The organism is Streptomyces diastaticus subsp. diastaticus, from assembly GCF_011170125.1.
Lineage (GTDB): Bacteria > Actinomycetota > Actinomycetes > Streptomycetales > Streptomycetaceae > Streptomyces > Streptomyces diastaticus.
In genome coordinates this window covers 1-43,897 of record NZ_BLLN01000004.1, presented here as the reverse complement: position 1 = coordinate 43,897, position 43,897 = coordinate 1, and the positions used below count along the sequence as shown (strand labels likewise).

Below are 43,897 nucleotides of genomic sequence, written 5' to 3'. Positions count from 1 at the left end.
CGATGGCGCGTATCGACTCGTCCGAGAAGTAGTGCAGCGACACCTTCACCTTGTCCAGGCGGGTGCCGGCCAGCCACGACCGGTGATAGCGCACACGGGTGCCGTTGGTGATGAGGGTGTAGGAGCCGTCGGCCCCCAGGTCCGGCAGGTTCTCCAGGACAGGGCGGGCCAGCGGTGACGTCAACGGCTCCCCGCCGGTGAAGTACACCCGTTTGAGTCCCGCACCGGCCAGTGCCTCGATCGAGGTCAGGTAGTTCTCGGCGGAGAACTGCTTCATCCGCGGCTGAAGTGACCGGTTCGCCCGGGTGACCGGCGGCGGGATGTCGCCCTCGTTGTGGCAGAACCAGCAGGCGATGTTGCAGCGGGGGGTGAGAGAGACGCGCAGCTGTCCGCGGAGGGCCGCGAAGTTGCGCAGGGCGGTGTAGTCGACAGCGGAGCTGTGGTCAAGCGGAACGGCCATGATGCTCTCCTGAAGAGAGGCGGTGACGTTGTGAGTGTCTCGGCGGGGCAACGCCGTATCCCTGTCGGCAGAAGGGAGGCCCCCGGTCGCCGAGGTGATGCCGTGATCGGCCCTTCTGCACTGAGTAAAGCTCTGTCAGGACGGCCGCCGACAGCTCACAATGGGGGCTCACACATCACAAACTCAGCCCGTTTGTGAGCCCCCCCTCACGGCCGCACGGAAGGCTCCCGGGCGAGCGGACGCACGGGTGCAGAGGGCCCGGCGAAGGAGGTGCGCGTGGCACGGTGGCAGGAGCGGGACTGGCAGCCGAACGAAGACTTAGAACGGCTCGTGGCGGCGTCTGGCGCTAGCTACGAATCGCTCGCGAAGCGGGTCAATGTGCTCGCAGAACAAGCAGGCAGACCGACCGAGTACACCCATACGAGTGTTACCAACTGGGTACAACGAGGCATGATCCCGCGAGCCCCCGCACCAGCTTGCATAGCCGCTGCGCTGGGCGAACGCCTGGGGCGGCGCGTCGACTTGAGCGAGATCGCCATGACGAGATCGCGCCGCGAGACCGGCATGATCGGGTTGGATTTTCCTCGTAGCCCGTCAGACGCCGTGCGCGGCGCCATCGCCTTCTGGAGACTTGTGGACCGCCGCAACTTCCTTCACGGCTCCTTCGCCGTTGGAGCCTTCGCCCTCCCGACCACCCGGTGGCTCGCTGTCCCCGCTGCCGCTGCCGTTCCACCCGCCGAGCACCGCGGCGCCCGGCGCGTGGGCCAGGGCGAACTGGACGAGCTGTGGGAGGCCGTCGAAGACGCGCGCATCTGGGACTCGAAGTTCGGCGGCGGCAACTGGAAAGCGTCCTCCGTCACCGTCTGTTTGCGGGACCGCGCCGCGCCCATGCTCCAGGGCAGTTGCAGCGAGAAGGTCCGCCAGGATCTGCTCCGGGTGACGGCCGAGCTGTCCCGCGTCGTCGGCTGGTCCGCGTTCGACAACGGCCAGCACGACGCCGCCCAGCGCTACCTCATCCAGGCCCTGGCCATGGCGCGCGCTGCCGGCGACGTCCAGGTCGGCGCGTACGTACTCTCCACCATGTCCCTGTCCGCGTTCCTCCGCGGGCATCCCGGCGAGGCCGTCGACATGGCCGAAGGAGCGTACGAACGGGCCAAGCACGTCGCCAGCCCCAAGGTCCTGTCCTTCGCGAAACTCGCGCAGGCCCGCGCCCACGCCCGGGCCGGAGAGGGACCGGAGGCCACCGCGGCGCTCCTCGCCGCCGAACGCCACCTCGCCGGAGCCACCGGCGACGACCCGGCCTGGATGAACTACTACACCCCCGAGCGGATCGCCACCGACGCCACCGAGATCCACCGCGACCTCGGCGCCACGGCGGCCGCGCTCGACTGGGGCCGCCAGGCGGCCGCCATGTCCCCCGGCCGCTACACCCGCGCCGTCGGCATCCGCCTCGCCGTCGAAGCCGCCACGCACCTACGAGCCGGCGACCGCGAGCAAGGGCTCGACGCCGGGCGCCGCTCCGTCGACCTCCTCGCCGAGGTGCGCTCCGCCCGCGCGCACGGCTACGTCCACGACCTCACCGCCACCCTGGCCCCGCACAGGTCCGCCCCCGAGGTCGACGCCTTCATCACGTACGCGGAGCGCCAGCTCGCCGCCTGAGCACCAACCCCGGCCGATGCACCGCCGAACGCCCGTCAGGGGAGGGGCGGAACAGAGTCCGGACCGATGTCGTCGCGGAGCCGGAGGAAACGCACCGGGTGCCGATACCGGCCTGCGTCGTCCACCGAGGCGTCGGCGGCGACCTCGGCGACGAGGACCGGTTCGACGGGGACGTGCGGCAGAGGCATGCGCGTCCCCCAGCCGGCCGAGAACGTCACGCCGTGCCACGGGTGGTCGTCGCCGGCCGCTGTGAGGCGGGCGCCGACCTCGCGGCGGGCGGTGGCCGAGAGCGGTGTCGTCCGGGCGATCATCCGGAAGCGCGCCTCGGCGTCCCAGCGGCCGAGCAGCAGGGTGTCCGGCGCCGAGACGGGCCCGGTCACCGCGCCCACCACGCCCTCGGTGGACTCCCGCGCCCGCACCTTCCACCAGCCGCCCTTGCCAGCCCGGTACCGCCCGCCGGCCGGCTTCACCACCACCCCCTCGACACCGACCCGCCCCCAGTCCGGGTCCATCCAGGCCAGCGCCCGGTCCCGCTCCGTCGTCGACCCCACCAGAGCCCAGCGGCCGCCCAGCACCCCCTCGGCGACGAGCGCCTCCAGGCGCGCCCACCGCTCCCGGTATGGGCGGTCCATCAGTACCTCTCCGTCGGCCTCCAGCAGGTCGAAGGCAACGACGTGCGCAGGCGTAGACCGGCTGGCCGAGCTGGCGCGATAGCCCGTCAGCCGGGACCGCTGCTGCAAGGCCGCAAAGTCCAGCCTCCCCCCTTGGAGCACAACGAGTTCGCCGTCTAGGACCAGGTCCATGCCGACGTCGGCGGCGGCCTGGAGCTCGGGGAAGTGCGCGGTGAGGTCTGCTCCGGTGCGGGACTGGAGGTGAAAGTGCCCGCTGCGGAGGAAGGCAAGGACCCGGTACCCGTCGAGCTTCTGCTGCCAGTACAGGCTGGCTGGCGCGCCCGCTGCGGGAAGCGTGGGCCGCGCCTCGGCGCGCATCGGGGCGATCGGAGGCTTCAGCACGTCCTCATGCTCCCGTGAGTTCGCCTCCGGAAGCCGTCCGACACCACGGACCTGCGGTGAATCCCGCTTCCGGGGCGATTGGCCGACCAGGCTCAGGTGGACAGGGGGCCGCCCGCGCGCACCTGCCGGAGCCGTCGGCATTCGCCCCTGCCAGCACCGCAGTTGGGGCATTCTTCCAGATAGTGTCCTGGCCGGGGGGCACTCGTTGTACGCGGCGGCGCGGCCGACCGGCGCGTCTCCGCGCGTCACATCGAGCGAAGGATGCCCATGCCCCAGGAGAAAAGCGTCGCCACCGAGGATCACGTCCGGTGCGCCGCGGTCGCGCTGACCACCGTCTTCGAGTCCCTCGGGGCCGAGCACCAGGCGCTGGTGGCCGAAGCGGAGAAGACCTCCGCGACGGAGCGCTGCGGCACCCTGACCCGCATGACGGAGAACATCGCCCAGGCAGCCCACACGGTCTCCGCATCCATCGTCGAACTGGCGACCGTACGCGGACTGCGAGACCTTGACATCCGCATGCAATTCTCCATGGACGCTGAGGGCGGCGATTACAGTCCCCTGCTGACCCTGACCGGCCCCTCCGACGTGCTGTACGACATCGTGAACTATCTCGTGGAGGCCGCTGACACCCTGGGCCGGGCGTACAAGCCGACCAAGAAGCATTCCGGCCTGGCGGTGGCACGCTACCCTCAGCGGGTAAAGCTGGTGTTCTCCAGCCTGAGCGCAGCCTTGGACGCGGTGTGCACCGATCTCTCCACGCAAGATCCAGAGGTGGCCATGGATCATGCTTCCACTCGGCGGCTTTTGACTGAGCTTGAGGACCGGGTGTGTGCCACCGTCCCCAGCCAGGGCGCCAGCCTGAGCGCCGAGGAGGTCGCCGCGGCGATCCGCATCAGCCCGGAGGTTGCCCGCGCGGCCTCTGCCGCGCTGGCAGGGCTCGGCAGCTCCCGCCCGGCCGCCCTTGGCACTTCGTCCCTCTGAGAGCAGGCCGCATGTGCGGGCCGCAGGTCGTGAGGACCCATGTATTTGCCGCCTGTTCGGTCACGGGCGTGGCTGGGCCGCTGCCAGCCAGGGGGATAACGCAGGCAGAATAGGCAGCGCGCCCAACTTCAGGGCTGAAAGCCGACCGACAGCGAGGAAACGGCGATGGCGACGACCGCCCTGCTCATCAACCCCAACCAGCGGACCGCCGGTCTGCAGCTCCCCGACAAGGCGGACGACCAGGTTCGGATGCTCCGGGAGAAGATTGGCGGCACGCTGGATCAAGGGATCTACCACCGCAGGGCAGTTCTTCACATCGCCGGCAACGGCCGCTCGGAGGGCCTGCCGGCGAACCTGGTTGTCTGGGCGCTCGCCAGTGCCTGGCGCGGCATCCCCCTCTACCCGATCGTCGGCCCTGTCGTCATCACGGGCCCCGACGGACCTGACGGCTATCTCGACATCGACGAGGACCTGCGCGCCCAGGCGGAAGACGTCGCGCGGGCAGTCCAGAAGACGACCTCAGCGTGGCGCCAGCAGCGCCCGCAATCCGAGGAAGCAGCGGTCGAAGCGATCCTCGCTTGCGCCCAACGGATCGTGTCCACGCCGACGTGTCAGGACCCACGATGACGACGGCCGAACTACCCCTGGTGACCGTCTGAGAACGGGAGCCAAGAGCTGGTGTACGCGTAGAAGGCGCGGGGGAATCTCGCACGCCTGGTGGTGCCGATGACGGGCTTCGGCACCACCAGGCAAGAGCCCAGCTACACGAACGCCCGGCCCGAAGTCCGAGCGCTATCCCCCGGCTTCGCTGAGTCCTGAGTGAGCGAGGCGATCAACTCCTCCGTCTCGGGCTCCAGCGCGCAGTCCAGCCGCCGCGCAGCCTGCTGGGCCCGCGTGATCGCGGTGCGAAGGCCGTGCCGGTTGCCGGCCTCGTGCTCGGTACGCATCCAGTCCCGGTACAGCAGTTCGGCGGTGCTCTCGACCTCCAGGCCGATCATGATCGCGTGTCGAGCCGCGTCGAGGTCCTGGTGCTGGCCCGGGACGGTTCGCAGCACGGCGACGCAGTGCGCGATGTCGATGATCCGGGAGATCATCCGCTGCTGCTGGGGGAGTGCCCAACCGAAGTCCCGGCCCGCCAGAGGGCGCCCGCGTACGAGTGAGAGCGCGCTCTCCAGCTCCGGGAGCCCTTCGGAGCCGTCAACGGCGAGGCCGGCGGCGGCTCGTTCCTCGAACCATCCCCAGTCGCAGGTCAGCGCCTGCGACAGGGCGTACGGGGAGTCCTTCCCGGAACGACGCAGGACGTAGGGGTCGCCGTTGGGGTCGCTGCCGAGCCGGTTCCTTAGCTCACGGACCCGCTGGTTGAGGGTGGCGGGGGACCAGGGCTCGTTCGGGCCCATGGCCTCGCACAGGGTCTCCGGGTCCCTGCCGGGCCTGAAGTACAGCAGGGCGGCCAGGGCGGCCAGCTTCGGCGCCCTGCTTGTGGTCTCCAGACCGGTCAGCTCGACCGTCCCCATTACCCGCAGCTGGGGCTCGGCCGGGGCGTCGACCTTCTCGGCGGCCCGCGCGGCGGAAGCCGGCTCGGCGTCGGAGGCATCCGAAGCCGGCTCCACCTCGACCTCGGCATTCTCGGGGGAGGCCGGCGGAAGTTCGGCCTTCGGCGCCGGCCGAGTCGTCTCCTCATCGGATGCGGGGTCTGCGGCCGCCTTCACCAGGGCGGGAAACGGGCGACCGTCCGACTCGGTCCCGCCGTCGCCGACGACGTTCTCGGGCCCCTCCGGCACCTCGTCCTCGGACGGTTCGTCGAGAACCTGGTCCCAGGGAGCTTCCGCCGGTTCGGCCGGCTCCGTCGTGGTCGACAAGGCGCTCAGCAGTTCCTGGTAGTCCGGGGACGACATGCGCTGGAGAACGAGGTCCTTCTCGACATCCTCGATCATCTGCTCGACGTCCGGGGCGGCATCCCAGACCTGGCCACGGGGGAAGACCGGGGCACAGCTCGCGGGCAGGACCATCGCGACCTTGCCTTCCGGGGCGGCTGCCAGGGCCTCGGCGAGCTGCCAAGCCTCGTCGCTTGTCACGGAATCCGCGCACACCAGCAGCCACGACTCGTGCTCGGCCCCGGGGCTCTGATGCCGCTCCAGCAGCCACTCGCCCAGGTCGCGGGCGGCTGCGGCGGCGTCCGGGACGTGCCGCAGCCGGGCGGTGGGCATCAGGCGCGGCAGCTCCCGCCCGAAGCCGACGGCGAGAACCTCCGCCTGCTCCGCCCAAGGGCTCATGGCCACCTCCAGGACGAGCGAGGTGCACACCTCGCGGACCTCGACGGCCGAACCGGAGAGCAGTACGACGTCGCTCGACGGCAGATTCAGCAGGACGATGGACCGTTCGTTGTCGGCCCCCAGCGTCACCAGCCCCGGGTATGGGCAGGGTGTCGTGGCGGCGTCCTCGGCAGTGAGGAGCTCTGCGTCAGGGGCCAGCGACCACCACGCTCCCTCCGGCTCGGCGGTGAACGGCGCGACCGGCTCACCCGGATCGGCGGGAAGAACCCGGATCGTGCGGCGGGTCACCATCGCGGCCTTGAGCGGGGGAGCGTCGATGCCAGCCTCGCCCGCCGCGCGGGCCATGCTGCGCAGCGCGGTGTCGAGGGCGGTCACCGCCGCCGGTTCCGCGTCCTCGACGAGGCGCTGCTCGGTCGTGCTGGCCTCCGGAGCCATCGCGATCGACTCGCCCGGCTTGCGGCGCCGCTGCTGCAGCCGCCGGCGGACCGCCAGGCCAGCGACGACGACCGCGGCGGTGAGCGCGGTGACGCCCGCAGTCGTACGCACGGCTGCTGGGGTCGCCGCCGAGGCCTCCTCCGGCTGGGCTGCCGTGCCGGTAGAGGGCTGAGGAGACTCGGGAGCCGTGGTGCTCGGCGCAGGGCTGGCAAGTTCGGTTCGGGACGGAGCCGGCTTCGCCTCGTCCGGCTTCCGCTCGTCCTGCTCGGCGGGCGGTTGGGGGGTGGACTCCTTCGGGGGAGCGGGAGGGTTCTGCCGGCCTGGCTGCTCTTCGTCAGGGGGCAGCACCAGGCGCTGCCCGGGGACGATCTGATCGGCGTCGGTGAGCCGTTGACCCTGCGGAGACCGGGCCCCTCGGTTCAGGTCGAAGATCTCGGGGTACCGGTCCGGGTCCCCCAACTCGTCCTCAGCGATCTTCGAGAGCGTGTCCCCGGGAGCGACCGTCACAGCGCGGGGCGCATCCGCGTGCGACCGCCGCTCCTCCCCACCCTCATCCTCGGGGAGCAGCAGCTCCCAGCCCGGCCGGATGTCCCCGGCCGAAACGAACCGCGAGCCGTCGACCATGACCCGGCCCTCGTTCAGATCAGCGATCCTCGTGAACTGGTCCCCGTCGCCGTACAGTTCCTCGGCGATGCTCCACAGGCTCTGGGCGGGCCGGGTGTCGCGCACCGTGTACGTCGGGCGGGCACGGGGGGCCTCGTCCGCCTGCTCGGTGCCTTCCGCCTCATGGCCACGCTCGGCCGTCGCGGGGGAGCCGCTGGCGACGTGACTCTGGCCCGGCTCGGCCTCCGCCGTGGCGGCGGGACCAGGCGAGGGTGCCGCCGAGGCGACGGCTGTGCTGCTCAGCACCGCGAGCACGCCCGTCACCAGCACCCCCGCAGCCCGCTGGCTCAGGCGGAGGCCCGGCAGTCGAACCGCCCGGCGGCCGCGAACCTGCGCCGGCACCTCGACCAGGAGCGCGACGGCGAAGGTGATCCATGCCAGCCAGCCGACAGCGAGGATCACCAGCAGTACGGCGTCGGCGGTGTCCTGACGCGACAGCAGGTGCGCCATCGCGTCCAGGCCGTCAGGCCCCACCGCCGCGGTGGCCTGCCACAGCAGGTACGGGGCCCCGGCCCCCAACAGGGCGATGCCCAGCACGCTCCCTACGGCGCGCGCCAGCACCGAACCCGCTCGTCCAGCACCCATTCCTCAGTCCTCTTCCGGTTCGCTGATCCCGTGCAGCAGCGCCGCCCGGGAGGAGCCGTTCACGGCCCACGACATCGGTGTGAACCGCCCGTCGTAGCTGGTGGTCACGGCGACCTCGACCGCCGTGCCACCCTCCACCACGGTCACCGTCCCTGACACGCCCGCCTTCGCGAGGTACGCCTGGCCGGCCGCGACAGCACCGGCCGGATCGGCGACGTACGCGTCGCCCGGCACTGCCTTGCCCAGATCGATGGCCTGCGTCGCGGCCCGGGCTGTCTCCGTCGCCAGGGCATCCGCCCGCTCGTGGGCCCCCAGCACCCCGAAGGAGTCGACCGCGAACAACCCGCCGAGCGCGACGAGGGGGATCGAGATGATCGCAGCGGAGAGGGCGACACCTCCCCGGTCGTCCAGCCGGGACTGCCAGGCCCACCTGCTCGCCCTGTCCATCAGCGCTCCCGGTAGGCGTCGACGATGGAGGTGAAGCTCCCGCTGACGGTCCGCACTCCGGGCCCGCCCCCCAGGAGCAGGAGGTCCCCGATGGCCACGGTGCACTCCACCGTCACGGTGACCTCGGAGACCTGCCCCACCGGCACCGTCAGTCCTCCGGTGTCCGCCTCCACCGAGTACGTGGTGCAGCTCTGTGACCGCTGGGCCAGCGCGGCGGCCGCGGCCCGGCGGGCCTCGGCCTCCGCCGAGCCCGGCGTACGCGCCAAGGAGGCGGCCCGCGCCCCGGCCTCGGCCGCCGCGTCGGTCTTCTGGGCGGCCAAAGCCACTCTGCCGCCCGCGAGGAACAACAATCCGAGGGCCAGCAGGACTGGCAGCACGATCGCCGCCTCGATCGCCACCGCTCCCCGGTCGGCGCCCTGGTGCCGGCCCGGCGCCCTCACCGAGCACCCGCCGGCGTGGTCCAGCGCTCAACCGGGCCGGACACCGAGGCAGACACCGCGACACCGGGCAGGCCCGGCAGCATCGACACCGTGCGGCCGCGCACCTGGACCGTCACCTCCTCGGCACCCCCGGCGACCGAGACCTCCTGGTCCACGACCAGCGTCCCACCGAGCGAGGCTAGAGCGGCCCGAGCCTTCGTGGCACCGTCCTGCGCGCTCGCGCCGTTCATCCGGCTCGCCGAGACGCCCTCGCGGGCCGCAGTGTGCACCGTGGCATTGGCGTATGCCACCAGGAAGCCCTGGACCAGCAGCAGTGTGAACAGCAGGACGAACGGCAGCACGATCGCCGCCTCGACGGCGGCCGCACCCCTGTCTGTGCTCCCCCTCTTCAGCCGGATCATCAGAACTCGACGTCGTTGACCTTGCTGGCCCCGCGGTTGTACAGCGCGAGGATCACGCCACCGATGATCGCGGCTCCAGCCAGTACCGCGAGCGTGATGATCACCCACTCAACCGACGATGCTCCCCGGTCCCGCTGCCCCCGCCCGACCACACGCCGCTGCGCTTCCCCCACCCGGTGTACGGCTCGACCGCTGAGCAGCGTCAAGGCCACCGAAAACTTGATAGAAACGTCATTCATGACAAGAGCTACTTTCGATGTCAGATGGTGAACAGAGACTGCACTGCCGGGAAGGCAACCAGGACCATTACGAGCACGGCGATCAGGGAGGTGGGGACCGACATCTTCTCGCTCGCCTGATTGGCCTCCGTCGTCTCCCCCGCCAAGAGCTCGTCGTTCAAACTGGCAGCACGGTTGCGCAGGGTGTCGTAGACGGCAGCCCCGTCGTCCGAGGACAGCCGCATGATGTCGGCCAGGTCCCCCAAGAGCGGTAACCGCAGTTCGTCGCCCAGCTGCTCCAACGCGGACCAGGGCGACGACTGCTCGCTACGGGCCCGCTCCAACGCCTCCTTGATCCGGACGAATGCCCAGCCCCGGCCCACCCCGGCTGCATCGTGCAGAGCCTGCAGGGCGCCGACGTTCGAGGCCATCCTCGTCGCGACGAGGTCCAAGAAGGCGCCGCACGCGTGGGTGAACTCCTGTCGGGCCTGGTCCGCCTGCCGCCGGACATACCCGTCGGGTACCAGCCACAGCACCACGGCCGCCACCACGCCGACGATGCCCGGCACGAACACGGGCACGCTGAGCCCCATCGCCAGCCATGCCACGTAGGGGACGACCGGGAACAGCAGCCCCAGAAGAGCCAGCAGCCCCTTCTCGAACAGGAACCGCTCCGGCGCGGTACCCAGCAGCCGCAGGTCCGCCGCCGGAAGACGCCCCGGAGCCCGCTGCAGCACGCGCTGGACACCCGACTGCCAGGAACTCGGCTCGGCCGGAGCGTAGGCGTACCGGCGCGAAGAGGTGTCCATCCGCTCCAGAGCGAGGTCCAGTCGCGGAGGTGCCGGCCGGAGCTGAGAGATCATCACGGCCGCGCCCGCGCCCACCGCGGCCCCGCACATGACCAATACCTGCATGCTCATCGCGTCACCTCCTCCTGCGCCAACGTGACTCGGCTGCGTGGGTCCACCACCAAGAACCGGGGGGTACCGCGATGTGTGGCCAGCCTTCGCGCCCACAGCAGGGCCCCGGCGAAGCCCGTCCCGATCACGAACAGGACTAACTGCCCGGTGAGCGTCGCGTACGGCGCCGCGTAGTCCGCGCCGGCACCGACCACCAGTACTCCCAGAGTGATGCCGGTTAGAATGCGCATCGACGTCCTCGCCTTCGCCCGGTCGGCCTCCGCCTCACGACGCTTGGAGACCTCCGAGCGAAGCTGCGCGGCAAGGTCTTCCAGGACACTCGCCAGGCCAGGCCCAGGGTCGATCGCGCAGAGGATCAGCGCGGCCGCCGCCTTGTCCGCGGTCACGTCGTCGAACTGGTTGGCGAACTCCTCCAGAGCTTCCCGCGTGTCCCAGCCAGCTCGCAGCCGCTCAGCCAGGTCCCGAACCTCTTCGGCGATGTCATCGGGGGCGTGCTTGCGGGACGCGATCAGCGCCTCCTCCAGCCCGAGCCCGATCTGAAGAATCTCCGCCAGCCGCTGGGCCCAGTCCGCCAAGGCCTCCAGCTTTACGATCCGTACCCTCGACGGCGGCGTCAGCAGCCATGGCACGCCGACCACCGCCGCTCCGAGCAGCAGACCGGCGACGAACACCCCCGACCAGAGCCAGACCAACAGACCTACCCCGCCAGCCAGCCCGCCGAGCGTCGCCCGGCGCTGCCGCCGAGCTGCAGCCCCGGGCCCTCTCAACCGCAGGCGGGCGGCGAGGGCCCCCTTCTCCCGGGTGGTCCCATACAAGCCGGCCGCCAACGCGACCAACCCACCGGCCAGCAGCATGCCGCAGCCGGCCCACCACAGCGCGCCGATCACACGACCACTTCCCCTGTGCCGTACCCGACCTGCGCCAGGCGCCGCCGCATGCTCGGCGACAGGGGCGTGCGGGGCACCGCCCGCTGGTCCCAGTCGGAGGCGGGCCCGTAGACCTCGTTGTACGCGGGCCGCCCGCCTTCGCCGATACCCGAGAGCTCCCACACGTGCGAGACGAAGCGCTGTTTCGACCTGCCGTTTTCGGCGACCGAGAGGAAGACGACGAAGTGGAGACCGTTGGCGATCTGCCGGTACGCCAGCTGCTCGGAGAAGTTGCCGCGCGCCAGCAGGTAGAGCTCGGCGATCCGGTCGAAGACCGCGTGCGGCTCCGAGGCGTGCATCGTGCACATGTTGCCTGGCCGGTCGCTGGTCATCGCCTGCATCATTGCGGTGATCTCCGGGCCTCGGACCTCCCCGAGGATGGTGCGTGTCAGCGACATCCGCTTCGCCCGGTACATCAGGTCTAGGGGCGTGATCTCGCCGGCCGCCCGGCCCCCGACCCGCTCGCCGTTGGACTCGCGGGCCTCCATCGGCACCACCTGGGTGTGGTAGCCGTTGCGGTGGGCCCACAGCTCGAACTCGGTCTCGATCGTGCCGAAGCGCTCGTGCTGCGGGATCTCCCGTAGCAGAGCCCGCAGCATCGAGGACTTCCCCGCGCTCTGCTCGCCGACGATGATCAGGTTGCGGCGGGCCCGGACGGCCGCCGCCAGCAGGTCGGCCAGGCCCTGGTCGAGCATCCCCCGGCGTACGAGGTCGGCCAGGTTGGAGTCCAGGAGCCGGTGACGGCGGATCGTCACGTAGGTCGAGCCGCCGGTGATCTCGGGCCCGATCGCCTGGAGCCGGGACCCGTCCCGCAGCCGCAGCGCGACCTCGGGCGCCGCGGTAGAGAAGGTCCGGCCGCCTTGTCCGGAGGTGCGGATCAGGTCGCGGACCAGTTCCTGGAGCTCTTCCTCCGACTCGGCGACCGGCTCGGTGGGCACCGGGTCGGTCCCGCCGGCCAGCTTGACCGAGACCCGGTCGTGGCCGTTGATGTAGATGTCCTCGATCCGGTCGTCGTCCAGCAGCCGCTGAAGCCGTCCGGCTCGGAAGAGCATGTCGAAGACCAGACTGGCCAGCGTCTGCTCGGCGCCTGGCGGGACCGGGGCACGGGTACGCGTGGCCTCGCCGTCGGCCCACAGCATCACTCGCTCGTTGATCAGGGCCCGGGCCCGTTGCTGCCTCGGCGTCCCCGAGGCGTCCCCGAGCGTCGGGTTGCGTTTCGCTTCCTTGATCAGCTGCTCGTTCACCTGCCGCTTGATTTCCACGGCGGCCCGGTGGTCGACGGTCACCACCGGGGCGCCCTGCGCGAGCACCATCGCCGCAGCTGCGTCCCCGGCCGCCGCGTCCGGCACTGCGGCCGGATGCTGGGCAGGGGGCGGCGCTGGCGCGGCCGGGCCCTGGTACACGGGACTAACGCGCACCGCCTACACCTCCTCGCAGCAGCCTCTGCACTCCCGACTCCACCCGCGCGGTGCGCCAGGCCGTCATCTGCCTCAGCGCCGTCACCCCGTCGGCGGCCGAGCGCATCAGCTTCCCCGACAGGAACTTGCGCCCTTCAGGGGCGCCGTCCGACAGAACGGCCGCCTCCTGGGGGACGTAGGGGAGGGTCATCACCACCGGCACCTCCAGGGCGCTCTGCACCTCACGCCGGGTGTAGGGGCCCTCTTCCACCAGGACCAGGCCCAGGGCGTCGACACCACGTCCCTCGGCGTCCAGGAGCTGGCGGAGCCGGCCCACGCGGGACTTCGCCGCCTGAAGGCCGCGCATCGTGCCGCGAACGACGAGCAGCACGGCGTCCGCGCGCATCGCGAGAACCCCGGATGCGCCGAACGGCCCTGCCCTGCCGAGGTCGACGAGCACGGTCGTGCGGTTCGGGTCGATCGCCTGGAAGAGGTCCGAGAGCTGTCCCCAGACCGGCTGGAGCCGGACGGTGTCAGCGTGGTCGGTGATGCCGGCCAGCAGCATCCGGTTCTGCTCCGGGCGCGCCTCGTCGTTCTCCAGGTAGAGCAGCTGGCGCCAGAACGCGTCCGCGAGGGCCTGCCCCGTCGCGGACGCCGTGAGCTTCGACAGCCCGTGATCGGCGGGCACTTCCCCGCGCAGCAGCCCCGGCAGCACGGCGCTTCCGTCCGGATCGCACTCGGCGAGCACGAGGCGCTGGCCGTCCGGCAGCGGCCAGGACCTCAGCAGGGCCAGGGCCGTGGTTGTCGCCCCCGGCGCCCCGGGGGTACCGACGAGCGCGATGACCGCCATCAGGAACCGTCCGCCGCGTCCACGACGACCGCGACATTCCCGTTGGCGGCCCGGGCGGCGAGCAGCGGCCCGCGGCCCTTGGGTACCGCGACGTCCAGGACGCGCTCCCCGCCGGATTCCGCCTTCGGCCCGACCCGGACGACCCGGGCCTCCACCATGTCCGGCTGCGCGTCGGCCTCCTCGTCGCCGGCGGCCTGCCCCGGGGTGGAGACCACCTGCACCGTGTCGCCGGCGGACAGCCGGGTCGCCGGAAGCCGCGACGGCTTGAGGGAGATCCCCACCAGCTGCTCCCCGGGCCGCACGAGCGTCCGGTCCGTGACCTGCTTGGGAGACAGGAGCGAACCGGGCACCAGCGGCACCGCCGCCCGCTTGCCCACGACCTTCTCCCTCAGCTCGGCGGGGATCGCCTTCACTGCCGGGTCGAGCGACACCGATGTCCGGGCGAGATCCCCCTCCTCGATGACGTCTCCGGCCGCGACGTCGGCCGCGACCACCAGCACCGGTGTACGCTCCCCGGTCTTCTCCCACGCCAGGTAGCCGCCGCCCGCGCCGCCCGCGATCAGCAACGCAGACAGCGCCAGCATGGCGGGGCTCTTGCGGCGCCCGCCCCGCGCGGACACGGTGGCCACCGGCTTGATCTGCTCAGGCACGCCGGCCGTGGCCGGCGCCGCCTCCTGCTTCGTCTTCACCCTGCACTGCACCCTTCGCCACGTGACGTGTCTACCGGCCGACGGACTGGAGCTCGCCGACCGCGAGTTCAGCCTGGGACTGCTGAGCCTGGGTAAACTCCCCGGCCTCGCTGCTCCCTTCGACCTGCCACTCGATCTCCCAGGTGGCAGTTGCCGTGACCTGGTACTTCTCGCCCGGCTGCCCGGCCGAGGTCTGTTCGTAGAGGTGTCCGCACGTCGGGGAGGGCTTCTTGCCGTACGACGAGTCGTACGGCGTCCCCGGACCGGTGCAGGTCACCGACCGTCCGTCGCCCATCGACCACACGATCTTCGAAACCTTCGCCGTCGCGGAGACGGTCACCCCGCCGGCGCTCGCCGACGTGGTGTTCGGCCCGTACGTCGTGGGGGAGGGGTCGACCCACATCCACGTCGGCAGCCCGACCACGCCGGTCTGCCCCGCGCGGGGGGTCGTACGGATCTGCGGACCCCGAAGGCGCATCTTCGAGATCGCCTCCTGGGCCAGGACCTCCGGATCGACCGTCTCCTCCGGCGGGGTGTCACCCGCCCAGAAGACGTCGCTGTAGCCGGTATCGCCCTCCGCGTCGCCCGCGCCGAGGCACCGGCGCACGTAGACGCCGCCCTCGCTCGGGTCGTGCCCCTCCCACAGACTGCTGCCCGCAGGAGGGTCGGGAAGCCGCGACGTCGTACACGTCTTCTTCGGCTTCGACGTGCCCTTCTTGCCCCCGCTGGGCTGGCTCTCGCGCTGCCCGCCACCGCCGCCACTGCCGGGACTGGTCGTCTTGTCGTCGGCGCGGCAGGTGACCAGGTCGCCCCACCCGCTGCAACTCCCGCCCTGCGGAACCCCGGCCGTGGCCGGGGCAACAGACGTTCCCACCAGAAGCGCGGCGAGCGCCAGCGGGCCGGCGCCTGTCAGCAGGCGCTTGACTGAGCTTCGGCCTCCAAGACCTTCCACTGCTTCCCCCACTTCTCCGCCTTGACCTTTGCCTCGTACCGCGGGAGCCGCTCGTCGGGCATCGGGTACGGCTTGCCGGACTCCTCGTAGACGAACTCCACCTTCGTCACGTCGACGCAGTCGGTGATCGTCGCGCGGGGCAGGGTCCCGCCCTTCGTCGGCTTCAGCTCCAGCACGTCCACACTGGGCTCGTGCTGGGTGGCTCCCTTGGTGATCACGCCCTCTTTGCGAGAGAACTCCATGTCCTTCTCGACCTGGAGCAGGGCGACGCCGGCCGCGAAGGTCTCGATCTGCGTACCCTTCGTGGTGGCCTTGCCGAACGCCTTGCTCTGCTCAGCCCGGAAGGACAGATAGGCCTTGGTCACGGCCTTCTCCTCCCGCTCCTCGGGAGTAAGCGGCTCCGGCGTGGACGCCTCCTCGCTCGGCTCGGCGGCCGCGGACGTACTGCCGGACCCGGCCGGCTTGTCCGCCTCGGAGTCCTGGCCGCCGCATCCCGCGAGGCCCAGGACGAGCACGCCGCCGAGCACGGCGCTGGCCGAGCGGTTCCCGATACGGCGGACGCTCCCGGCCCCATGTCGACGATCCATGGTCCCTCCCCGTTGTGGTGGTAGATGACGTGGTGAGCACCCCGACCCCCGGCACGGTCCCGAAGGGACGGCATGCGCTGTATATACGCCATCTGTAGTCGAGAGGTTACGCATTTCTGCTCACCTTCCGGTGGGTGAACTGGTCATCGGTGTGCCCTTCTTGGGGTAATGGAGTGGCAAAAATGATGATCGCTGCCATGCGCACGGAAACCCCTTTTGTGATGCATGTCACGTGACGCGGGTGGCCGGCGCCGAAGCCGGCTGCAGCTCGTCCCAGCCACACCGCTCCTCCGGCCCGGCCAGCGACGTCCACACCGCCGCCCGGGCCCCGTGCTCCTCGACGTCCTCCAGTACCGCCGCCCCGAGCGGAACCTTCGCCGCCATCGCCGCGACCAGGGGATGCTCAGCCGCCATCTCCCGCAGGTCCGCAAGACGGTTCGCCAGCGCCCGAGGACCGGCACCGGTCAGCACGAACAGCACCCGCGGCATGGTCGGGTACCACCGCAGCCACGCCACGGAGTTGGAACCCGCCGTGAGCCGCCCCCCGGGCGCCGGCGGCGTGTAGGTGTGGAAGCGGGCGTACGAGATCAGCTTCGCCGCCAGGTCCTCCCCGCTCATCGTGGCCCGGTCCACCTCGACGAAGGCGCGCAGTTTCACGCGCCCTTCCGCGCCGAGCACCACGTAGCGCATCAGCGCGTCGGCGACCAGCCGCTCCCCGTCACTGACGTTGTGCGCGACCTCGGGGGCCCAGTCAAGCGGCCCGTACTCGTCACCCTGCGCCCGGGCGTCGTCCAGGAACGCCAGGTGGGTTCGGACCACCGTCAGCGTGTGCGCGGCGCGCATCGAGGCGGCCATCGAGGTGGACAAGGGCAGCGGCTGCCGGCCCCGGAGCTCGGGCCAGTCCCGGCAGACCCCCGCCCCGCGATGAGTCAGGAACCAGGCCCGCTTCCGGCCGCTGTTCGGCAGAGTGATCGATCCGATCAGCTCCTCCTCGGCGAGCTGGGCCAGGACGGGCGCCAGAGCCCTGGGCCCCGAATCGGGGACCACCAGCCGGTGCAGTTGCTCTCCGGTGGCCTGCCGGTGGACAGCCAGGGCCGCGAGCGTGCGGTGCGCGCGAGTCTCCTTGGGCGAGGGCACGAACATCTCTACCGGTATCCCTTCAACTGGGGGGTCTTCGTCTGGGTGGTCTGGCTCAGCCAGACCCGTACGGTCTCCTGGTGGTCACGGGCCTGGGCGAGAAGCTGCCCCCGAGGCTGCGCCCCCGCGTTCCTCAGCGCCTCCCGGTTGAGCGCGGGCACGTGCTGGCGGCGCTCCTGGTCCTTGAAGACCTCCTCCAGCACAGGCCCCTCAACCAGGACGGGGCCGACGCGTTCGCCGCGCACCGTCATCGTCATGTAGTGCCGGTAGCGAGCCAGGTCGGCGACCTGGCCGGGGGAGACCAGCTCGCCCCACTCAGCCGTCATGAGGCTGATCGCCCGCGTCGAGCCGGCCGTGGACGACAACGTCGAGGCGTTCTGCAGCAGGGTGTCGCGCACGTCTTCCGGGAGCCGCTGGAGGAGCTGGCTCATCCCGTGCAGCCGCAACCCGAACTTGCGGGCCTCTTCCGTCAGCTGCGCCACCGTCTCGGCGCCGCCCGACAGCAGGGTGCGCAGCTCGTCCAGGTAGAGCCGGAAGGGCACCCGCTCCCCTGCGGGGGTGTCGCGCCGCGAGTACGCCGCCCGCTGGATGTCGCGCAGGATCAGCGTGGTGATGAGCTGGCTGGTGGGCCCTCCCCCTTGCGGCATGATCCACATGACCTGCTGCTCATCCATGGCGCGGCGCATCTGGTAACTGCCGACCGGCTGCCCGAGGAAGGCCCGCGAGACCGGGTCGCTCGCCAGCCGGCTGATGGGGTTCAGCACGATCGACGCCGCGTCCGCGGGCAGCGTCGGGAAGACGGTCTGCCACCACTTGCGCTCGTCCTCGGGCAGCCGGGCCAGCACACGGTCCCGGAACCCGGCGTCGTTGAACAGCGGGTCCATCTGGAACAGCGTGGTCTGGCACTCCGGGCTCCCCGCACGGCAGGCCGCCTCGTTGACCGCCACGAGAGCCCGAACCGCCTGCGTGAAGATCGTCAAGCCGCGCGGCGCCGTCGCCGCCGACCAGCCCAGGGTGTGCGCCACGGTGTCGACCGTGTCCGCGACCACCCGGTGCGCGTCGGTCCCGTCGTGCACGGAGAGCGGATTCCAGGCCGCCAGCGGAGACTTCGCCCCCCGGTCCGCGAGGTCGATGAGCAGGGCCCGCTCCGCGATGTGCTGGTGCGCCAGGTACGGCGCGGCCCGGGCCCAGGTGTCGCCGTGCGGGTCCACCATCGCCAGACCTCGGCCGCTGTGGGCCAGGCCGACGGCCTGACACAGGGCCCGCTCGGTCTTCCCCCAGCCGGCCTTGCCGATGGCGACCTCGAAGAGCGTCTCCGACTCGACGGTGGCCAGCAGCCGCCGCCGCCCGTCCACCGACCGGTACCAGCCCTGAAGGACCAGCCCGGGGTTGCCCACCTGAAAGGTCGGGACCTCACCCTCCAGCAGCGGCATCCGGGTGTGCACCGTGAGGGGCTTGAGCCACCCGGCCAGCTCCTCCACCGCGACCCAGTTCGCGGACGGCGGCGCCGCCTGCCCGGTCTGCCACCGGTGGTCGAACGCGCCACGCCACGGCTGATGATCGCTCGTCACCGCCACCGGCCCGAACCGCCAGCCCCGCATCGACCACCGCGCCGATCCCGACGACACGTCCATCGCCGCCTGGATCTGCTGGAGCCGCGCCCGGGCCCGCCCCTCGATGTCGCTGGAGCACCGCACCAGCACCTGCACCCGCACCACCGGCGTCTCGTCGGCCAGCTTGCCCAGCGCCTCCTTACGGTCGACCTGCTCGGGCGACAGAACGAGGGAGCCTCCCGCAGGCCGACCCGCGCGGCCCGACCACGCCTGCGCGAAACCGCCCCCGGCGTTCATCCGCTGCCAGCGCGACGCCCGGGCCGCCTCCCGCCAGCGCTCCGAACGCGCCTTGTTCACAGCGCTGTTCCGCTTGAGCCTCAGCCGAGAAGGCGAGGGCCGCTGGACGTCAAAGCACACCTCGGCGACATCGTGGAGGTCAGCGCGCATGTCCGAGAGGGCGTTCACCAGCGGCTGAAGCGGGTCCGGGATCGCCGGGACCTCACGGAGCGACGTCTCCGCCGGCCCTCCGCCCCGCAACATGAACTCCGCCCGGACCCGGTGCCTGCCCTTCACCCGCCGCCCGACCGGCACGGTCGAGACCTCCACGTCCTCGCCGAACGGGCTGTGGCGAAGGAGCAGCGCGGCGCCCGCCGGAGCCTCCACCGTGTAGGTCAAGGCCCGCACCCCGTCGCCGTGAAAGCGAATCCGCACCGTCCTGGCGCGCCGGGGCACCCACCACGGGCCCGCCCCCGAGGCCCGGAGAAGCTGTATCCCGTACCGGTGGATCTCCTCCGGGCTCGGCTCGAAGCCACGCCGCGGCTTCAGCATCACCGCAGTCCGCTCCTGGGAGGCATGATCGGCCAGCCGCCGCAGCCCGGCATACCCGCCGGCGGCGAGCACCGCCCCCAGCGGCGCCCACCACCACACGTTGTCCCAACCCCACTCCAGCAAGCTGAACAGCCAGCTCAGCACCGTTACCACGCCGTCCGCGACCGGCATGGCCGTCACCGTCCCGCTCGTACCCATGACCCCTTGCCCTTCTCCTCGTAGCGGACCGTCGTCGTGCGGCCCTCGCGGAACTCGCCGTCCGGTCCGCTGCCGGCCCACACCAGGTGCACCACCGCCCGCTCATCGGCCCCGTCCCGGCGGGCAAGGGCCGCCTGGACCCGGACCTGCCGGTAGACAGCAGCGGTGTCGTCCATCAGCTCCCGCCGGGCCCGTCCGGCAAGCTCCTCCTCCACCGCCGGCGCCAGATCGGGAGGCGAGAGCCGCGCCAGCTCCCGGCGCAGCGCCCGGTCCCCGGCCGGGCCCTCCCCGGGAGGAGCGAGAGCCGCCCCGTCGTGCTCCGACGGCGGCGTTGCGCTCGCACCGGCCGAGGGCGGCTGCGAGCCAGAGCTGCTCGCCTCCGCAGCCGGCAGGCTCGGCACCGACGCCGGGTCCTCGACCCGTTCCTCTGCGGCGCGCACCGCGCTGGGAGCAGCCGCGTTGCTTCCGCCGTCCTGATCGGGCAGCAGGAGCCACATCCCCAGGAGCGCCAGGGCGACGGCGGCCGCCGGCGCGAGAAGCCCCGTACGGCGCGGCCCGTCCTCTCCCGGTGTCCGGGGCCGCTCCCCGCCGGCCCGCACACGCGGTAGCCCGCCAGATTCGGTGCTCACCACAGCCGCGCACCCCCCGCGAACCCCGACATCGACGCCACCGGGTCGATCCGGACCCTCGTGCCCGGACGCGCAGCGTTGATCATTTTCCCGTCTCCGAGGTAGATCCCTACGTGATAGATGGCGCTGTCCTGGCCGGGGATGTAGGAGAAGAAGACCAGGTCGCCAGGGGCCATCTGCTTCAACGTCCACAGCCGATTGCCCCGTTGGGACTGGGCGCTGGCCGTGCGAGGCAGGCTGATCCCGGCCCGCGCGAAGGCGTACGTCGTCAGCCCCGAGCAGTCGAATCCCACGATGGAGGCCCCCGACTTGCCGCTGGGGGAACAGCAGCTGCCGGTGCTCTTGCCCTTCGCGTCGCCCCCGCCCCACGAGTACGGGACGCCCCGCTGGGACAGCGCCGCCTCCAGAACCGTCCGGGCCTTGCCCTTCACACCCTCCAGGTTCGTCGACCCGGTCCCGCCTCCGGCGGAGTACTGGTCGATCCAGCGGCGGACGTCGGCGACGTAGACCTTCGAGCGGTTGTACTGGAAGAGCGCCGCCTCCAGCTGACTCTCCGAGCGCAGGTCGCGGCCCCGGCCGCAGAGGTAGATCACCGCGGCCAAGGCGGCGTCGTCGGCGTTGTGCGGGTCACGGTGCCCCGCCGGGGCGGTGGACGCCCAGGTGGCGGGGATGAACTGGAAGGGGCCTACCGCCCGCTCCCCGCGGGCGGTGCCGTCCCAGCGGCCACCGTCGGTGTCCGGGTGCGCGGTGGTGTTCCCGCCGACCCCGGCGCCGTCCAGCAGGGGCCCGTAGATCTTCGGACGGATGTCCCCGCTCTCCGACACCGACCGGCCGGCCGCGTGGTTCGACTCGATCCGTGCGATCCCCGCCAGGATCGGCCACCGCATCCCCCGGCACCCCGGCGCGAACTTCCCTGCCTGGCCGGCCGCCGACCGGTAGGCCTGGAGCATCCTCGGCGGGATTCCGTCCCCGTTGCCCTCCCCGGCATCGAAGGTCTCCTGATCCTCCTCCGCGAGAGTCGACAAGCCGACGAGCTGCTGGTGTAAGGCGGAAACCTGCGCCGCGCACCCCCCGACCAGGACCAGGAGCACACCGAGACAGCCCAACCGGCGCAACCGCTTCACGAACCGTCCTCCGATCCGCTTTCACGGGCCCGGGCCAGCGCATCGAGAACCCGCTGGTGGTCATCGGACGGGGACGAGACCTGACGAACAGCCCCCGGCACGGGCCGGGAGGCGGAACTCGGCGGATTCGCCGTGCGGCCCAGCACCAGCGCCGTGGTCAGCGACGCCGACCGTGCCCCGGCCCGCACGCGGGCCGCCCCGCGGTGGCCTGCCTCCTGAATCCGCCCGACGCTCTCGGCTGCCTGCTGCTCGGCCAGGTAACCGGCCACCGCAGCCCGCTGAGACAGCGTCACCGCGCCTCGCCCGGCCCGGGCCACCGTCCTGCCGACCGGCCGCCACGCCTGGCCGTCCTCCTGAAGCCGGGTCCGCGTACTGGTCCACTGCTCCCGGGCGTCCTGCGTTGCCCTCGACGACCTCTTGCCCACCGCTGCCGGAAGCCCGTACGTGGAGTGGTAGGCCAGCCGGCCCGCCCGGCTCAGGACGCGGTACCCCCGAAGCCGAACAGCCCGGTTGTGCACCCGGGTCCCCAGACCGGTGCGCTCGTCCTCGCCGTGGTTGTCCCCACCGACCCGGACCACCTCACCCGTCTGCGGGTCGACGAGCTCGCGCTCCTCGCCCCCCTCGTGCTGCCCAGGCCCGCCGCCGTACCGCTGCCACGACGGGCGGGGCGTACGAGTGTCGCCCGTAGCCACCGGCCGCCGCATCCGGTCCAGCGACTCCTGGTCCGGACGTCGTCCGACCAGGAGACCGTGGGCCCCGCGCAGCCCCAGCTTCGCCCCGAGCGCACCCGCCCCGACGGCCAGGCCCAGCGGCGCCAGACCGCGACGCGCCTCGGCCAGCCCCTGGCCGACGACGGCACCGGGGTCCATCGGCATGCCGCTGCCGTCGAGCATCGCGCCGGCGCGCGAGAGCAACCCGTGCCGGGTCCCCAGGCCGTAGGCCCCGGGCATCGCCAGACCCCCTCCGACGCCGTATCCGCCGGCCGCATGCGCCCCGAGGGCGGCGCCGATCTCCGAGGTGTCGCCCGGCAGGTGCGTACCGCCGACCTTCAGGTACCGCATCCGCTGCGCCAGGCGCTGCCCGAAGCCGGACAGGGCCCGGAACAGGGCCCGGTGGAAGAACACGCCGAGCAGCGCCAGGGCGACCAGGAGGAGGAGACGCTCGATCATCAGGTCCGGGCCGTCGGTCAGGACCGCGTCGACCGACATGCCGTAGAACGGCACGAACAGACAGGCCGCGAACGTGGCCAGCGTCGCCACCAACCACAGCCCCAACCACTTCCACACGATCTGGCGGTTGGGCCCGGGCAGCATGCTCCACACGAAGACGACGCCGCCGACCGCGGACGCGCCCGCTCCGCCGGCCTGGGCGCCGAGCAGCACCATCGTGGTCGCCATCAGCATCCCGGCGACGAGAATCGCAGCAAGCAGCAGGACCAGGGCACCGGACACCCGCTCCCACGACGGGTCGCTCGCGTAGGCGGCGGCTTCCTTGCCCACCGCGCCGCCGTTCTTCTTCAGATCATCGGTGAGCCCCGTCAGGGCCTGGTCCTCGGGGGAGAGGACCGCCGTCCCCTCCTGCAACTTCTCCTTGACCACGTCGACCGGGGTCAGCGGGGGAGTCCTCCCGAGCGTCTCGTCCACACAGAGATCCCGCATCGGCTTCGTCGCGACGTCCTTGCACTCCTCCTCGGCCTCTGCCTTCGTCATCGGCGCGTACTTGCCGGTCACCCACTTCACGTGGGCCTCGTACGCCGCCTTCTCGTCCTTCTTGCCGGGGTCCAGCAGCTGCCCGTACTGGAGCAGCATGAACGGCTTCACGACGATCGCGTTCGTGACGGCGTCCTGAATCGGGCGGGCCACGGCCGCCGCCTGGCTCCCGGGCTTCACCGGCGCCCACTCCTCGCCCGCGCCGCACGCCACCTCGGCACCGCTCGCGTTGGTCGCGCACGGACCGGGCAGATCACGGGAGACCTTGCCGCCCCAGTCGTAGGAGTCGGCGACCGCCTGCGACACCTCCGCGCCGGCCCGCTGCGAGCTCACCAAGGGCCCGTCGACGCCGAGCAGCACATCGGGTCGGATGAAGGCCGAAGCCGCGAACGCCCCCAGCAGCAGCGTCAACGCGATCTCCCCCAGACCACGCGCCGCCCGGCCCCGCACGAACAGGATCAGCCCGAAGGCGAACCCCCACGAGAGCATCAGCCCTTTGAGACCGAGCCGGTCGACCACCGCGTCGTTGTACGCGTCAGCCGCCTTCTGCGCCGGCTCCATCAGCAGCGACAGAAGCGGGAACCGGAACGCGAACTCGACCATCCAGCACGCCAGCCCGACCAGCAGCACCACCAGCGTGAACAGCCCGCCGATGACCATCACCCGGAAGGACTGGCCCATCGACAGAGAGGAGCCGCCCGCTCCCATCTGGTAGCCGGAGAGCGGGATGCCCTCGGACGTCTTGATCTGCAGCAAGGGTGCGAGGAGCCCGCCCTCCTGGCTACCGCCGCCGGTAGCTGCCCACGCCACCTGCGTGTTCACCGTCAGGAACACCACGGTCAACAGCAGCACGTGCACCACCGCGCGCCGACGCCCGCGCAGAACCCACCGCAACCTCCAGCCGCTCACGACCGAGCCCCCTCACGCACCGTCTTCACCAGGCGGTTCGACGACCCGCCCATCGGCCTCGCACCTGGCGTCGTGAACAGCCGCTCCCGGACGCGCTCGATCGCGGGAGGCAGGATCTTTACCCGGCCCACGTTCTGTCGCGGGGCACACAGCAGGACCTCGCCGGCCCGGTCCTTGCGGCCCACCGGCGCCAGGTCCGTCGTCACCAGGCGGACGCGTTCCTTCGTCGGCTCCAGCCCCAGGAACTTCAGCCCGCGCTGGGCCCGCTCTCCGTCGGCGGTGCGGGTCAGCACCCGGTACGCCATCAGCCCACGGTCGGGCCCGAGCTCCTCGGCATCGTGAGCGCCGGCGATCAACCCGGCCAGGTGCTTGCGCCCGTCGTGCAGCACCTCGTGCACCAGCGAGAGCCCTTCGGCCGAGCTCGTCAGCCAGTACACCTCGTCGGTGACGATCGAGCAGAACCGCGTCGTGTCCGCGAACGCGGTCTCGCGCGCCAGGGCGGCGATCACGTACAGAAGCGCCCGGCCGATCAGCGCTTCCAGGGGCTGCTGCGCCAGCGCTTCAGCGTTCCCGTACGCCGACTTCGGCGGCAGGGTCAGCCCCGCGGTGGTGATGACCATCAGGTCCGCGTCCATGTCGCCACGGAGCGACAGCGCCGGCAGCGTCGGGTCGAAGACCATCGCCGCCAGCGGGTGTTCGGAGACGATCCCCAGCAGGTCGGCGGCCTCGGCCGCCGCGTTCCGCCGCGCCGGGCTTTCCGCGGACGCCTCCGCCCGCTTCAGCTCACCCAGCACCTTCGACATCGACGGGTCCGGGCCGCCCGCGACCGCCTTGACCGCCCGGTTCACCGCCGAGCCCGTCGGCGACATCGGCCCCACGCCGAGCTGCAGCGTCAGATACGACGTGGCGTACCGCGCGGCAGTCGACCTACCGAAGATCCGCAGCGGGTCGATTGACAGCCGGGCCTCGGCCGCATCGATAACCTGACACCGACCGGGAGCCACCGCCTGGCCGAACGCCGCCCACTCCCGCATCGGCGTCCGGTCGATCACGATGGCGCGTTCTCCGCGATCCACCACCGACGCGGTCAGCAGCTTCTGCATCACCGACTTGCCCGAGCCCAGGTCCCCGACGACTCCCAGCGACGCGGACGCGTCCGCCTTCGGAGCGTCCGACAGATTCACCAGCACCGGCCGGCTCGTCCCGCAGTCCAGGTCCAGCCCCAGGAGCATCCCCGTCGGGTCGCCAACCTCCGTGCGGCCGAACGCCCCGAGCATCGCCCAGTCCTCGCTCAGATGGTGCTGCCGGAACTCCACGGTCCGCCAGTTGCTCACCGTTCCCGGCAGCCCCACCCGGAACAGCTCCTCCTGCAACCCCACCGGCCGGACCAACCGGTAGTCCGCACCCGCGAACGACGCCGACAGTGCTCGGGCACGTGCCTCGCAGATCTCCGGCGTCGGCCCCCACACGGTGAGGACCACCACGGACTGCACCTCGACCTCGGAACCCGCACCGAGCCGCGCATCGACCTCCCCGAGGTCCTTGGCGGCGCTCAGGATCGCCGGGGGCGCGCCGGTCGGCCGCCGGGTGTACTGCGTGGACTGGTCCACCAGATCGTTGCGCTTGCGCTCGACCTGGCGCCGGGCCTTCTCCGACGTCACCACCTTCGTGTCGATCGTGTAGTCGACCGGGAACGGCAGCTCCTCCAGCTGCGTGAAGATGTCCGCCGAGTCGGCCGCCACCTGCCTCGGCATCTGGGACAGGACCAACTGCGCCTGGTAGCCGGTCCCGGCCTCGACCTCGACCTCCAACCACCGCCTCGCCACCGGCGACCCCTCGCCCCGGCGAAGCCACCCCGGTGTCCCACCTGCTCCCCGCTTCGACCGGGCAGTCTCCTGCTCGTCCTCGGCCGGGACCGCCGCCACGCCGCCCTCGGCAAGACGCACCTGCCCCAGCTCCATGTACGACGGCGACCGCAACGCGCCGCCCGCCCCCACCTCGGACCCGTACAGACCCGACTCCTCAGCCCGGGCCAGCAACGGCTCCTCCAACCCCCGGTGCAACGCGTGCTTCACCAACCACACGATCTCCGCCGGCCGCGCCGGACGAAGACCCAGCGCCCCACCCATCTGCGCCTCGACCTGCTCCGCCTTCTCGCGGTAGAAATCGAGTTGCTCCTCGGAGACCGGCCGCGCCCGCAGCCCCAGCGGCGCCGCCACGTCCGCCCACACCGAGTCGAGCACCCCGTGCCAGCTGTGGCGCCCCGGCTGATCGAGAGGCACGGCCAGCCACAGGACACGCTGATGCATCTCCTGCCCGTCCAGCAGCTCGACCGCCGACTCGACGTGGTCGAGCCAGGGCAGAGAGCGCGGGTCGTCCTCGTCGACGCCGTCCATCATCTTCCAGGCCACCTCGGCCGGGTCGACCTGCGCGCACACACCGAAAACGCGCGGTTCACCGGGCAGAGACCGAATCAGCGCCGTCACCTGCCCCAGCAGCTCCTGCCGCACCTCCGCCGGGACGTACGCCCCCTGCGCCCGCCCCTCACCCGCACTGGGATCGAGCCGCCACACAGCCCAGACCGTGCCGCTCGCCGCCCACACCAGATGACCGGCTACGTGCCGGAAAGGAACCCTCATCGCCGTCCTCCCAGTCCCGCCACCAGCCGCTCCAGCTCCGTCACCGGAACCAGAGCTGCCTGAACGCCCTCACCCGGCACCCGCTGAACGTCCCGCCGAGCCCCCGAGCCGCTGCTCTCCGGCTCGCCCCCGCCCACCAGGTCCTGCACGACGAATCCACCCAGCACCGGCGAGGAGCGTCGATCGCGTGCCGCGCGGCCACCCACACGGCCACCCACCGGCCGCAGCGCGCCGACGACGAGCCCCAGGCCCGCCATCACCGGGTCCCGGCCGGCGATCTTCGCCCCGCGAAGAGCCCAGACCGCGAAGCCCAGGGCCAGAGGCGGCACCGGACCCAGCACGGCCCACCACCACGACGCCGTGTAGACCAGCGCCAGCGTGCCGAGCGCCAGCACGATCAGCTGCGCCGGGGTGAACGGCCCGAACGGCACGTGCCAGTCACCCAGCCGGCCGATCACGCTGGGGAACCGCCGAGCGAACGTATAAGTGCTGCTGGTCCTGACCGCGCTCATGCCCCACCACCAGGACCAGGGAGTGCCGGCGCCGAGGCCGCGGCCTTCGCCGGGTTGTTCACCTCGTCCTCGAACGCGTCCGACAGGCTGTCCTGCGACCGGTAGATACCCAGAGCCACGACGAACAAGAGGATGGCCCCGATGGCTGACTTCATCGACAGGGTCCGAAGCGCCGTGATCGCGACGATGGCCACCAGCACGGCCTGGAGCCCGTCGTCACCCCAGCCGCTGAGCATCGCGATGAAGCCGTCACCCAGATCCTCCAGCGCACCAGCCAGCATCACGCCGTTCACCGGGCACCCCGCTCCGCGCCCGCACCGGCCTCCAGACCGGACACCTCCCACCGGCCCGCCCGCGCGGACAGCTCAAGCTCGTAGGTGAGCGGCACCTCACCCGCCGCCGACGCGGCCGTCACTCGCGCCTGGACCCGTGCCTTGACCCCATCAGCCGGCTCGTCCCACGCCCCTTGCCTCTGCGCCCGTACGGCCTCGACCTCGACCGTGGTGAACGGTGCCGGATCAACGGGCCCAAGCCGAGTCCCCGGGGCAAGGTACGGGCCCACCTCGCCCACCCCGCACAGGTACGCGGCCAGGAACTGCTCCACCGACTTGGTCAAGGCGCTCCCGGAGCGCACCTGCGTCGAGTAGCGCTCCGAGCCGGCCTTCCGCAGCGCCGGGGCCGCGACCTGTGCGGGGGCGTCGCTCACCCGCACCTGCGAGAGCGTGGCGTCGGCCTCCACGGGCACGGCGTAGAACCGGGTCTCCCCCTCCGCGCTCTGCGCGGCCACCATGACCCGCCACCGGCCCGCGGCCACCGTCGTGCTGCGCACCGCAGCGGTCCGCTCCGCCACGAAGGGCTTCGGCGCGCCCTCTCCCCGAGCAGCCTTGGGCAGACCCACGGAGGGCCCCATGACCTGAACGGCTCGCTCCGCGTCACCGTTGCCGGCCATGTCCGAGCGCAGCCACGCCGAGAGGAACATCTCCGCCAGCCCGTCCGGGTCCGTTGCGGCCCGCGGAGCCGGCCGGCTCACCGAGACCGGGGCGGGGGCGGGCGCGGGAACCGCCGCCACCACCAGACCGATCGGCCCCGCGGCCACCGCGCACCACACCCCGGCGCGCACCAGGGTCACCCGCCGCCGCATCGCGGCCAGCGTCACCGACCCCTCGGCCGGCCGCGGCCGCGCCTTCCTACGCTTCTTCAAGACCATCACAGGGCTCCTGGGTTGACTGGACTGCTACGTCCTGAGGCAACCCGGCGGCCCCAACCACCCCCGCACGCTCTTCCCCCAACCGACATCGCGGCCTGGTCACAACTGGGCTGGTTGGCCCGCTGGTTAGGCCCACAAATCGGGACGCATCGGTGCTAGCATCTCCGCGATGGCCGCCGCTGAGGCGGTCCGGCGAGCCCGCCGCAGACCCGTGACTGCCCAGGGCGACGATGCCCCGGGTGCCACGCACCACCTCAGCGTCCCCGGCGGATCAATTCCGGCGCGCAGGGCACGGGACCAGCCGCGCCCGAACGGAACCACGTGGTCAGCAACCACGCCCGAAAGCTCGCCAACGCCCGGGTGCAGCGCGCCGGGGGAGGCTCTCGCCGAGAAGCGGCTGCCCGCCTTAGCGCGGCCACCTTCATCCCCACCGGCCTAACCGGCCTCGACCGTCTCCTCGGAGGCGGCCTCCGGCGGAGGGAACTCGCCGTACTTGCGGCCCGCACCGGCATGGGCAAGTCCATGTTGGGCCTCGCCTTCGCGCGGCACGCGGCCATCCGTCTCAGGCGGATGGCCCTGGTGGTGTCGCTGGAGATGTCGCACGTCGAATTGACCCACCGAATCCTCGCCGCCGAATCGGGGGTGCCCACCGAGAAGCTCCTGCGGGCCAGATGCGACGACACCGAACTGGCCACGGTCGCCCACACCGCCCTGGCCGTACAGAGCGCGCCCCTCTACATCGGCGGCGACATGGCATCCCCGGGGCTTGCCGAGATCCAGGCCCTGCACGCCCGGTACGAGCGAACGGGTGCGAAGCCCGACATCCTGGTCGTCGACTACCTCGGCCTCATGAACACGCCCCACACCACCTCGCGGGAGCGGGGAGTGGAAGTCATCCTCGACGGGCTGTCCCATCTCGCCGAGGAGAAGAACCTGGCCGTGGTCCTCGTAGAGCAGCTGGACCAGGCGCTCCTGGAGCGCGAAGATCGCCGGCCCCGCGTCACCGACATGGTCCACGCCGAGCAGATCATGCCGAGAGCGAAGACCGTGATGCTCTTTCACCGCCCTGCCTACTTCGCCCCACAACACCGCGAGGGCAGGTACGACCGGTCCCCGGACCCGGGCCTGTATCCGGAGCACCTCTTCCCTCGGTTTGGACTTCCTGAGCCGACGCGGCAGCCGGCTCAGATCTCCGTCTCGCGCCACCGGGGCAGCCGGTCTAAGGCCGTGAAGGTCGTAGCAGACCTGTCCCGTTCTCAGTTCTCCGACCTGCCCGTAGACAAAGCGCCTGCGGGCTGCTGAGTCCAGAACGAAAGAAAGGGGGCCGCTGCCCGGACAGGACAGCGGCCCCCTCTTGAAGAAGAGGCGGTGGCCGGCTCGCCGTAGGCGGGGAGAGGTTGACAGCCCCTCCATACCGACCACCGTGTGGGTCATCCGGCCCCAGGGCGATCAACTGACTGCCCATTCCGGATGTCCACTCCTCTTCCTAGCCTACATGGCCGGCCTTCGCTCGTGCCTGAGCCAGAACGGCGGCCTTCTTCCAGCGGGCCGGCGGTCCGGGATCATCAGGCCGGGCGAGGTGCGGCAGCGCACCGCGGGCGATCATGGTGCGCAGGCTCTTCGCGTTGGCGTACCCCAACAGCGGAGCGGCCTCCTCGGCCGTCAGCAAGGGATTGTCGCCCTCGCCTTCCACTGGTGGCTGAGGCTGCGGACGACGTTGCTCAGCCTGCTCTTCAACAACGCTGCGGCGCCAGCGGCGCACGCGCCGACCGTTCAGCCTGGTGCTGGCCGGCTGGGCGAGGAGAGGGAGATCGCCCTTGTACAACGTGGTGTCGAAGGAGCTCACCCCGCCCAGCCCGAGGATGCGGGAAGCCTCTGCAGCGCCGATGAGGTCATCCGGCGCCCCCGTGGCCGCGGTGGTCGCCGACGGCTGGCGCGCGGAGGAACCCGCCCTCCTGCCCTGCCCCGGCCGATTCTCGTTCCACGCGTCCACGCGGTCGGCGCGCCATCGGCGCCGCACCCTGCCGGACTCGGGGGACTCCACCTCTTCGTCGGGGTCGATGAAAGAGCCCTTGTCGAAGTAGGTCTTCAGCTGCGCAGGGTTCTTGTACCCCAGTCGGCGGCTGGCCTCGGCGGCCGTCAGGAGTTCGCCGGGGTCGCGTTGCACCGCTCGGCCGGGAGCGGAGGCAGGTTTCCGGCGCCTGGCGAACCAAGCGTCGACTTCTGCCTCTTCCCACTCGCTCTGCGGCCGCTTGCCGGCGCCCGGGCGGGTTCCTTTGGCCTCGGGGAAGCCGTTGCTCTTGCGAGCCGCATAGAGGGAACGGACCTGCTTCGCGGTGAGCTGGTGTGCTGCGCCGATTTCGTCGGCATCGACGCGAGGCATGGGGAACGTCCGATCTCCGGCGGCGTGAACAACGCAAATATTAGAGCATCTAGGCTGGGTGTGCACCCGCTTCCGCGAACTTGTCGTGCAACTCGGTTGGTCCGGGCGAGTAGAAAGCGGTCAGAGCTCCTCGCGCACCAGTGTGACGCCGCGGTGAGCAGCGAGCTCGACCATGCGGTCGTAGGCCATGGCTTCGGCGGTTCCTGCCCACTCTTTGAACTCGGCCACCGCACGGGCAGAGCCGTACGGAGCTGCGCGAGCGGCGGCGAGGCCGGCCTCGTACAGATCGCGGGCCTGGCGAAGCAGGGCGAGAAGCTCGTCCTCGGTGGCCTGTTCGGCGGCTCCGCACAGGGTCAAGATCGTTGTCATGAGTAGATCCTCCTCAGGGGGATGTGTGCCGGAGAACGGCCTGTGTGTCTGCGTACCAGCGAAGAGCCCACTCTGGACAGCTGGAGCAGCTCTTGTGGAGGTGCCCGGCCAGCGGAGGGTTGTACCGGGCCCCCGCGGACCAGGCGAGCGAGTCGGCTGAGGCAAGGTACCGCCCGTACTGGGCGAGGCCCTCGCGTTTCACCCCGAAGCCGTGCAGGCGCAGGCCCGCCGCTGTCAGGGCCTGGACGAGGTTGCCGATCTCGGCGGTGTGCTGCCGACGGCACACCGAGCCCAGGCCAACCAGTGGTTCGCGCTCCAGCGCAACGCCGGCCTGCCCGTACAGATCGAGACAGCGCAGGTAGTGCCTGGGAGCCCAGCCCTGGAGGACAGGGATGAACGGCTGGTCGGGCGCGAGCCGGCGCAGCTCCAGGAAGTTCTCGATCGTCCGCTCCTGGTGCAGCCGAACCGCCAGGTCGAACTCCCGGTCCGTGCGGCCGGCCCGGCCGGAGTGGTGCGGGGCCGTGCCGCGGAAGTACTGCGGGTGATGAGGCGGCAGATGGTGGTTGGCCCCGAAGATCACCTGCGGTTCGCACATCCAGTCCTGAGGCGCGGCCCACCGCACCCGCTCCTCACCCAACTGGGCGCGGAGGCGTCGGACAAGAGCGGCATACTCCTCGGGGCCGGTGCGCCAGGTCCCGTACTGCTTGAGCTCGGTGAACCCTCCGGAGTCCAGGCACACGTCGTGCCGAGAGGGGGGGCAGCGGGCCACCGCGGCGAAGCCGGTTCACGGAGATGAACAGGGTTACTCCGAGGAAGCGGGAGTCGCGCGTCCAGGCCGGCATGTGGGTGCCGAGGAGGAACGTCGGCAGAACTGGCGGGGTCGGGTTCGAAGTGGCGATACCCATGACCACCTTCCTCTCGTGCGGACGAGGCGTCGGGGCTGGAGCCACCTGTTCCAGGACACGGCCGCATTGCCTGACCTGGGGATCTTGGTGGTCTCCGTACGGGCGCAGGGGCGAAGGAGGGGAGGGGAGGGGAGGGGAGGGGAGGCCCGGAGTAGCGCCGCTCGCTCAGAAGAGCTTCGGAGGTGACGAAGTCCGGGCGGTCCTGCCGCCCCTGCAGCCCGAGGGGAGCGTCCTTGAGGTCGGGGACGCCCCCCTCGGTCGTTCAGTGGTCGGGCTCGGGGCGGTGGTCGTCGTCGAGCGGGGTGCCTGCGCGGTACTCGACTCCGGGTTCGGGGGAGAGCAGGTCGCCGGTGGCGTGGTCGGTGCAGTAGGCGTCGAAGACCTCGGCGGCGGTCAGGGGCCAGGCGCGGCCTGCTCGAAGGCGCCACCCACGCACCTCCTCCGGCCGGCCGTCGACCCGGCTGCGCATGACGAGCCCGCCGGGGGTGGTCTGCGCCAGGGCGTAGGCGAGCAGGGCGGTGAAGTCGGCGGAGGCTTCGTCGTGGCGGAAGGTCGCACCGGTGCGGGTGTCCACCAGCAGAATCGCGGTCTGGAGATTCCCGGCGAGAGAAGCTGAGCAGAGGATCTGGTGGTGCCCCGGGGCGGTGGTGTCGAGGAGAGCCTGAAGGAGGTGGCCGACCCGGCGCTGGGCATCGAGGATGGAGCCGCGTTCTGCCAGGGCACCGAGCCGGCCGTGGAGCGCCTCGATGTCCCGCTGCGCCTCGGCGGCCCTCTCCTGCGCCTCCCGCAGGCTCTCTGCGATCTCGGCGCGACGCGAGGGACGGTGGTGGTCCGCGTGGGCGTTGGCGTGCGCCCAGACCAGGTGAATGGTGGCCATGTGGACGCCGAGGACGGCCTGAAGTGCGGTACAGGCGCGCGCCTGCCCAGCGTCGGAGATCTCCTCACGGTATCCCGAGCGCTTGTCGAAACGGTGGAGGGAGAAGCGGTCCACGTCTTCCGGGGCGAAGACACCGAGAAGGCGGGTCCCTCGGGAGATGCTTACGCCGTTCACGGTGAAATGGGCCTGGTGCTCATCCCACGGGTCATCGGCCACGCGGACCAGGAAGCGGCTCGGCAGGACTTCGAACGTGCCGCCGTGGTGCGGCTCGATGTGGACCAGGCCCGAGACACGAGGGCCCTGCACGGTGTAGGTCGTGGTCCAGTTCCTTCGAGGCTCAGCGGTGCGGGTCTCGACACGCTGGACGTGCATGGGGCCGAACGGCGTGTCGACCGAGGTCGGGGTGGGGGAGTCGGTCATGGCGGTCTCCTGGTTCGTGGTTGAGGTGCAGCAGCGCTTCTGTGGTGGCGTGGGGGCGGGGGAGGTCAGGGGCGAGGCCGGTTGGCGGGGAGCTTGCCGACGGCGGTTGCGACCCCGAGGCGCCACCAGTAGGCGCGCTCGGAGTGCCAGTTGGCGCGTACGAATTCCGGGACGGGGAAGCCCAGGTGGGTTCGCGGTGCGCGGGATGATGTGCCCGGGGCGGGTGGAGCCGGGGCGGGGGGAGGGGCCGTGATCGTGGCGACGACGTCCTCGGTCAGTGCGAGCGGCCCCCGTTCCTGGCCAGGGCCGACCAGTTGCCACACGGGGAGGTCGTTGGCCTCCTGGGCGATGTAGCGCACCTCCCATGGGCGTCCCTGGTGTGTGAGCGAGAGGGCGATGCTGCTGCCGGGTTTGAGCGTCGGGACGCAGCGGACGCCGGCTTGGGCGAGGGCGTCTCGAAGCTGCTTGGTGAACTTGGGCGGGATGGCGCGGGGCAGGACGGACATGTTCGGCTCTCCTCGTGGGGCGGGAGCCGGAGCGCAACGGGTTGTTCAGCTCCGGCTAGAGGTGGTTCGGGGCGGGGCGGAAGTCGGCGGGGCGCGGGCGGATGTCTGCCGGGCCCCATCCGGCGGCGTTGTATCCGGCGGCGTTGTGCAGGACTCGGGCCTCGGTGGGCTCGGGCGCCGCCCCGGGCGCCGGCGGGCGCGGCGCTGGCCTCGGGGGTGTGGCGGGAGCGCTCTTCACCGGCGCGGCGGCAGCGGGGCCCGGCAGGGCTTCCTCGGTGTACGCGATACGGGCGCGGAGACTGACTCCGAGTTCGTCCACGCTCAGCCACTGCGTGTCCTCGCGCACCTCGGTGATGCGGCCGAAGACGAGAACGGAGGTCCCTTCGATCAGAGACTCGGCCGCGTTGCGGGCCAGGTCGCGCCAGGCCGTGCACACGTAGTGAAGGGGCGGGCCGGAAACCCAGCCCTGGGCCTGGTCCCACCGGGGAGGACTGCTGACGAGCCGGAAGCGGGTGACGACGATGCCGCTGTCGGTGAAGCGGCTCTCGACGCTGCCCTGGACGTCACCGACGATCTGGATGCTGGCGGGGTGCGGCATGATCACTCCGATCGGGGCGGGGGCAGGGCTGGGGGCGCGTGGGCTGCGGGGCGCCCGGTACGCGCTGCGAGGGGTGGACGCATGACTCGGAGCCCCGCGGTTGGTTCGTGGTTGGGCAGGTGGTTGCCCGGTGGTTGGGGTTGCGGTTGGCCCCGGTTGGGGTGAGGCTCGGCCTCACCCCAACCGAGAGATCCGCAGATCAGCCCTGGTTGCCGGTGGCGGTGCGGTACCGCGCCACCGCTTCCTGCTCCACCTCGCTGAGCGTGTGGCCCAGCTGCTCCAGGAGCAGCAGCCAGGAGGCGCGCCGCCGACCGAGGTCCATCCAGCACTTCCGGTCAGCCATCGAGTGTTCGTAGGCGGCGGCGACGTGCGCGACCAGAAGGGCGGACTCCTTCGCCTTCGGCAGAGCCAGCAGATCGCCGCAGTCCCGGCTGGACTCCTTCGCGGTCTTGCCCATGAAGCCGTGCACCTTGACGGTCTCCCGGTCGGCTGCGTACTTCGCGTACACCGAGGGCAGCTCCAGGAGCGTGCGCAGTGCGAACGCCCTGGCCTCCTCCGGGATCTTGGCGCCCCGGCACAGGGAGGTGATGAAGGAGTAGCGGGGCTCGCGTGCAGCGTCCCAGGCACGGTTCCCCTCGATCGTCCGGCGCCGCTGCGCCGACTCCTCGGGGCTTAGCTTGCGCTTGGGCTCCTTGGCCTCGGGGCGGACGCGGTGCTTGTACTGGCCGGGGTCGGCGCAGTGCCACACCACCTCGTTGTCGTCGTCGACCGTGGCCCGGTGCCCCGGGCACTCCCGGTGCGCCTCGGCTGTCAGGTCGTTGCCCAGCGGCGTGATCAGCTCCGTCAGGGGGCGGGAGGGGTCCTTCTCCCAGGAGTAGCTGGTACGCAGCACCTCCACTCCCTGTTCCTTCAGCGACGTGAGCACGTCCGCGCGCTTCTGCGTGTGGGCCAGCTCGGCACGAAGGAGAGCCATGGCCTGGTCCCAGTGCCCCCGCTTCCCGGAGTCGCCGTCCTTCGCGCGTGCCTCCAGCAGTCGGCGCTCTGCGCCGGGAACCTTCGCGACCTCTTCGAGGTGCGCCATCTGCTCCAGGTCCAGCCCCTGGCCGGCGGCCTTGCGCAGGGTCGCGTCGTCCAGGCGCTGCGCGGCCCTCGCGTGCGCGGCGGCGCCACGGCGGACTCCCAGCGCCTTGGACGCGGTCGCCAGGTACTCCTTCGGCATGTCGAGCAGGCACTGTTCGAGCGCGGCCACGTTGTCCCGGTCAGCCATCGGGTCGCGGTGCATGTTCTCGATGGCAGACAGCATCCGGGTCCAGCCGTCCTGGTCCGTCAGCTCCTCCCAGACGAACGCGTTGACCTCCTGGAGGTCGCGGCCCTCGGCCTTCGCCGTGCGGTTCGCCTCCTGGGCGGCCTGCGCACGGCGCCACCCCTTGAAGACGCCGAACTTTCCGTCAGGCCGGGGGCGGACGGAGATCGCGTCCTGCACCCCCAGGGCCTTGATCGATGCGATCTGCTCCGCGCTCGGCTCCGGGTTGGTCTCCCGGGCGTTGCACGTGTCGCGGACCAGGAGCGCGGGGTCGAGGGAGACGGCGTGGGCGGGAGGCTGGAACGGAATGCCTGGGGGAAGGGCGGGCTTCTGGCTGCTCGCGGGCTTCTTGGTGGAGGTCTTCGTGGTCATGTGTGCTACTCCTCGTTGATCTTCGGGGTAGCTCGGGGCGTCACCCCCGAACAACTTCAATAATAGTGTCTATCGGGTTCCTGTGAACCCCCCCTCACGGTGACGGCCCCGCCTGGGGCCGTCACCCAAGAGCCCTCTCGGGCGTGCGCCCCTCGTGGCCGGCCCGCTACCGGTCAGCGGTTCCTCGCCCGAGAAGCCGCTGAAGCCACTCCCGAGACAGTTGCGCCACCATGAGCTCCGCGCCGCCCTCCACTCCGGACTCGGGGTCCGCCGCGATCAGGCGGACCGCATGAGAACTGGCCTTCCGGTACACCTCGACACCGGGAGCTGGCAGCGACCGGACCTCGCCGGTGTTCTCATCGGTCACCTCCACCAGGCAGGCGCCTCGCTTCACCCACTGACGGACCAGCTTCTTGAAGTACGCCTCACGCACCACGGGCTCGACCTCCCCGGGCGCGATCCCGGCGATGAACTCGGCGAACGCAGCCCGATTGGTCACGCGCACCGCCAGCGTCGACCGGGGTGAAGTGACCATGGCGACGGAGCGCCCGTCCGGCCCGGCGGCCTCCTCGGGAATCGTCCGCCTCGCCTTCTTCGCCCGGGCCACGAGCAGAGCGTTCTGAGCCCTGCGCTTGTTGTACCGCGCCGTGGCCTCTTCCTTGAGCCAGCGCAGCGAAGCTTCCTCGTTCAGCCCTTCGGCCAACTCCTGCTCGTCAGCCTCCGTGAAGTCCTCCACCGGTGCCTCGCTGGCGCTGCCCGCCGAGTCGGCAGGGGAGGAGGACGTTGCCGTCGAGCCCGGATTGCGAACCGCCTGAACGATTCGCCGGGCCACAGAAGACAGCTCCCGCTCGGGCCTGTCCGGGTCGTTCATGCCTGCCTCCTTCACGTGTCGCTCCCGGCTTCGTCCAGGGCGTCGACCATGGTTTTGATCTCGCCGGGGGTTGCATCCTCAAGGCCGTGGCCGAACGCCTCCCTGAACGCCCGGTGCACGTCCTCGGCGTCCACCCCGGAGCTTGCGGCCTCAGCGATCAGCGAGCGCGCCTCCGCTCCCAACTCCGGTTCGCCGCTGTGCTTCGCCCCCTCGCCCTGCGGGTCGGGGGCCTCCCGGGGGAGGGGGGCGTCCTCGGCCGGCGGATGGGACCTCGGGTCGTACGGCAGCATCGCTTGCACCACCGGGCGACGAGAGCCCTGGTTGTACAGGGACAGGCCGAAGGTGTCGCCCAGGTTGATCGCGCACCGCTTCAGGGCCGTCGACAGGGCGCTGGTGAGGGCTTCGTGGTGGGCCGCTGCGTAGTCCGGCATGTCGCTCGTCCCGCAGGCCGCGGCCTGGTCAGTCGTGGGCAAAGGGTGACCGCACGGCGCGTAGGTGTGCAGACGGACCTGCGCCCGGTATGCCACGTCATGCCGCAGGCCCTCGGACGTGGGGCGAGCCTGATCCCGAAGAAGGGTGAGATCCAGGGTCTCCTCACCCCAGCCGCCCACCCCGAAAATACGGATGAGCCAGCGGCGGACATCCCATGTGTTGAGGAACGCCCCCTTATCGTCGAGAACTTGGACCCGCTGTTCATCGATGGGCCGAAGCAGGTAGTCGACCTGGGAAGGCGAGAGGCGGCACACGTGCGGCCTTCGGCGGGCTGACATCTGGTGACTCCAATCAGAGGGAGGGGGGGCGACGCCGGTGCAAGGCGGCGGCACACGCACCGGCTGCCGGGGCATCCCGTGGTGTGCGTCCGCCCACCGGGGCTGGCGCAGACCAGAATCGGTCTGCGCCGGTGCCGGGACGGAAAGGTCACAGCGGCCCTAGACCGGGCCGGCGGTGATCCGGGCGGGGGCGGGGTAGTGGACGGCGCACGTCCGCACGGCGCAGGGCAGGCCCCCCGACGCGACGAAGGCGCGGTGCGCCTCGAACGCCGCCACGATCCAGTCGTCGCCCAGGGTGAAACACGGCCGCTTCTGCTCCCACAGGGAGCGCGCAGCCCGGAGCTTGGGCAGGGTGTAGGTCTCGCTGGCGCCGTGCTGCGCGACCAGGTCCACCCAGGGGAAGCCCGGACCGCCTCGTAGGCCGAGCGGGAGTAGTTGAGGCCGGACGCGGGATCGATGTCGTCGAGGTCCACCCCGGACCGGACGCACAGAGCGATCCGTGCATCCGAGGCGGAGGTGCGGTGGTCAGCCGTTCGGGTGGCGGACTCAGCGCTCTGCGCCACAAGGCCGAAGAGCAAGTTCGAGCAGTACAAGGTGGTCTCCTTCGAGATGGCCCGGAGGGGAGGAGCCGGGGGCGCGCCCCGCCCCTCCGGGCGGCTGTACGGCGCTGCGGCCTATACCGGGGGAAGGGGGATGATGAGGCGGCGCGTCGACAGCTGGGCCCAGCCCAGGGCGGAGGGGTCGTCACCGCCCAGGAGCCAGTCGAGGCTGCTCGCGAGAATCTGGTCCGCCTCGCCGAGCGTCTCGGTGTCGTAGCACTCCAGAGCGCACGTGCCGTCGCTGCACACCACGTTCCGGATCGGGGCGCCGTCCTCCACGTCCACCAAGAGGGCTGCGGCCTCCGGCAGAACCGCGCGCAGAACCTCGGCGGTGTCGCGCACCGCCGCCGCGATGAGACGATGCCGCGCGTCGCTGAGCGGGTCGGCCCCGGCGCCGGTCCGCGCGGCGGACTGGGGGCTGACGGCGTACCAGCACCACTCGAACCCCCCGACGCCGTACCAGCCATCTACGTTGGGGATGATCGAGACGCTGCCGGGCTCGCCGAGGTACGGCCAGCGGATGTGCACCACCATGGGGCCCCGGCCGCCCAGCCCGTCAGGAGCGTCGTCCACCACGTGCACTGTGTCGTCGAGGCCGTACCGGCCTTCGTGCCGCGCGGACTCTGCGAGGAAGGCGGCCACGTCGCGGACCGTGCACAGCGTGAAGTACGGGTTCTCCGAACCCTTCCACCGACGGCGCGGGTCGAACCGGGCCGGAAAGGCCGGGCCGCCGAGAGAGACGAAACCATGTAGTACGGGCACCGAGTACCTCCTTGGACGAGAGGGGGGCGAAGTGGCTCCGCCCCCCGGCCTGTGGGGTCAGAGGCTGACGTCGGCGGCAGCTTCGGCGCGCCACATGCGGTTCTCGACCCGTCGTAGCTTCCGGCGGAAGGCCGGGCCGCTGTCGCCCTCGTCCGCACACCGGTGGGGCAGGGCCCGGGAGGAGCTGATCACCCCATTGGGGCGCCCCGCGCGGTTCTCCCTGCTGTGGTACCGGCGCTTTCCCGTGCCGGGCACCGGTGTTCGGCGGGCGAAGTTCATCGTTGTGCCTTCCGTTGATCTTCTGGGAGTTCGGGGCGTCACCCCTGAACAACATCAATAATAGTGCGTAGCGGTGTGGTGTGAACCCCCCTCTGACCTGCGAAAACGCGAGATCAGACAGGCAGGCCGTACACCGCCTCCTGCCTCCGGCGGTATTTCGCGGTCACGGCCTGGCCGACGATGGCGGCCATCGCCGTACCGGCCGGTGGCCGCGCGGCAGGACCTTCCGCAGCCTCCAGGACCTGGGCACGCCGGATGATCTCCCGCATCGACAGCCCCGCCTTGAAGTCGGCGCCCACCGTGATCTCCATCCGGGCGTACGAGGCCGCCAGCTCCGGGACGCGCCGCGCGCCGTTGACCAGGTCGCTGGTGCAGCCGAGGACGCAGAACACGCAGCTCAGGCGCCGGTTACCCCAGTCGTACGCGGGGTGGTACGGAAGCCGGGACCGGGCGATCTCCCGCCACACCCGCCGGTCGCTCCACCCATGGATCGGCCGCCACGTCGTGATGTGCCGTTTTCCGTTGCTCGCCTGCTGGTTGATCTCCACCTCGGCGAGCTTTGCCCGCTGACGGCTCTCGGCCGCCCGCTGCCCGATGCACTCCAGGATGCGCACCGGCCGCCCCAGGTGGGCCAGCTCCGCCGTGAGCCGGGTGTACAGGGTCCGGATCGGGCCCCGCTTGGCGTCCGGGGTGCACCAGCGCGCTGAACTCGACGGCCAGGCTGGCGCCACCTTGGCCGTCGACGGGTCCTCGCCCCGCGCCCGCGCCTCCTCCTCGGCCTTTGCCTTGAGCTTGCCGTGCCGGATCTCCACCCGGTCCAGCAGATCGGCACCCTTGGCCTGCACCACCTCGAACCGCGGAACCCCGGCGAGGCGCGCCTGGCGCTCGGCGAGCTCCCTTGTGCCCGCCCACTCCACCCGGCCGAGGTCCGCGTGGACTACGACCACCTTGTGCAGCATGCCCAGGGCCCGCGCACGCCGCACGACGTACGAGAGCATCGCCTGCGAGTCTTTCCCTCCGCTGCTCGACACCACCACCCAGTCCGTATCGCGGATCAGCTCGTCCGGCACGGTCGTCCACGGGGCAAGCGGGACCGAAGCGTGCACGGTCCGCGCCTTCCTCCCGCTCGGCTTGGACTTCGGCGCTGCGGGGGCGGGGCGGGGTAGCTGTCCAGGTGCCTGGAGGATGGCGAGGTCGAACAGGGGCTCTTTCTGCATGGTGAGACTCCTCAGGGGCGGAGACGGGGGGAACGGCCCGGCTCGACACGCGGTGGACGCTGGAGCAGCGCCGGCGGGGCCGCACCGGCGTGGAGGGGGCGCCGGGCGAGCCAAGGCGGGCCGCCCGGCGCCCCTGAGGCTTAGCCCCGGCAGGACGGGCAGAGCGCCTGCGGGGTGCACGGATGGTGGGCGGGGGCCTCATCGCCGCAGTGCGCGCAGCCCTCCGGGTGGTGCCGGTGGGCGGCCAGCAGCCCCACTGCCTCGGTGAGCGAGGCGGCCGTGATGATCCGAAGGCCACGGACGCTGGGCACCGCGTCGGGCGGAACGATGACGGTAGTCGCGCCCGACGCCGACGCGGCGGCCATGCTGCTGCCCATGCTGGACGGGGCGCGCAGCCCGCCGTCGAGCCCGAGTTCGCCGATCGGGGTGACACCTACGAGGGAAGACGAGGAGAGGTGCCCGATCGCGGTCAGCAGGCTGACTGCGATCGGCAGGTCCAAGCCGCTGGCGCCTGCACCAGAGTCGCTGGTGACGTGGATGTCCTCGGGGCTGAGGTTCACCAGAATGTTCGCGGCGGGCCAGCCCAGCCCGCTGTTCACGATCGCCGCTCGCACCCTGTCCCTCGTCTCGTGGGAGAACCGGCGGAGAGGAAGGCCGTCGACGTTGAACCTCGACCGGCCGGGGACGCTGCTGGCCTTGACACGGTAGGTCGTGCGAGCGGTGGCGGCGCGGCTGTACGCCCGGCCGTAAGGCTCCGCAACAGGGGGCGGGGCGGCATCGAGGTAACTGTCGAGCTGGCTGTCCGGGGTGAGGCCGTAACTTTCGGACCCGGACCTCTCGCGCAGCGCGGCAACGAGCTGATTGACGGCCACGCCGGCGCTAGGGGCGAACTCAGTGTGCACGCTGCCGGAGGCGTCGTAGGTGTCGTACTCGATCTCTTCCAGAGCAACTGCCCGCTTGACGGGGTCGAGGGGGGCGGGGGCGACCTCCCAGAGGCAGTAGCCGACGCCGGTGTCCTGACCGATGATGATGAACTCACGGTTCCCGAAGAGGTTTTGAGCGCTGGGTCGGATGCTCACGTGGTGCTCCTAGGATCGATACGAGAGGACGTGGGGCCAGTCCCGGGCGCGGCTCTAGGCCGCGCCCGGGCCGGGGGGTTCAGGCGAAGAGGGCGCGGAGGTGTTCGGCGCGGTGGGCGCGGGATGCGGCCTGGGCCGTCGCCTGCTCCTCGTAGTGGTGGTCGTCGCGGTGACCGCAGGAGCAGAGGGCGAGGTACAGGGGGATGCCCGGGGCCCAGACGCGGACGCCGTCGGCCCGCGTGATCTCCTTGTCCGTGCCCATGTGGCCGGTCTCGGTGCGGTGCTGGTGCAGCACCATCGCGACGCGGCCGGCGAAGAGACCAGCACGGTGCCGTCGGGGTCCTCGGTGAGCCAGCCCGCGGCGAACAGCCGCTCGGCGGCCGCCGGCGGGATGGAGCCGAACCCCGCGTGCACGCGCCCTCGGTCGCGCCGCGCGGGCGTGGAGCTGTACTCCTCGCCGACGACCAGGTCCAGGTCCTGATACTGCCGCTCGGTCAGCCGTCGCGGCTTGACGGTCGGCTTCAGGCGGACGACACGGCGGAGCGTGCGCCGGTCCGTGCCGGTGGCGGTGGTCCAGCCGGTGACGGTGCGGGTGATGGTGAGGCGGCCGGACCGGTCGGTGTCCGGGTCGACCTTGTCCTTCTCGACGATCGCCCACGCGATGAGGTCGTCTGCCTCGGCGGCGGTCAGCGGCCGCTCGGAGACGGAGCCGTCGTAGTCGGTGGTGCGGGCCTGGTAGGCGTGCGCGACGGTGGTGGCGGTGGCGGGCATGGCGGTCCTCACGGGAAACGGAACGGGAAGGGGGAGGGGGGCCGGGGGCCGGGGGCCGGGGCACGGGCGGGCGCGCCCCGGCCCCCGGGCGGGGGTCAGTCGCCGAGGAACTTCTTCGCGGCCTGGCCCGGGGTCAGCTCGGTGCCGTCCGGCAGGCGCCACCGGAGCTCTCCGCCGGGCAGCGAGACCATCTGGCCGGGGGCCCCGGACTCGCGCAGACGCGTCGGGATCGACGTCCGGGTGTACCCCGCCTGCACGGTGACCGTGCGGCCGCCGATCTGGTGGGTGCCGACCGTCCGGAGGGCCGGAGCGACCCGGGGCGGCGCCGTCAGCGTCCCGACCTCGGTGGCCAGCTCGGAGGTGCGCAGGCGGCGCGTGGCCACCCCGCCCTCCCGGCGGTAGACCGGCCCGGCCACCGGGTGCTCCTCGGCGGCCTCCACCGCGAGTACCCGCATCGTGGCCTGCACCCGGGCGATTTCCTTCCCGGTCCGGTCGAAGACCACCCACCAGTCCGTGAGCTTCCCCTCCGGCTCCGGCGGCAGTTCCGGCAGCGGAGAGAGCGCGGCCAGCGGCACACGCCGCTGACCCTGGTGGCGGGCGCTGTCGACCTCGACGGTGCCGTCCTCGGCCGGTTCCCCCTTCACCAGCACCACGTCTCGCGGCTCGCCCTCGGCCTCGTAGACCGCCATCTCACCGGCGGGGAACTGCCGGGCCAGCTCAGCCGTGCGGGCAGCGGGGTGCATCGCGTAGGCCAGCTCCCGAACCGTTCCGGGGGTGAAGCCGTCGATCCGGCCGGACGCCTCCAGGTGGGCGGCCAACGCAACCCGCACGGCCCCGGTCACCGCCTGGACGTGCGGCAGGCGCCCAGCGTCCCGCGCCGCCTGGCGCAGGGCGGCGTACTCCGCAACGCTGGTGCCGCGCGTCAGTCCGTGGGCCGCGTAGGCGGTCATAGACCCGCTGACCCATACATCTTGGACCTCCGACACATCCCACCGATCCATGTACTCCGCCACGGAGTCGGCGACGCACAGCAGGGCCGCGGCCACCTCGGCGGAGGAGACGGCGGGCTCCTCGGCCTCATCGGTCCGGCCGGCCGCCGGGCGCAGGTTGTCCAGAGGCGGGGCGTCGATGATGCCGTCCTCGCGCTCGACCCGGGCGACGACTTCCCCGCCGCTGAACCAGACATCCCGCAGCGGGCCGCGTCCGGCCGGTACGGTCTCGGGTCCGTCCGGGCCCTGCACGGTGCGCTCGTCGTACTCCACGACGTCCCCGAGGTCGAGTCCGGACGCCGCCACGGCGGCCCCGACGCTGTACGGCAGGGGCTTGGTCACGCGGGCGACCAGCCGCGTCTTCATGAGCCGCCGGACGGATACCTCGCCGCTGTCGTGCGACTTCTCGGTGATCCGCAAGAACTTCGGGCTCGCCACCTCGACCGCGAGCACGGTGGTCTTGGCGCCCTGGTTCCACATCAGCTT

At 71.5% G+C, this 43,897-nt stretch carries 41 protein-coding genes and 1 pseudogene; 4 read left to right on the top strand and 38 right to left on the bottom strand.

Going from position 1 to position 43,897, the window contains the following annotated elements:
• Positions 1–460 (bottom strand): radical SAM protein (locus Sdia_RS17860; RefSeq protein ID WP_191835360.1); only part of this gene is annotated, 460 nt, incomplete at its 3' end.
• Between the two features lie 270 nt (positions 461–730).
• On the opposite strand from Sdia_RS17860, the gene Sdia_RS17855 reads away from it, so the two are divergent.
• Positions 731–2,119 carry an NsdA family TPR-like regulatory protein gene (locus tag Sdia_RS17855; protein ID WP_503827457.1) on the top strand — a complete coding sequence of 463 codons (1,389 nt, stop codon included), beginning with the start codon at positions 731–733 and terminating at the stop codon, positions 2,117–2,119.
• 35 nt (positions 2,120–2,154) lie between these two features.
• On the opposite strand, the gene Sdia_RS17850 is transcribed toward Sdia_RS17855, so the two are convergent.
• Positions 2,155–3,132: an ATP-dependent DNA ligase gene (locus tag Sdia_RS17850; RefSeq protein WP_229831652.1), complete on the bottom strand. Its 978-nt coding sequence runs from the start codon at positions 3,130–3,132 to the stop codon at positions 2,155–2,157.
• A 267-nt stretch (positions 3,133–3,399) separates the two neighbouring features.
• On the opposite strand from Sdia_RS17850, the gene Sdia_RS17845 reads away from it, so the two are divergent.
• Both Sdia_RS17845 and Sdia_RS17840 read left to right on the top strand, forming a co-directional pair.
• The gene (locus Sdia_RS17845; protein ID WP_189500778.1) at positions 3,400–4,113 is read left to right on the top strand and encodes a hypothetical protein; all 714 of its coding nucleotides are present in this window, start codon (positions 3,400–3,402) and stop codon (positions 4,111–4,113) included.
• Positions 4,114–4,278: 165 nt separating this feature from the next.
• Positions 4,279–4,740 carry a hypothetical protein gene (locus tag Sdia_RS17840; RefSeq protein WP_189500780.1) on the top strand — a complete coding sequence of 154 codons (462 nt, stop codon included), beginning with the start codon at positions 4,279–4,281 and terminating at the stop codon, positions 4,738–4,740.
• A gap of 134 nt (positions 4,741–4,874) precedes the next feature.
• Here the strand turns inward: Sdia_RS17840 and Sdia_RS17835 are convergent, their stop codons facing one another.
• The 21 genes from Sdia_RS17835 to Sdia_RS17735 form a co-directional block, all read right to left on the bottom strand.
• The gene (locus Sdia_RS17835; protein ID WP_189500782.1) at positions 4,875–8,069 is read right to left on the bottom strand and encodes a LysM peptidoglycan-binding domain-containing protein; all 3,195 of its coding nucleotides are present in this window, start codon (positions 8,067–8,069) and stop codon (positions 4,875–4,877) included.
• Positions 8,070–8,072: 3 nt separating this feature from the next.
• A complete protein-coding gene (locus tag Sdia_RS17830) occupies positions 8,073–8,516 on the bottom strand; it encodes a hypothetical protein (RefSeq protein WP_189500784.1) in 444 nt (147 codons plus the stop codon).
• Positions 8,516–8,914: a TadE/TadG family type IV pilus assembly protein gene (locus tag Sdia_RS17825; RefSeq protein WP_229831653.1), complete on the bottom strand. Its 399-nt coding sequence runs from the start codon at positions 8,912–8,914 to the stop codon at positions 8,516–8,518. The genes Sdia_RS17830 and Sdia_RS17825 overlap by 1 nt, the downstream gene beginning before the upstream one ends.
• Positions 8,915–8,952: 38 nt before the next feature.
• Positions 8,953–9,357 carry a TadE/TadG family type IV pilus assembly protein gene (locus Sdia_RS17820; protein WP_189500788.1) on the bottom strand — a complete coding sequence of 135 codons (405 nt, stop codon included), beginning with the start codon at positions 9,355–9,357 and terminating at the stop codon, positions 8,953–8,955.
• Positions 9,357–9,596, bottom strand: a complete 240-nt coding sequence (locus Sdia_RS17815) for a hypothetical protein (RefSeq protein ID WP_189500790.1) — start codon at positions 9,594–9,596, stop codon at positions 9,357–9,359. The genes Sdia_RS17820 and Sdia_RS17815 overlap by 1 nt, the downstream gene beginning before the upstream one ends.
• Before the next feature lie 20 nt (positions 9,597–9,616).
• Positions 9,617–10,495, bottom strand: a complete 879-nt coding sequence (locus Sdia_RS17810) for a type II secretion system F family protein (RefSeq protein WP_189500792.1) — start codon at positions 10,493–10,495, stop codon at positions 9,617–9,619.
• Positions 10,492–11,382, bottom strand: a complete 891-nt coding sequence (locus Sdia_RS17805; RefSeq protein ID WP_229831654.1) for a type II secretion system F family protein — start codon at positions 11,380–11,382, stop codon at positions 10,492–10,494. Before Sdia_RS17805 ends, Sdia_RS17810 begins: the two co-directional genes overlap by 4 nt.
• Positions 11,379–12,734 (bottom strand): TadA family conjugal transfer-associated ATPase, encoded by a 1,356-nt coding sequence (locus Sdia_RS17800; protein ID WP_189500794.1) that lies wholly within the window; start codon positions 12,732–12,734, stop codon positions 11,379–11,381. Before Sdia_RS17800 ends, Sdia_RS17805 begins: the two co-directional genes overlap by 4 nt.
• Before the next feature lie 94 nt (positions 12,735–12,828).
• Positions 12,829–13,668: a CpaE/TadZ family protein gene (locus tag Sdia_RS17795; protein WP_189500796.1), complete on the bottom strand. Its 840-nt coding sequence runs from the start codon at positions 13,666–13,668 to the stop codon at positions 12,829–12,831.
• Positions 13,668–14,357 carry an SAF domain-containing protein gene (locus tag Sdia_RS17790; RefSeq protein ID WP_189500798.1) on the bottom strand — a complete coding sequence of 230 codons (690 nt, stop codon included), beginning with the start codon at positions 14,355–14,357 and terminating at the stop codon, positions 13,668–13,670. Before Sdia_RS17790 ends, Sdia_RS17795 begins: the two co-directional genes overlap by 1 nt.
• Positions 14,358–14,388: 31 nt before the next feature.
• Positions 14,389–15,231, bottom strand: coding sequence for an ATP/GTP-binding protein (locus tag Sdia_RS17785; RefSeq protein ID WP_228487808.1), 843 nt, complete (start codon positions 15,229–15,231; stop codon positions 14,389–14,391).
• Positions 15,232–15,266: 35 nt separating this feature from the next.
• Complete coding sequence (locus Sdia_RS17780; protein ID WP_189500800.1) at positions 15,267–15,896, bottom strand: hypothetical protein; 630 nt, start codon at positions 15,894–15,896, stop codon at positions 15,267–15,269.
• Between the two features lie 228 nt (positions 15,897–16,124).
• Entirely contained in the window at positions 16,125–17,039 is a 915-nt protein-coding gene (locus tag Sdia_RS17775; RefSeq protein ID WP_189500802.1) for a replication-relaxation family protein, read from the bottom strand.
• Positions 17,040–17,041: 2 nt separating this feature from the next.
• Positions 17,042–19,612, bottom strand: coding sequence for an ATP/GTP-binding protein (locus Sdia_RS17770; RefSeq protein WP_189500804.1), 2,571 nt, complete (start codon positions 19,610–19,612; stop codon positions 17,042–17,044).
• The gene (locus Sdia_RS17765) at positions 19,591–20,241 is read right to left on the bottom strand and encodes a hypothetical protein (RefSeq protein ID WP_189500806.1); all 651 of its coding nucleotides are present in this window, start codon (positions 20,239–20,241) and stop codon (positions 19,591–19,593) included. Before Sdia_RS17765 ends, Sdia_RS17770 begins: the two co-directional genes overlap by 22 nt.
• Entirely contained in the window at positions 20,238–21,266 is a 1,029-nt protein-coding gene (locus Sdia_RS17760; protein WP_229831655.1) for a C40 family peptidase, read from the bottom strand. The genes Sdia_RS17765 and Sdia_RS17760 overlap by 4 nt, the downstream gene beginning before the upstream one ends.
• 95 nt (positions 21,267–21,361) lie before the next feature.
• Positions 21,362–23,983 carry a hypothetical protein gene (locus tag Sdia_RS17755; protein ID WP_191835359.1) on the bottom strand — a complete coding sequence of 874 codons (2,622 nt, stop codon included), beginning with the start codon at positions 23,981–23,983 and terminating at the stop codon, positions 21,362–21,364.
• The gene (locus Sdia_RS17750) at positions 23,980–26,556 is read right to left on the bottom strand and encodes an ATP-binding protein (RefSeq protein ID WP_229831656.1); all 2,577 of its coding nucleotides are present in this window, start codon (positions 26,554–26,556) and stop codon (positions 23,980–23,982) included. The genes Sdia_RS17755 and Sdia_RS17750 overlap by 4 nt, the downstream gene beginning before the upstream one ends.
• A 62-nt stretch (positions 26,557–26,618) precedes the next feature.
• Positions 26,619–27,134: a hypothetical protein gene (locus tag Sdia_RS17745; protein WP_189500813.1), complete on the bottom strand. Its 516-nt coding sequence runs from the start codon at positions 27,132–27,134 to the stop codon at positions 26,619–26,621.
• Positions 27,131–27,427 (bottom strand): hypothetical protein, encoded by a 297-nt coding sequence (locus Sdia_RS17740; RefSeq protein WP_229831657.1) that lies wholly within the window; start codon positions 27,425–27,427, stop codon positions 27,131–27,133. The genes Sdia_RS17745 and Sdia_RS17740 overlap by 4 nt, the downstream gene beginning before the upstream one ends.
• On the bottom strand, positions 27,424–28,335 hold the full coding sequence (locus Sdia_RS17735) for a conjugal transfer protein (RefSeq protein WP_191835358.1): 912 nt from the start codon (positions 28,333–28,335) through the stop codon (positions 27,424–27,426). Before Sdia_RS17735 ends, Sdia_RS17740 begins: the two co-directional genes overlap by 4 nt.
• Positions 28,336–28,662: 327 nt before the next feature.
• On the opposite strand from Sdia_RS17735, the gene Sdia_RS17730 reads away from it, so the two are divergent.
• Complete coding sequence (locus tag Sdia_RS17730) at positions 28,663–29,643, top strand: DnaB-like helicase C-terminal domain-containing protein (protein WP_189500818.1); 981 nt, start codon at positions 28,663–28,665, stop codon at positions 29,641–29,643.
• A 184-nt stretch (positions 29,644–29,827) separates the two neighbouring features.
• Here the strand turns inward: Sdia_RS17730 and Sdia_RS17725 are convergent, their stop codons facing one another.
• The 15 genes and pseudogenes from Sdia_RS17725 to Sdia_RS17655 form a co-directional block, all read right to left on the bottom strand.
• Positions 29,828–30,724, bottom strand: a complete 897-nt coding sequence (locus tag Sdia_RS17725) for a hypothetical protein (RefSeq protein WP_189500820.1) — start codon at positions 30,722–30,724, stop codon at positions 29,828–29,830.
• A gap of 120 nt (positions 30,725–30,844) precedes the next feature.
• Positions 30,845–31,093, bottom strand: coding sequence for a hypothetical protein (locus Sdia_RS17720; RefSeq protein ID WP_189500822.1), 249 nt, complete (start codon positions 31,091–31,093; stop codon positions 30,845–30,847).
• A gap of 13 nt (positions 31,094–31,106) precedes the next feature.
• A complete protein-coding gene (locus Sdia_RS17715; protein WP_189500824.1) occupies positions 31,107–31,832 on the bottom strand; it encodes a deazapurine DNA modification protein DpdA family protein in 726 nt (241 codons plus the stop codon).
• 428 nt (positions 31,833–32,260) lie between these two features.
• Positions 32,261–33,295 carry a hypothetical protein gene (locus Sdia_RS17710; protein WP_189500826.1) on the bottom strand — a complete coding sequence of 345 codons (1,035 nt, stop codon included), beginning with the start codon at positions 33,293–33,295 and terminating at the stop codon, positions 32,261–32,263.
• Between the two features lie 65 nt (positions 33,296–33,360).
• Positions 33,361–33,801, bottom strand: a complete 441-nt coding sequence (locus Sdia_RS17705) for a hypothetical protein (protein WP_189500828.1) — start codon at positions 33,799–33,801, stop codon at positions 33,361–33,363.
• A 55-nt stretch (positions 33,802–33,856) separates the two neighbouring features.
• Positions 33,857–34,399, bottom strand: coding sequence for a single-stranded DNA-binding protein (locus Sdia_RS17700; protein ID WP_189500830.1), 543 nt, complete (start codon positions 34,397–34,399; stop codon positions 33,857–33,859).
• Positions 34,400–34,598: 199 nt separating this feature from the next.
• Positions 34,599–36,074, bottom strand: a complete 1,476-nt coding sequence (locus Sdia_RS17695; protein ID WP_189500832.1) for a ParB/RepB/Spo0J family partition protein — start codon at positions 36,072–36,074, stop codon at positions 34,599–34,601.
• Between the two features lie 166 nt (positions 36,075–36,240).
• The gene (locus tag Sdia_RS17690) at positions 36,241–36,945 is read right to left on the bottom strand and encodes a hypothetical protein (protein ID WP_189500834.1); all 705 of its coding nucleotides are present in this window, start codon (positions 36,943–36,945) and stop codon (positions 36,241–36,243) included.
• A gap of 11 nt (positions 36,946–36,956) precedes the next feature.
• Positions 36,957–37,715 (bottom strand): Rad52/Rad22 family DNA repair protein, encoded by a 759-nt coding sequence (locus Sdia_RS17685; protein ID WP_189500836.1) that lies wholly within the window; start codon positions 37,713–37,715, stop codon positions 36,957–36,959.
• Between the two features lie 159 nt (positions 37,716–37,874).
• Positions 37,875–38,108, bottom strand: a complete 234-nt coding sequence (locus tag Sdia_RS17680; protein WP_189500838.1) for a hypothetical protein — start codon at positions 38,106–38,108, stop codon at positions 37,875–37,877.
• A 281-nt stretch (positions 38,109–38,389) separates the two neighbouring features.
• Positions 38,390–39,076, bottom strand: coding sequence for a hypothetical protein (locus Sdia_RS17675; protein WP_189500840.1), 687 nt, complete (start codon positions 39,074–39,076; stop codon positions 38,390–38,392).
• A 392-nt stretch (positions 39,077–39,468) separates the two neighbouring features.
• Positions 39,469–40,572: a phosphoadenosine phosphosulfate reductase domain-containing protein gene (locus Sdia_RS17670; protein ID WP_189500842.1), complete on the bottom strand. Its 1,104-nt coding sequence runs from the start codon at positions 40,570–40,572 to the stop codon at positions 39,469–39,471.
• 140 nt (positions 40,573–40,712) lie between these two features.
• Positions 40,713–41,651 (bottom strand): magnesium chelatase domain-containing protein, encoded by a 939-nt coding sequence (locus Sdia_RS17665; protein WP_189500845.1) that lies wholly within the window; start codon positions 41,649–41,651, stop codon positions 40,713–40,715.
• Between the two features lie 54 nt (positions 41,652–41,705).
• On the bottom strand, positions 41,706–42,422 hold the full coding sequence (locus tag Sdia_RS17660) for a hypothetical protein (protein WP_189500847.1): 717 nt from the start codon (positions 42,420–42,422) through the stop codon (positions 41,706–41,708).
• Positions 42,423–42,517: 95 nt separating this feature from the next.
• A pseudogene (locus tag Sdia_RS17655) lies at positions 42,518–43,897 on the bottom strand (hypothetical protein); the annotation flags it as partial.

What these genes read in the sequence shown, in the direction of transcription:
- Sdia_RS17845 (WP_189500778.1), top strand. Translation starts at nt 3,400, where the DNA reads ATGCCCCAGGAGAAAAGCGTCGCCACCGAGGATCACGTCCGGTGCGCC.
- Sdia_RS17840 (WP_189500780.1), top strand. Translation starts at nt 4,279, where the DNA reads ATGGCGACGACCGCCCTGCTCATCAACCCCAACCAGCGGACCGCCGGT.
- Sdia_RS17835 (WP_189500782.1), bottom strand. Translation starts at nt 8,069, where the DNA reads ATGGGTGCTGGACGAGCGGGTTCGGTGCTGGCGCGCGCCGTAGGGAGC.
- Sdia_RS17830 (WP_189500784.1), bottom strand. Translation starts at nt 8,516, where the DNA reads ATGGACAGGGCGAGCAGGTGGGCCTGGCAGTCCCGGCTGGACGACCGG.
- Sdia_RS17820 (WP_189500788.1), bottom strand. Translation starts at nt 9,357, where the DNA reads ATGATCCGGCTGAAGAGGGGGAGCACAGACAGGGGTGCGGCCGCCGTC.
- Sdia_RS17815 (WP_189500790.1), bottom strand. Translation starts at nt 9,596, where the DNA reads ATGAATGACGTTTCTATCAAGTTTTCGGTGGCCTTGACGCTGCTCAGC.
- Sdia_RS17810 (WP_189500792.1), bottom strand. Translation starts at nt 10,495, where the DNA reads ATGAGCATGCAGGTATTGGTCATGTGCGGGGCCGCGGTGGGCGCGGGC.
- Sdia_RS17800 (WP_189500794.1), bottom strand. Translation starts at nt 12,734, where the DNA reads ATGGTGCTCGCGCAGGGCGCCCCGGTGGTGACCGTCGACCACCGGGCC.
- Sdia_RS17795 (WP_189500796.1), bottom strand. Translation starts at nt 13,668, where the DNA reads ATGGCGGTCATCGCGCTCGTCGGTACCCCCGGGGCGCCGGGGGCGACA.
- Sdia_RS17780 (WP_189500800.1), bottom strand. Translation starts at nt 15,896, where the DNA reads ATGGATCGTCGACATGGGGCCGGGAGCGTCCGCCGTATCGGGAACCGC.
- Sdia_RS17775 (WP_189500802.1), bottom strand. Translation starts at nt 17,039, where the DNA reads ATGTTCGTGCCCTCGCCCAAGGAGACTCGCGCGCACCGCACGCTCGCG.
- Sdia_RS17770 (WP_189500804.1), bottom strand. Translation starts at nt 19,612, where the DNA reads ATGGGTACGAGCGGGACGGTGACGGCCATGCCGGTCGCGGACGGCGTG.
- Sdia_RS17745 (WP_189500813.1), bottom strand. Translation starts at nt 27,134, where the DNA reads ATGAGCGCGGTCAGGACCAGCAGCACTTATACGTTCGCTCGGCGGTTC.
- Sdia_RS17725 (WP_189500820.1), bottom strand. Translation starts at nt 30,724, where the DNA reads ATGCCTCGCGTCGATGCCGACGAAATCGGCGCAGCACACCAGCTCACC.
- Sdia_RS17720 (WP_189500822.1), bottom strand. Translation starts at nt 31,093, where the DNA reads ATGACAACGATCTTGACCCTGTGCGGAGCCGCCGAACAGGCCACCGAG.
- Sdia_RS17710 (WP_189500826.1), bottom strand. Translation starts at nt 33,295, where the DNA reads ATGACCGACTCCCCCACCCCGACCTCGGTCGACACGCCGTTCGGCCCC.
- Sdia_RS17705 (WP_189500828.1), bottom strand. Translation starts at nt 33,801, where the DNA reads ATGTCCGTCCTGCCCCGCGCCATCCCGCCCAAGTTCACCAAGCAGCTT.
- Sdia_RS17700 (WP_189500830.1), bottom strand. Translation starts at nt 34,399, where the DNA reads ATGCCGCACCCCGCCAGCATCCAGATCGTCGGTGACGTCCAGGGCAGC.
- Sdia_RS17695 (WP_189500832.1), bottom strand. Translation starts at nt 36,074, where the DNA reads ATGACCACGAAGACCTCCACCAAGAAGCCCGCGAGCAGCCAGAAGCCC.
- Sdia_RS17690 (WP_189500834.1), bottom strand. Translation starts at nt 36,945, where the DNA reads ATGAACGACCCGGACAGGCCCGAGCGGGAGCTGTCTTCTGTGGCCCGG.
- Sdia_RS17685 (WP_189500836.1), bottom strand. Translation starts at nt 37,715, where the DNA reads ATGTCAGCCCGCCGAAGGCCGCACGTGTGCCGCCTCTCGCCTTCCCAG.
- Sdia_RS17670 (WP_189500842.1), bottom strand. Translation starts at nt 40,572, where the DNA reads ATGCAGAAAGAGCCCCTGTTCGACCTCGCCATCCTCCAGGCACCTGGA.
- Sdia_RS17660 (WP_189500847.1), bottom strand. Translation starts at nt 42,422, where the DNA reads ATGCCCGCCACCGCCACCACCGTCGCGCACGCCTACCAGGCCCGCACC.